Below are 55,702 nucleotides of genomic sequence, written 5' to 3' on the forward strand. Positions count from 1 at the left end.
AGCATGGGCGACGCCGCAAGCTTCCAGGCCAGCGCGTGTTCGCGGCCGCCGGAGCCGATGAGCAGGATGTTCATGCCAGTGACCTCTTGCCGAAACGGAATGTGATGCACCCGCTATTGGTCGTGGCGGCTAAGGTCAAGGAGAGAACGAGCTGCCGATTGTCAGCAGTCGATGAAACGGCGACCAGCTACCTGTCATAGTGATAGCGGCATGCGGCAATCTCCAGCGCCTGCGTTTCGCCTTTTCCGGTCACCCGGTAGATGAAGCGGTGCTCGCGCGTGATGCGTCGGGACCAAAAGCCTGAGAAGTTGCCAGAAAGGGGTTCCGGCTTGCCGATCCCAACGAAGGGCGACCGCATCGTATCCTTGATAAGCTCATTTATCCTGTCACAGACAGCCTTGTCGCTCTGCTGCCAAAACAAGTAGTCAGACCACGAAGCTTGCGAGAAGATGATCCGCATTACCCGATCGAATCTCGCTCAACCACCTCGCCAGCATCGAGCTCTGCAATCGAACGCTGGAGATGCTCAGCATTGGCGCGAGAGCTCAGCAGGTGCAGGGTCTCGCGGAGACCTTCGAGCTCGGAAAGCGCCATCACCACCACAGGCTCATGATTTTGTCTCGTGACGATCAGCTCGGTCCGGTCTTCCTCGACCTTGTCGAAGTGCTTGGCCATATTGGCGCGCAATTCGGTAAGCGTAACGTAGGTCATGTCGACCTCCTTGATCCATATCTGTACATATATACGTACGCATAATCTATATCAAGCCTGAGCGTCTTGACGCCCGCGCGCGCCGCTGGCACTCCCAACACATGGAACAGATCCAATCGAAAGCCGGCCAGGGCCGGGTTGCCGACGCCCCCAGCGGACACTGGGTCTACCGCGCCTTGCCGCGCGGGCTGTGGCCCTATGCACAGCTCGCGCGCTGGGACAGGCCGATTGGCTGGGTGCTGTTGCTCTGGCCTTGCTGGTGGTCGGTTGCCATGGCGGCAAGCGCGTTTGCGCGGCCAGGCGACAGCCTGATCTCGCTGTTGCCCTCGCCGTGGTTCCTGGCTCTCTTCCTTGTCGGCGCCATCGCCATGCGCGGCGCCGGCTGCACCTACAACGACATCGTCGACGAGGGCATCGACGCTCAGGTCGAGCGCACGCGTTCGCGTCCGCTTCCCTCCGGCCAGGTCAGCCGCCGTCAGGCGTGGGTATTCCTGGTGCTCCAGGCACTGGTCGGGCTTGTGGTGCTGTTGCAGTTCAACAGCTTCACTATCCTGCTCGGCATCTCGTCACTGGCTATCGTTGCGATCTACCCGTTCATGAAACGCTTCACCAACTGGCCGCAGTTCGTGCTCGGCCTTGCCTTTTCCTGGGGCGCGCTGATGGGCTGGGCGGCCGAGTTCGGCGACATCGACGGCCCGGCCGTGCTGCTCTATTTCGGCTCGATCATGTGGGTGATCGGTTACGACACGATCTACGCCCACCAGGACAAGGAAGACGACGCGCTGGTCGGCGTGAAATCGACCGCGCGTTTCTTCGGCGAAAACACCAAATCATGGCTGGTCGGGCTTTATGCCGGCGCGCTGATGCTGTTTGCCACAGCCTTTGCCATCGCACAGGTGCCGATGCCCGCACTCGCCGGCCTGGTTGCCGCCGGTGCGCATATGGCAAGGCAGATCATCACGCTCGACATCGATGATCCAGACCAGTGTCTCAGGCTGTTCAGGTCGAACGGCCAGATTGGCTGGATCATCTTCATTGGTCTGGTCTGCGGCGGCGCCTGGGTGGCGCTGAAGCCGCTGATCTAGTTCGCGTCATGCCCGGGCGATAATCTCTTCACCGTCGATAACGAGCCGAACACCGAGCGTGCCTGATTTGCGGCGGGCGAGGAAACGCGGACGGCGCATGCGCGACACGCGGCCCTTGCGGCGTTCCTGCGGCGGCATGGTCTTGATCGCCGCGCCGAGCGACTCTTCCAATGTGCGAGCAACACCGTCCGCCTCGATCAGCAGCATCGGCAGGTTGTAGAAATCAGCCCAGGCGCGCCAGTCGGCGGCAACGTCCTCGAGATCGTCGGCGACCAGTAGCGGCACCGAAAGCATCGGATCGTTGTGCAGCAGTTCCAGCGTCACCGTGACGTTGAGATCCTCGTCTTCCATGGCACGCGCAGCGACACCACGAAAAGCGCGCGCCGGCAGTGCGATGGCGGCGGGCAGCCCGCTCTGCGCCAGCACACGGCGGATCACCGCGCCGCGGTGGTCGATCGTGAAGGTGACGTCGCCAAGGTCATCACGCGTCGTGTAGCTGACCTTCTGCGGCAAGCGGAACGGGTCGAGGCGCATGTTGCGTCCCGCCCAGACTGGCTTCAGTCCGGTGTTCATATTGTGCCTTCCTGTTATCTCCTGAGAGCCGGTTTCCGGTCTCTCCGGACCAGTTTTCCCGGTCTCGTTGGGAAGGACACTAGCGGGGGGTCCTTACCGCCCCACTTAAGAAATTGGGTTAAATTTTGCTGATCTCTCCGATGGTTATCGGAATGCCACCAGAGACGTTCAAATCGTCTTGCCGGGGTTCATGATACCGGCAGGATCGAACGCCGACTTGATCCGGCGCATCAGGTCGATGGCGATGGGTGGTGCTGTGGCGATCAGCTCGTCACGCTTGAGCTGGCCGATGCCATGCTCGGCCGAGATCGAACCGTTCATCGCGCGCACAACGTCATGCACCGCCTTGTTCATCTGGCGGTACAGGCCGAGGAATGACGCGCTGTCCATGCCGACCGGCTGGGAGATGTTGTAGTGCAAATTGCCATCGCCCATGTGGCCGAAGCAGACCACCCGCGCCTCGGGGCAGACACTTGCCACGGCAACCGCGCCTTGTTCGATAAAGGCGGGGATGCTGGCGATCGGCACCGAAATGTCGTGCTTGATCGACGCACCTTCGGCCTTTTGCGTTTCCGGCAGCATCTCGCGCAGGCGCCAAAATTCGTTGGCCTGGCCGACGCTCGCGGCAATCGCCGCGTCGCCGACCTGCTCGGCCTCGAAGCCGGCTGAGAGAATATCCTCGATCAGCGTGCGGGCATCCTCAGCCGAGCGTCCTGACGAGATTTCCATCAGCACCTGCCAGGGCCAGTCGCCTTCCAGCGGCGGACGCGCGTCGGGAATGTGGCGCATGGCAAATTCCATCGGCAGATGCCCGATCAGCTCGAACGCGGTCAGGGCGCTGCCGGCAAGGCCCTGGGCACGGTCGAACAGCGCAAGGGCAGCGTCGGGCGACGCCAGGCCGACCCAGGCAACCTCGCGGCCCTTGGGCTTGGGATAGAGCTTGAGCACGGCAGCGGTGATGACGCCGAGCGTGCCCTCGGCACCGACGAACAGGTTCTTCAGGTCGTAGCCGGTGTTGTCCTTCTTGAGCTTGCGCAAATCATCAAGCACCTCGCCGGTGGGCAACACCACCTCGACGCCGAGACAGAGTTCACGCGCATTGCCATAGGCGACCACGCCGGTGCCGCCGGCATTGGACGACAAATTGCCGCCGATCTGGCACGAACCCTGCGAGGCAAGCGAAAGCGGATAGAGCCGGTCGACGTCGTCAGCCGCCTTGTGCAGCACATCGAGCACGACGCCAGCTTCGGCGATCACCGTATTGGACACCGGATCGATCTCGCGAATGCGGTTGAGCCGCGACAGCGACAAAACGACCTGTCCGCCCGAATGGTCGGGCACCTGACCGCCGACCAGGCCGGTATTGCCGCCTTGCGGCACGATCGGCGTGCGGGTTTCGGTGGCGAGCCTCATGATCGCACTCACCTCCTCGACATTTGCCGGACGCAGCACCAGTGAGGTCGCGCCCGTGAACAACCCGCGCGGTTCGTGCACATAAGGTTCGATGTCGGCTTGCGAGCGGACCGCATAGCGGTCGCCGACGATGGCGGTAAAGCGCTCGGCAAGCGCGGGATCGAGGCCGGAGAGATTCTGGGTCATGTGATGAAAGCTAAGTTCAGATGTGGGGAATGTCACGCGGTGCCGCGGCGCGCGCCAGCCTGTCGTTGATCGCCTCGCCGAGTTCGTCTGATGGCACCGGCTCGACGGCGATCAGTTCGGCGCCGCTGCGGTCGAGCGCTTGAAGATGGGCAAACAGATTTGTCGCAGCTTCGCGCAGGTCGCCGGCCTCGGACAGGTTGAGGAAAGCGCGCGCCTGCTGCCAGCCCTCGGCGCGATTTGGGCCGAACCCCAACAGCGCCTCCCCTGCCTGAATACGCACGGCATTGAGCCGCATCTGCGCACCGGGCGCATAATGCGAGGCCAGCATGCCCGGCGCCTCGATGCCGGCAGTCATGCCGCGCAGCAAGGGCATACCGGCGACAGCTTCGATTTCACCTGCGGGAACACCGCCTGGGCGCAGCAGACGCACCTTGCCGTCCTCGACCTTGACGATGGTCGACTCGAGTCCAACCGACGTCGCGCCGCCGTCGACGACCAGCGGAATACGTTCGCCAAGGTCGCTCGCCACCGCCTCGCCGCTGGTCGAGCTGATCTTGCCCGAGCTGTTGGCGCTGGGGGCCGCCAGCGGGCGCCCGAGTTTTGCAATCAAAGTTCCGCCAAAGCCCTTGGGCATGCGCAGCGCAATCGTGTCGAGCCCGGCCGTCACCAGCGGATGGATGCCCGAACCTGGGCGCAACGGCACGACAAGCGTCAAAGGCCCCGGCCAGAACTTTTCGGCGAGCTTCCTCGACAGCGGATCGAACACGCCGATGCGTTCGGCCATGGCCATGTCGGCGACATGGGCGATCAACGGATTGAAACGCGGCCTGCCCTTGGCCTCGAAGATGCGCGCGACCGCCTCGCCATTGGTGGCATCGCCGGCCAGGCCATAAACGGTCTCGGTAGGTATGGCGACGACCTCGCCCGCGCCAAGCAGCGCCAGCGCCCGCTCCATTGCCTTGTCCGCTGCGATCAGTTCCGCCACGTCATAGCTTCCAGTTGCATGCCCGGTCCCTAGCCCGCCTCAGGTGCTGCGACAAGGCGCGGCGCCCAAGATTCAGCCATTGCCTAAAATGCGCGGCATCTTCGCAAGCCGGTTGCAACTGACAGCCAGCTACATTGCGCCTTAGGGTTGCTTCAACTCCGGGGGCCAAATGCGTCTGTTTGCTGCGTTTCTTGCGGCCGGTATCTCGATGTCCGGTACTGCCTATGGGTCTTCGATCATCGTTGTCGAAGGCGATGGCACCAGCCCGTCATCCGTTCTGGTCGACGCTCCAAAATCGGCTGGCAGGTCGATCGTCGATGTCGGTGTTCCATCCATCGATACAGGCAAGGTCGCGGCAATCGACGCCTCGGCCAAAATCTCCAACGCCAAGGCGGGCGGCGAACTGATGGTCATCCGCGGCGGTGACGTTGGCAGTGCATCGCCTGAGCCGGCAGCCATGGCGCCCGCGCAGCAAGCTGCGGCAGGCGATCAGGCGCCGTTGCCAAACGACAGCACGGCGCCCGTCGAGGAAACGGTATCAGCCGAACCTCAATAGCCGGGTTTCGCTCTGTCCACTCAACCCGCGATCTTGGAGAAGTCGGCGACCTGATCGGTCGCGGTACGGATGCGGGCGAGCAGCGCCAAGCGATTGGCGCGGACGGCTACATCCTCATCATTGACGAGAACTTTCTCGAAGAATGAATCAACCGGTTCACGCAACACGCTCAGCGCGCGCATGGCGGCGGAAAAGTCTTCATTGCGAATTGCTTGACCGGCTTCGCTGACGGCCTGATCCACCGGCGCAAACAGCGCGCTCTCCGCCTCTTCGCGGAAAAGAGCCGCGTCGACGGCGTCGGCAACCTTTGTCCCCTTCTTCTCCTCGGCGGCCAGGATATTCGCGGCACGCTTGGTGCCGGCGAGCAGGTTCTTGCCGTCTTCGGTGTCGAGGAACTTGCCAAGCGCTTCGACACGGCGGGTGATGGTCAAGAGGTCGTCGGCATCAGGCGTGATCACCGCGTCGATCAGATCGTGGCGGGCGCCAAGCTCGCGCAGATAGACCTTCAGGCGATCATGGAAGAACGCGATCAGGTCAGCCTTGAGCGGCGCCACACGATCAATCGTCTCCTTGCGCAGCTCTGCCTCGAAGGCGGCAAGCGCATTGTCGACATCCTGTTCGCCGTCGACATCGCCGCTGTCGATGGCGGCCTGCGACGCTTCGAACGCGGCGAGCCGGCGCTGGACGGAAGCCTCTTCAAGCTGTCGCAGCGCGGCGTCAAACAGCTGCTGCAGCGGCAGGCGACCGCGCGCCGACAGGATGATCCTGACGATGCCGAGTGCTGCACGACGCAACGCGTAAGGGTCCTTCGAACCCGTCGGCTTCTCGTCGATTGTCCAGAAGCCGACCAGCGTGTCGAGCTTGTCGGCGAGCGCCACCGACACCGAAACCGGGTCGGCAGGCACGCGGTCGGACGGGCCTTGCGGCTTGTAGTGTTCTTCGATTGCCGCAGCGACCGAGGGGCTTTCGCCCTGCAGCAACGCATATTTGCGACCCATCGCGCCTTGCAATTCGGGGAACTCGCCAACGACTTCGGTCTGGAGGTCCGCCTTGGCGAGCACAGCCGCGCGGTCAGCCAGCTTCGGCTCGGCGCCGACAAGCTTTGCGATCTCGCGCGCCAGGCCACGAATGCGCTGGACGCGCGCGCCTTGGGTCCCGAGCTTGGCATGGAAGGTCACGCCGAGATGATCAAGACGGGCCATGCGCTGGTCAAGCGGCTTCTTGAGGTCGAGCCCGAAGGCCCCGGCCGACTGTTTTAGCGTATCAAGGTCAGGCAGATCGTGCTGGTCGGTGTTCCAGAAATAGAGTGCATCGGAGAGTCGCGCGCGCACCACCTTGCCGTTGCCGTGGGCGATCTCCTTGCCACCGTCCTTGGCCTCGATGTTCGAGGTCAGGATGAAGTGGTTGGACAGCGCGTCCTCGCTGCCATGCGGGCGCGTCACAAAGCATTTCTGGTTGGCGCGGATGGTCAAGCGGATGACCTCGGCCGGGATCTGCAAGAAGGCATCTTCGAAGGTGCCCATCAACACGACTGGCCATTCGACCAGGCCCGCAACCTCTTCCAGCAGCCCCTCGTCCTCGACAAGGTCGAGCCCATTGGCGAAGGCGAGATTGCGCGCGTCGGCGACGATCATCTCCTTGCGGCGGTCCGCATCGATGACGACCTTGGCCACCTCGAGCTTGGCGGCGTAATCCTCGAAACGCCGAACCTTGATGGCCCCGGGCGCGTGGAAACGATGGCCATAAGTGACGTTGTCGGAACGGATGCCGTCGACTTCGAAGTCGACCACGACCGGCTCCTCGGTCTCGGGACCGAAGGTGCAGACGATCGACTGCAGCGGGCGCACCCAGCGCAGGCTGCCGGGCTTGGCTGACGCCGGGCCCCAGCGCATCGACTTCGGCCACGGGAAACTCTTGATGATCGTCGGCATCAGCTCGGCGATGATCTCTTCGGCCGAGCGCCCGGGCTTGGAAATGTGGGCGACGTAGAAATCGCCCTTCTTGGGATCGCTGTGGACATGTGCCTCGGCAATCGAAGCGAGGCCGGCGCCGCGCAAAAAGCCCTGGATCGCGGCTTCAGGCGCCTTGGTGCTCGGGCCCTTGCGCTCTTCGCGAATGTCCTTGGAGCGCGCAGTCAGCCCTCTGATATCGAGTGTCAGCCGGCGCGGCGTCCAATATTCGCGCGCCGCCTCATAGGTGAGGCCGGCTTCGACAAGACCATCGGTCAGCATCTTCTTGAGATCGCCCGCGGCCTTGCGCTGCATGCGCGCGGGGATTTCTTCGGAACGAAGTTCGAGCAGCAAATCCGGCATCAGAGTTTCTCCATCCGCATGCCATCTTTCTTGTCCGTCATCGCGCCTTCGGCGCTGCCGCCCGCTTCCGTCAGCAGGAACGCCTCGCCGCACATCTTGGCGAGATTGCGCACGCGCAGGATGTAGCTCTGGCGCTCGGTGACCGAGATCACGCCACGCGCATCGAGCAGGTTAAGCAGATGGCTCGCCTTGATGCACTGGTCATAGGCCGGGAACACCATCTTGTGGCGATTGCCACCTTCGGCAGGCGCGCCGGCATCGAGCAGCGCCTTGCACTCGGCTTCGGCGTCGGCGAAATGCCTGAACAGCATGGCTGTGTCGGCGTGCTCGAAATTGTGCCGGGAATATTCCTGTTCGGCCTGCAGGAAGACTTCGCCATAGGTGACCTTGTCGTCGCCTTCGAGGCCGTTGAAATTGAGGTCGTAGACGTTATCGACGCCCTGCACATACATCGCCAGGCGCTCGAGACCATAGGTCAGCTCGCCGGCGACAGGTGCGCATTCGATGCCGCAGACCTGCTGGAAATAGGTGAACTGCGACACTTCCATGCCGTCGCACCAGCACTCCCAGCCGAGCCCCGCCGAACCGGTTGTCGGGTTTTCCCAGTCGTCCTCGACAAAACGGATGTCATGCACCAGCGGGTCGATGCCGATCGCCGCCAGCGAGCCGAGATAGAGCTCCTGGAGGTTAGCCGGGTTCGGCTTCAGGATCACCTGATACTGGTAATAATGCTGCAGCCGGTTCGGGTTCTCGCCGTAACGGCCGTCCTTGGGGCGGCGCGAGGGCTGCACGTAAGCGGCATTCCAGCGCCTGGGTCCAAGCGCGCGCAACGTGGTTGCAGGATGAAGCGTTCCCGCGCCCACTTCCATGTCATAGGGCTGGAGAATGATGCAGCCCTGCGCGGCCCAGAAATTGTGCAGCGTCAGGATCAACCCCTGAAACGAACGGCTGGGGTGCATGTGGGCGGGCATTGGGTTGGTCACGGGCGAAGCTCGATCATTGGCGCGCGCCCCGCACGACTGCGGGACCGCAAGACGGTTCGTCCTAGTCCGGCCTTCGGCAAGGGTCAAGCAGTGGCCGCGCGATGCGGCTCACTTGCCCGGCAGCTGAAGTTCCTGGCCCGGTGCGAGCCGGGCGGGGTCGCCGCGCAGCTGCGGGTTGAGGTCGAGGATCTCGCGATAGCGGTCGCCATCGCCAAGCACCTCGTTGGAGATCGACCACAAGGACTGGCCGCGCAGCACCTTGTAGGAAGCCGGGATCGCCTGAACCGCGGGCTCGGCCGCAGGCGTCTCCGCCTCGCTCTTTTTCTGGCTGTCCGGTGCCGGTGCCGCCGGCTTGATCTCGGTCACCGGCGGCTTGGCCGGGGCTTCCAGGGCCGTGGGCTTCTCGGGCAGTGGCGGCAGGCCGTTGGCGAGCTTCTTTTCGACCTCGGCCAGGACGTTCGGCTCCGGCTTCATGTCGCGTGCATGGCTCCACTGGAAGGTCGCCTCGAGCTTGCGCCCGGCACGCCAGTAGGCATCGCCAAGGTGGTCGTTCAGCACCGCATCGTCGGGCTTGAGCGATACGGCGCGCTCCAGTTCGCGCACAGCGTCATCGTAGCGGCCAAGGCGGTAATAGGCCCAGCCGAGCGAATCGATGATGTAGCCGTCGCTCGGCCGCAGATCGGCGGCCTGCTTGATCATCCCGAGGCCCTCCTCGAGATTGGTATTCATGTCGACCCAAGAATAGCCGAGATAGTTCAGCACCTGCGGCTGATTGGGGAACAGCTTGAGCGCCTCGCGGAAATTCGGCTCGGCCTTGGGCCATTCCTTCAGCCGCTCATAAGCGATGCCGCGCTGATAAAAGATGTTCCAGTTGGCGTTGGTCGGCGTCTTCAGCACGCCAACCGCCTTGTCGTAGACGTCGGCTGCCGCGCGGTAGTTTTCCGTAGAGGCATAGACCCCGCCAAGCGCCAGATATCCGCGCATGTCGTYGGGATTGGCATCGACCAAGGCCTTGAGATGCGTGATCGCCTCGTCATGACGCTTGAGGTCGGCGAGGTTGAGGCCAAGCTGTAGCTCCGACAGCCGCTTCAGCGGCGACGTCGCCGGCACGCGACGATAAAGTGCTATCGCCGCCTCGCTGTCCTGCTGCTGCTCGGCGATGGCTGCAAGCTGAACCAGAAGTTCGTCGCTCTCGGACTTCAGCGCCAGCGCATATTGCAGATAAAGCCGGACGAAAGGCTCGCCGCCGCCGCGATTGAGTGCGGTCGACAAATTGAGCAGGATTTCGGCGGCACCGTCATTCGGGCCGGTCACCAGAGGCGGGATCTTCTCGCCCTTGGTGATCTTCTCACGCAATGCTGAAATCGGCRGCTTGCCGGGCGCGAACTCGTCGGCACGGTCGAGGATCGCCAGAGCTTCGGTCTTCTTGCCGGTGCGTGCCAGGAAGCCGGCATATGCCTCGGCCGCGCGCATCCAGGTCTCGGGTGCCGCACTGCCGGCGCCAACATTGTCGATGGTTGCGCGGTAGATTTCGTTGGCCTTGTCGTTCTTGCCGGTCGTCTCGGCAATCAGCGCCTGGTGATAGGTCTTGAACAGATCATACCATTCCGGCCCCTGGAGCTTGTCGAGGAACTGCAGCCCGTCGCCGCCACGGCCTTCGCCCTGCTTGGCCCAGGCAGTCATGGTGCCAGTGATCAACCGGTCCAGATCGGATTCGAGGGCCAGCTTGAGCCATTTCTCTGCGGCTTCGTAATCCTTTTTGCGGAACGTATCGACTGCCAGCGCCAGCCGCGAGAAACGTTCCACATCGGGAACCGTCTTCAACATCTCGGCGTAAGGCAGCGACTCGTCGAACCGACCCTGCGCGATCAGCGCCAGCATCACACTTTGCTGAAGCGCGGTATCTGCGGGATCGAAGGCCAGGGCGCGTTTGTAATAGGCAATCGCACTGTCGAGATCGTCATCGGCTTCAGCGACGCGTGCCGCCAGATAAGCCCCTGAAAACGAACTGATTTCGACCGGCTCGGAGACCTGTTTGGCATATCCGGGCTGGGTCAGGGCGGTAAAGCCCGCAAGAGCTGCCAGGCCCAAAAGCCAGATTGCGCGTCGCTGCCGCATGAATGTCCTTCCTAGTCAGGTCGTATGGTCATCATGACACCCGCGAGGCGGGATCTGTGGCCGCAACTTGGTTTTCGTTGCCAAGCATGGCCTTTTTGGGGTCGCGCTTCAATCCGCCACCACTTCACAATCCGACAACCGGCTTAAGGTTTCCAGAATATGTGCGCCAGAGTGGCGCCATTTCCGACTTCAGACGACGCGGCTGATGCAGAAATCGATGACGTCGAGCAGGGCTGCCTTCTGTGGCGTGGATTCGAGCGGCGCAAGTGCGTCGCGCGCGATCTCGCCAAAGTGGCTGGCGCGGCCGATCGTATCGGCGATGGCACTGTGGCGCACCATCAGGCCGACAGCCTTTTCAAGTGCGGCATCGTCGGAAACGCCGTCCTCGATGGCGCTCTTCCAGAAAGCACGCTCGGCGGCAGTGCCCCGGCGATAGCTCAGGATGACCGGAAGCGTGACCTTGCCCTCGCGGAAATCGTCGCCGACATTCTTGCCGAGGTCCTTGCTCGACCCACCATAGTCCAGCGCATCGTCGATGAGCTGGAAAGCAAGGCCAAGGTTCATGCCGTAGGAGCGAAGGGCTGCCTTGTCGTTCTTTGACGCACCCGCGATCACCGGCCCGACTTCGGCGGCAGCCGAAAACAACGCAGCGGTCTTGGCTTTGATGACGGCAAAATGCTCGTCTTCGGTGGTTTCGAGGTTCTTGGCCGCCGCAAGCTGCATGACCTCGCCCTCGGCGATGATCGATGCGGCGGAAGACAAGATATCGAGTGCTTCGAGCGAGCCGACCTCGACCATCATGCGGAAGGCCTGGCCAAGCAGGAAATCGCCGACCAGCACGCTTGCCTGGTTGCCCCAGATGGTGCGCGCGGTCTTCTTGCCCCGGCGCAAATCGCTTTCATCAACGACGTCGTCATGCAGCAGCGTTGCCGTATGCATGAACTCGACCGACGTGGCGAGCCTGACATGGTGCTCACCGGAATAGCCGAACATCTGGGCCGCAGCGAGCGTCAGCATTGGACGCAGGCGCTTGCCACCCGACGAAATGAGGTGGTTGGCCACCTCCGGGATCATCTCGACATCGGATCCGGCCTTGGACAGGATCAGCTCATTGACCCTGGTCATGTCGGACGAGGTCAGGTCGATCAGGTCCTTGATCGACGCGGTGTCCCGCTTTCCCTTCTCGATGTTGAGAACGACACCCAAGGCCAACACTCCCAATTACACAAACGCGTGGTCGCGCGCGTATCTCTTAGGCGATTCTAGGGCGGCATGCACCGTGCCCGCAAGTGGCGAATTGGCGCGGTGCAACAGGTAGCGTTTACTTCGTCGCGCCAAACTGCGAATTTCACCACATGATCGAACTCATCCGCACCAACGACGCCGTCATCATCTCCTTTGTGGAATCGCTGCTGCGCGACGCGCGTATCAGCTGCTTCGTCGCCGACCAGAACATGAGCGTGCTCGACGGTTCGATCGGCATCCTGCCGCGCCGCATCATGATCGACGAGGACGACGCCGACGAAGCGCGGCAGCTGCTCACCGATGCTGGTATCGAGCACGAAATCCACCGGAAGTGACCATTCAGCCGACGCAAACCGAAGATTTGGAGCTGCCGCCGCATTCGGTGGACGCCTTCCATCGCGGCGACTTCTGGCTGGTCCAACCCAAGAACGATGGACATCGCGCCGGCATGGACGCGCTCATGCTGGCCGCTGCGGTGCCGGACGCCTTTTCCGGCCGGCTCGCCGATTTCGGTGCCGGCGCCGGTGCCGCGGGCCTTGCGGTTGCCTCACGCTGCAAGTCGGCACAGGTGCTTCTGGTCGAACTCACTCCGGAAATGGCAGCGTTCGCCAAGGCAACGCTAGCCCATCCCGGCAACGCACAGCTCGCCCAGCGCACCTCCGTTCTCGTCGCCGACGTCGGCCTATCGGGCAAGGCACGGACAGAGGCCGGGCTCGCCGACGCCTCGCTCGACTTCGTCATCATGAACCCGCCTTTCAACCCTCAGCACCATCGCCCGACGCCTGATGCACTGAAGCGACAGGCACATGTCATGGAAGACGGTCTGTTCGAAAACTGGATCCGAAGTGCCGCTGCCATGGTCAAGCCACGCGGCGGCTTCGCCGTCATCGCAAGGCCAGAACAGCTGGTACCGATCCTGACGGCCATGGACGGGCGCTTCGGCAAGGCCGAGATCGTTCCGGTGCATCCGCGCGAGGACGCGGCAGCGATCCGCGTCATCATACGCGCGGTGCGGGCCTCGCGGGCGCCGTTGGCGCTATGCCCGCCACTGGTGCTGCATGAGCAAAACGACAGCTTCTCGCAACGTGCCCAAGACATAAGCAGCGGCCGCTCGTCGCTTTTCGGCGATTGAGCAACGCTCGAGCATTGCGGATGTCACAAGAATACATACATCCCGCATGACACTGACCGGAGAGACTAAGTGAAGAACCCGTTCCGCCGCCTGCTGCCGAAATCCATGCGTGGCGGCGAAGTCGTCATTCCTGTCATCAGGCTGCAAGGCGCCATCATGTCGGGTGGCGGCCAGTTCCGCCCCACTCTTTCGCTCGCAACCACCGCCGGCCTGATCGAAAAAGCCTTCTCGATCACCAGCGCGCCGGCTGTCGCCATCTCGATCAATTCGCCCGGCGGGTCGCCGGTGCAGGCGCGCCTGATCTACAAGCGCATCCGCGACCTCGCCGCTGAGAAAAACAAGAAAGTGCTGGTTTTCGTCGAGGACGTCGCTGCCTCAGGCGGCTACATGATCGCGATTGCCGGCGACGAGATCATCGTCGACCCCTCCTCCATAGTCGGTTCGATCGGCGTTGTCTCATCATCCTTCGGCTTCACCGAGCTGATCAAGAAGATCGGCGTCGAGCGCCGCGTCTATACCGCCGGTGAAAACAAGGCGACGCTCGATCCGTTCAAGCCGGAAAAGAAAGAAGACGTCGAGCGGCTAAAACAGCTGCAGCTTGAGGTCCACCAGACCTTCATCGACATGGTCAAGGACCGCCGTGGCGCCAAGCTCAAGGACGATCCAGACCTGTTCACCGGCCTGTTCTGGTCGGGCAAGAAGGGGCTGGAACTCGGACTGGTCGACTCGCTCGGCGACATGCGCACCGTGCTCAGGGACCGCTATGGCGCCAAGGTCGAGCTCAAGCTGATCACCGCACCGCGCGGACTGTTCGGCCGCAGGCTGGGCCTGGGCTCGTCAGCCTTGGGCTTCACGCCCGAGGTCGCAGGCGCGGTCGCCTCAGGGCTTGTGGATGCGGCGGAAGAGCGCGCGCTGTGGAGCCGGTTCGGCCTTTGAAAAAACAGAGATAGCGGATTATCATTGAGGGGAAACCCCGACTGGCCGGAACGCGGCCCCCCGACGGGAGGAGAATGACGATGCCTCAGCTCATCTTTTTCGTGCTTGTCGGCGTGGTGGCATATATCGGCTATCGCTCCTTCATCAAGGAAGCCAACCGGGTGACCGCCAAGGTGCGCCGYAGCGAAAAGCAGCGCCAGACCGGCGCCAACGGGACTCTCGTCAAAGATCCGGAGACCGGCGAATACCGGCTTGAGAAAGACTGACGACCAGCCCGTGACCTTGAACAGCGTTGCGCTCGCCGAACTCGCCGCGGCCAAGATCAACCTTGCACTGCATGTCACCGGCCAGCGCGCCGACGGCTACCATCTGCTCGACTCTCTGGTCGTATTCGCCGAACTCGGCGACCGCATCACCGTGACTGCCTCAAATGAGGACCGCTTCTTCGTCGACGGTCCATTCGCTGGCGATGTGCCGCGCGACGGCGGCAATCTCGTCCTGCGCGCCCGCGACGCGCTGCGCACGGCCTTCCCCGCTCACACCACCGAACCGGTTTCGATCTCGCTCGAAAAGAACCTGCCGGTCGCTTCCGGTATCGGCGGCGGGTCGAGCGATGCGGCCGCCACCTTGCGAGCACTCAAGCAGCTTTGGCGCATCCCTGCGGATGCGGCAGCGCTGGCGAATCTCGCCTTGCCGCTCGGCGCCGACCTGCCGATGTGCCTGACAGGGCGCCCGCTGTTTGCGCGTGGCATCGGCGAACAGCTCGAACCTGTCACGCATTTCCCCGCGCTTCATCTGGTGCTGGTCAATCCGGGTGTCGCCGTCGAGACCCCGAAAGTATTCCGTGCGCTGGCCTCGCGCGACAACCCCGCACTTGCGCCGCTCGACAGCGCCGACACGGTGCTCGACTGGCTCGCCGCCACCCGCAACGACCTGGAACCGGCGGCGATCTCAATCGAACCCTCGATCACTGAGGTACTTTCCGCCCTTCGCCGGTCTGGCGCTGCCTTCGCCCGCATGTCGGGTTCCGGCGCCACCTGCTTCGGCATCTTCCACGGTGCCACTGCTGCCTCGCGCGCTGCCGAGGCAATCTCAGGCGTACACCCCAACTGGTTCAGCGCCGCGACCACGACCCGGACCTAGGAGCCCAAGACAATGGCAAGCGAGCCCCGCCCCTTCGTGCCTGTCCGAATCGCGGTGCTCACCGTGTCCGACACGCGCACGCAGGCAAACGACAGATCGGGCCAGACGCTCGCCGACCGCATCACCGAGGCCGGTCATGTGCTGAAGGCACGCGACATCGTCACCGACGACAAGGACCAGATCCGCGACCGCGTCACCACCTGGTCGCTCGATCCCGAGATCGACGTGATCATCACCACCGGCGGCACCGGCTTCACGGGACGCGACGTCACGCCAGATGCACTGGAGCCGATCTTCGAAAAGCGGATGGACGGTTTCTCCGCCCTCTTCCACCGCATCTCCTACGACAAGATCGGGACGTCGACGATCCAGTCACGCGCCACCGGCGGCGTGCTCAACGCCACTTTCGTCTTCGTGCTGCCGGGTTCGCCAGGCGCGTGCCGCGACGCCTGGGACGGCATCCTCAAGGCACAGCTCGACTACCGCCACATGCCGTGCAATTTCGTGGAGATCATGCCGCGCCTCGACGAGCATCTCAGGCGCGGTGGGGCCAAGCCGGCGTGATATTCGACTGAACCAGTTAGCGCTGCGCGACGACGATTTCTGCGTCGAGCGTTTTCATCGCCAGCCCGCGCGCGATGCCTTCGGCATCGGCTCCGTTGCGGCCCAGAACCGCCGCTTGCTTCTTGGTGATGACCAGCCCCTGCTCCAGCGCGCGCGGCCGTGAGGTCACCCGCTCCCAGAACGGCCGGTTGCTCGCTCTTGAGCGCGTAAAGCGCGCGGCCATCGCCAGCCGGCTCATATGGCGCACGACGCTCTCGGTCCAGCCCTCGGCAAGGCGCGCGCCGGGCTCGATCAGAAGCAGCCAATCGCTCTTGGCCTGCGCTATGCCTGCCTGAATGCCGCCGCTGGCGACATAAGCACAGCCGGCATGCTCGGCGACATAATGGGTCTGGTCGGTCGAGCCGCGGTCGCAGACGATCACCTCGCGCACGACACCTTCGACCGCACCACCGACCAGCGAGGCCAGCGTACGCGCCAGCCCCTCCTCGTCGTCCTTGGTCTCGATCAGAACGCTCAGCATATCTAGCCGCATATCCGAAAGCCGGCCCAAGCGCCAGCTTCTCTGCTCCTACCACAAAGTTCTTGCTTTGTTCTCTTTTTCACAATAGGAATAGTTTCATGCCGAACGAATCGACGGGCGGTGCTTTTCCCTTCGGGAGATAGTGAAATGGAACCCATTGCACGGGCCGATATTGCCGCTTTCAAGGGCGGCGGAGCCGGAATGGCCAATGCCATGATCGAGGAAAGCGGCCTGCGCATCAATCACGAGCGCAGGCGCGGCCGAGGTGCTGGCGTCAATCCTTCCGGGCGCTACGAGCCGGTGAGCCGCCACGTCTTCGACGATGGCTGGAGCACGCTTGAGGAGCTGCCGCCTTTCAAGACCGAGGTCCAGGTCGAGAAGCCGCGCACCATCATCACCCGCAACGAGTCGCCCGACATCTCCTTCGACCGCTCGATCAATCCCTATCGCGGCTGCGAGCATGGCTGCGTCTACTGCTTCGCCAGGCCGACGCACAGTTATATGGGCCTGTCGGCTGGGCTCGACTTCGAGTCCAAGCTGTTTGCCAAGCCCGATGCGGCAAAACTGCTCGACCGCGAGCTGTCGAAGGACGGCTACCAGCCGCGAACCATCGCCATCGGCACCAACACCGACCCTTACCAGCCGATCGAAAAGCACTGGCGCATCATGCGCGAAGTGCTCGAAGTGCTGGAGGCGCGCAACCATCCGGTCGGCATCGTCACCAAGTCGGCAATGGTTGTCAGAGACATCGATATCCTCAGCCGCATGGCCGAGAAGGGCCTGGCCAAGGTCGCGCTTTCGGTCACCACGCTCGACCGCATGCTGGCCCGTACCATGGAGCCACGTGCCGCGACCCCGACCAAGCGGCTTGAGGCGATAAGGCAACTGTCCGATGCCGGGATTCCCGTCTCGGTGATGGTCGCCCCCATCATCCCCGGCCTCACCGACCAGGAGATCGAACGCATTCTCGATTCGGCAAAGGCCGCGGGTGCGACCGGCGCAGGCTACGTCATCCTGCGCCTGCCTCTCGAAGTCAGCCCGATCTTCAAGGACTGGCTGCTGCGTCATTATCCCGACAGCTATCGCCATGTGCTGTCGCTGATCCGCTCGATGCGCGACGGCAAGGATTACGATTCGGAGTGGGGCAAGCGCATGAAGGGCAAAGGTCCCTATGCCTGGCAGATAGGCCGCCGCTTCGAGATCGCCGCCCAGCGCCTGGGCCTCAACGCCGTGCGCACGCCGCTCAGGACCGACCTGTTTGAAGCCGCCCCCAAGGACCAGTTGCAGCTGACGCTGCTTTGACCGATACGGCGGACCGCATTGCCGGTCCGCCTCCACCACCCCGTCCGGCCCCTCCCCGTGGCCAGCTGACGGTGTACCTTTCCTGACCGCCGCCCCAATCGGTCGGGAAAGACTTGCGGAGAATCGGAGCCGATGCGAGCATCGCCGCAATATGGCTCGACCGCGTTCCGATTCTCCGCCCCTCTTCGAATTCATCGAAAAGCCCGACTTCGCCTTCGAAAAGAAGGCGATGGCAGCTGGCCTGTGGCCATGCGCGGGGCTCGACGAAGCCGGGCGTGGGCCACTTGCCGGCCCGGTCGTGGCGGCTGCCGTCGTGCTTGACCCCGACAACATTCCAGCTGGGCTTGATGATTCGAAGCGTCTTTCGGCGGTGCAGCGCGAGAAGCTGTTTGACGAAGTGCTTAGCAAGGCGCTCGGCGTCGCTGTCGCATCCGTCTCGGCCGACAGCATCGACCGAAGCGATATCCGCAAGGCCAGTCTCGAAGCGATGCGGCGGGCGCTGGCAGGCCTGCCCATGATTGCCAAATCAGCGCTCGCCGACGGCCGCGACGTCCCGCCCGGCCTTGCCTGCACCTGCCGCGCACTGGTCAAGGGCGATCAGCGTTCGCAATCCATTGCCGCGGCTTCGATCGTCGCCAAGGTGACACGCGACCGGATGATGTCTGCCTGCGGCTCAAACGACAATCGCTACGGCTTCGAAGTCCACATGGGTTACGCCACCGCGCGCCATCGCGCCGCGATCGTCGAGCACGGCGCGTCGCTTCGCCTGCACCGCATTTCCTTCGCACCGTTCAGGGACTGATCGCCCCCAACTTCGAGGCGCGAAGGACGCACTCGCCTCGGACTGCCTCCACGAACTCACCGTCAGGCAACAAAAAAGCCGCCGGAAATTCCAGCGGCTTTTTTTCATATTCGTTTGGCCTGCTCGACTTAGTTGAGCTTGGCCTTCAGTTCCTGAACCGAACCCTTGAACAGCTCGGTGCTGGTCTTGGCGTCCACTTTGCCGCCAAGGATATGGCGGGCCGCCTCGACCGCAAGGTCGACTGCGCTGGCGCGGACTTCGTTGACCGCCTCGCGCTCCGCCTGGCCGATCTTCTGCTCGGCAAGCGCGGTCCGGCGAGCAACGTACTCTTCGGTCTTCTTGTGTGCTTCTTCAGCGAGAAGGCTGGCTTCGCGCTTGGCCGACTCGACGATGTCGGCGGCTTCCTTCTCGGCTTCCTTGCGCTTGCGCTGATACTCGGCGAGCAGCTGCTGGGCTTCTTCACGCAGCTTGCGTGCGTCTTCGAGCTCGGCGCGGATGCGGTCGGCACGCTCATCGAGCGATTTCGACAGCATGCCCGGCACCTTCAGGTACAGGACAAGTGCGATGAAAATGACGAGAGCGACTGTGGCCCAGAATGTTGCGTCCATGGCCTTGCTCCTACTTGCCCGCTGCCTTGACGGCAGCAGCGATGTCGGCCTTGTCGACCTTGCCGGCACCCAGAGCCTGGACGATCGCCGCAGCGGTGTCCTCAGCGATGGAGCCCACTTCCTTCATGGCGTTAGCCTTGATGGTAGCAATGCGAGCCTCAGCCGTGGTGAGCTTCTGGTCAAGCCCGGCTTCAACTTCCTTGCGCTTGGCTTCGGCTTCCGCCTTGGCAGCGTCGCGTGCTTCCAGGCCGATGACGTTTGCCCTGGCTTTCGCCGCGGCAAGCTCCTGCTCGTAAGCGGCAACCGCCGCATCCGCCTCGGACTTCATCCGGGCGGCCTGGTCGAGATCCCCTGCGATGCGATCGCGACGCACCTCAAGGATACCGCCGACACGCGGCAGCACGGCGTTTTTCAAGAAGAGATAAAACAGGCCGAAAGTGATCGCGAGCCACAAGAGCTGCGAAGGATAGGACGACGAATCAAAGGGCGGGAAAACGCCTTTTGCGCCGTGCTCAACGCCCGTGCTCGTGTGAGCCCCGGTACCGGCATCGGTCTGAGTTGCTCCAGCCGCAGGAGCGACTTCCTCGGCATAACCCGGTGTGACAAACATCTCTTTCCCCTGTCCATCCTACCGGCCGCAACGCGCGGCCGGTTCAATCGCTTAGCCGGTTCTCAGGTGAAGAGGAGCAGCAGGGCGATGAGGAGCGAGAAAATGCCGAGAGCTTCGGTCACGGCGAAGCCGAAAATCAGGCGGCCGAACTGGCCATCAGCTGCCGACGGGTTGCGCAGTGCGCCCGACAGGTAGTTACCGAAAATGCTACCGAGGCCGATGGCTGCGCCACCCATGCCGAGGCAGGCGATGCCTGCGCCGATTGCCTTTGCTGCGTCTACTTCCATTGTCCAACTCCTTGTGGATCGAAACTTAGTTGCGATTTCCCCACCGGCGGCAAGCCGCCGACGAATTCTTGCTCAATGGCCCGGATGCAGGGCGTCGTTGAGGTACATGCAGGTCAGCACCGCAAACACATAGGCTTGCAGGAACGCGACCAGGACTTCCAGACCGGTGATGGCGACCGTCATCAGCAGCGGCAGCAGCGAGCCGGCAACTCCGACAGCGCCGAGCGCGCTAAGGGAGGTCACAAAACCGGCAAAAACCTTAAGCGTGATGTGGCCAGCCAGCATGTTGGCGAAAAGACGAACCGACAAGCTAACCGGGCGCGACAGGAACGAGATCACCTCGATCAGCACCACCAGCGGCACCAGGATCCCAGGCACGCCTTGCGGCACGAACAGTTTGAAGAAGCCGAAGCCGTGCTTCATGAGGCCGTAGACAACGACCGTGCCGACGACCAGCAGCGCCAGCGCGAAGGTGACGATGAGATGGCTGGTGACGGTGAAGAAGTAAGGGAACAGGCCGAGCAGGTTGGCGACGAGCACGAACATGAACAGCGAAAACACGAACGGAAAGAACCGCATGCCTTGCGAGCCGGCGGCGTCGCGCAGCATCGAGGCCACAAATTCGTAGGACATTTCCGAAACCGACTGCATGCGGCTCGGCACCAGGCCGCGGCTCGACGTCGTCAGGAACAGAAAGGCTCCGGCGCAGACCACTGTAGCGACCATGAAGGCAGCCGAATTGGTAAAGGAGAAATCGAGGCCACCGATCTCGATCGGAATCAATTTCGAGATCTGAAACTGATGAATAGGATCGTTGGCCACGCTGGCCCCCCTTCGCCTAAATTGCGCCTTGCAGCGCTACTATTTCTTTTCCGGCTCGTCCGGCCGCTTATCGGCCGACCTGATGCCGGCTTCCGTAACCATTCCCGCTGAACGCAGGACATTGAGCACACCGGCACCGAAGCCAAGCAGCAGAAACACGATCAAGCCCCAAGGCGACGTGCCCGCCAGCCGATCGATGATCCAACCCAGACCGACACCCACCGCGATCCCGGCGATGAACTCGCTGGACAGCTTGAGTGCCTGGCCGTAGCCGGTCACACCGTTCGACTCTGTACCGTTCTTCCCCTCGTGGCTTGCCGGGCGTCTTGTCGCAAGTGTTGCTTCAAGCTTGAGCCGGCGGCGCTCGAGTTCATCGTCGCGGCGGTCGTTTTCGTCTCGATTTTCAGGCCGGTCGTTTCCAGTATCGCCCGGCCCTGATGGCTTGGCCATTGCAAACTCCCGCCCGGTCCGAGCGCATCCGTTCGTCCGCTTCAAAGTCGCCGGCAACATAGTTAGAGGGTGGGTGCCCGTCAAGCCACGCGGACACCCTTCTAACTAAGTATTTTAGCTAGCAAATTCAGTGAGTTGGCGAAGTGCGACATCCTGCCCACGCCTTCAGTCGGCGATCACCTGCCGAATCCGCGCGCAATCGGGGACTCGCTTGACCCAGGGAGCCGGGTCTCGGGCTCGATCAGCTCCAGCCGCCGCCATAGGTGCGATAAAAGATGTGGAGGCCGATCTTGGTCATCTTCTTCATCCCGCGCGCCCAGCCCGGGTTGACGTAGTTGGCGTAATAATGGGTCGACGAGCCGACTTCCGGGATGAAGATCTTGCCGGCGGTCACCGCCATAGCGACATCCTGAGCGGTCTTGTAATGCGATGGGCTGGTGACGCGGTCCTTGATGCCGTCGCAAGCGAACGAGAACTGGCAGCGGTTGAACCAGCCGTCGTTCTGGTAGACGACGCCGCAGATGCTGTCGGGATAGGCCGGGTTGCGCACGCGGTTCAAGATGACCTGGGCGACAGCCGCCTGGCCGCGCAGCGATTCGCCGCGCGCTTCAAAATAGATGCCAGTGGCGAGGCATGTCTGCTCGGCCTTCGAAAACACACTGGCCGGCAACGGGCTTTCCAGCCACCAGTGGTCGCCCTTGCCCATCGGCGGGATGAAGCGGCCATTGGCTTGATCGTCGCCCCCCAACAGGGCCTCGAACGGCGAGGCCTTAGCGTAGTCGGGCTCCGCCGGCGCATAGGCGGTGGCGAGCACGTCGGCATTGTCGTTGGTGACCAGGGACGCCAGCATCGCCGGCACGCCAGGCGAAACGCGCGCCTTGGTTTCCTTGACGTGGAAAGCCGCTGCGATCTGGACTTCCTTGCCCTTGATTTCGGGCTTGGCGAAGGTCAGCTTGAGGCCGCTGTCGAGAGCCGGTTGAAGCAATGAACTGGTGCGCTCGAAAACCGAACCGGCGGTGAAATTCTTCGGCGGATTGACCCGCGAGACGTGGATGATGCGGCCCTTCTTGTCGACGCGCACGACGCGCTCTTCGTCAGGCACATCGGAGGCGCCGAATTTCTTGCCGCGGAACGAGACGGTGCCTACGCCGGCGATCTTGACGCCCGAGCCGGAGATCGGGCCGGTAATGATGCCGTCGACGAAAGGCATTTCGGCGGCATGGACCGAGCCGGCTGCCGACTTTTCGACATAAGAGCTCCAGCGCGTGCTCTGTCCCTCGAGGCCGGAGACGAGGCTGGTCATGTCCTGATAGGCGGCGACGGTGGGAAAGCCGAGCCAGATTCCGAGCCCGACGACGGCGGGCGCCAGGAACGAACGTCTACCCTCGCGGGCAGCAGCAAACCGCCGTTTCACAACTCGTCGATGCACGGGAACTCTCCAGGACGCAACACACCCTACTGGAGAGAAAAATGATGCATTAACCTTGATAGAGCGTTAACGCGCGCCCTTAGAGCGACGCGCGTCCTCTTGGACGCGCAAAAGACGCTCTAACGCCTTGAATTTGCGCGTCGTACTTTCCGAAAATCTGAACTGATTTTCGGGTCGATGCGGCGTTGCTGCAATGTGGCAAGGACCCGCATGATGCGAGCCCTTTGAACTTCTCAGCGTTTTTTCTTGGCGCGTCCGGCAAAGGGATTGTCGGAGGTGCGCAGCGCCATGCGGATCGGCACGCCGGGCATGTCGAAGGCCTCGCGCAGATTGTTGACGAGATAGCGCACGTAAGACTGCGGCATCGCATCGGGGCGCGAGCAGGACAAAACGAAGCCCGGGGGCCGCGTCTTTGCCTGGGTGATGTACTTGATCTTGAGGCGGCGGCCGGCGACGGCGGGCGGCGGATGATGGGCAAGGATGCCTTCGAGCCAGCGGTTGAGCTTGCCGGTCGACACGCGGCTGTTCCAGACCCGGTGGGTCTTCATCACCGCGTCCATCAGCTTGTCCAGACCGCGACCGGTCTCCGCCGACATCGGCACGGCCTGCAGGCCACGCGCCTGCGGCAACAGCCGCTCGGTCTTCTCGCGCAGTTCGGCGAGCGCTTCCTGCGGGTTGTCGATCAGGTCCCACTTGTTGAAGGCGATGACGGGTGCCCTGCCCTCGCGGATGATCAGGTCGGCGATCTGCAGATCCTGCTTTTCAAACGGGATCGTCGCGTCGAGCACGATGATGACGATCTCGGCAAAACGGATGGCGCGCAGGCCGTCCTGCACCGACAGCTTCTCGAGCTTTTCCTGGACCCTGGCCTTGCGGCGCATGCCAGCGGTGTCGAACATCTTGATGTTGCGGCCGTGCCACTCCCAGTCGACCGAAATCGAATCGCGGGTGATACCGGCTTCGGGCCCGGTCAAAAGGCGCTCTTCGCCGAGCAGCGTATTGATCAGCGTCGACTTGCCAGCATTCGGACGGCCAACAACCGCGATCCTGAGCGGCTTGGTCTCGTCATAGGCATGGACATCCTCGGCGTCGGGATCGGCGATATCCTCGCCAATCAGCACGTCGCTTTCGGCGATGTCGTCTGCGTCGTCCTCGTCATCGGCAAAGACACGTTCCCTGCCGAGTGCCTCGACAACGGCGTCGCGCAGGTCTGGCATGCCCTGGCCATGTTCGGCCGAGATCTGCACCGGCTCGCCGATACCGAGTTCCCATGCCTCGAGCGCACCGCCTTCGGCACCGCGCGCCTCGGCCTTGTTGGCGACGAGCACCACCGGCTTGCCTGAGCGGCGAACGATCTCGACGAAGGTGCGGTCGTCAGGGGTCAGGCCAGCCTTGGCGTCGACCATGAAGAAGATGAGATCGGCTTCGTGGATGGCGATCTCGGTCTGCGCCCGCATCCGACCCTGGAGGGTCGCAGCGGCCGCATCCTCGAAACCGGCCGTATCGATGACGTCGAAGACGAGGTCATAGAGCTTGGCCGGATGGACGCGGCGGTCGCGCGTCACGCCCGGCGTGTCGTCGACAAGGGCGATCTTCTTTCCAACCAGGCGGTTGAAAAGCGTGGATTTGCCAACGTTCGGTCGGCCGATTATGGCGATCTTGAAAGCCATCAGACCCGCATCACGACGCGTTGCCGGAACCGCGGATCAGTTCGGCCAGGAGGTTGGAGCGCTGACGCACGTTGCGCGGAGCGCCGTCGTCGGAGGAAATCTGCTCGAAAAGCTTCTGCGCATCCGTGAGCTTGCCGTCCTTCCAGGCTGCAAGGCCAAGTGCTTCGCGAGCCGAATGACGCAGCGGGTTGGTGTCGTTGGTCAGCGTCTCGACGCGGCTCGACACATCGGCATAAGAACCGTGGTCGACCAGAAGCAGAGCTGCGCGCAGGCGCGCGATGTCGCGGAGGACGCTCGGGATCGAGGTGTCGGCGGCCACTTCGTCGAAGCCGGCAATGGCGGCCTTGAAGTCACCCTTGTCAGCCTGGACGGTTGCCGCACGCATGCGAGCCAACAGCGGATAGGCACCGTAGCCGTCCTTTTCCAGTGCGTCGAAAGCGGCGAGCGCCTCGTCGGCCTTTCCGGAATTGGCGAGCGTGAGGGCCTGCGAGAACTGATCGCCGGACTGGTTGGCGCTTTTTTCGTGCCAATATTCCCAAGCGACGAACATGCCTGTGCCGATGACGACCAGCACGGCGACGACGATGGCTGCGGGGCCATAACGATCCCACAGGGCCTTCGCCCGTTCATGGCGAATTTCCTCGTTCACCTCACGAAAGAAACTGTCGTCCGACATACTATCCAACCACCTTCGCCCCTCGGGGCCCGTTCTGAGCCTGCGTTTTAACGGAATTTTGCCGGCATGGAAGGGGGCCGGGTGGAAATTCGGTGGGTGTGGGTTCCCCTCGCCCCGTTTACGGGGAGAGGGTGGCCCGGAGGGCCGGGTGAGGGGCAGCACTAAATATTGCAAGTTCGCGCCGCCCCTCATCCGCCTGCCGGCACCTTCTCCCCGTAAACGGGGCGAAGGAGCCAAGCTTATTCACCGCCACGCCCCGTTTCCGGTCTGGCTATTGCTCATGAAAAGTTCGGGAAGCGGGGCGCGAGGCCGTGCCTTCCGATAATGATTGTATGGCGCGACGTTCGCGCCCCGCTCGGTGTTCTTGCCCCGCTCAGTCGCCTCGGCTTTCACCGCCAGCCGCCGCAAGGCCCGGGCTTGGGGGCTCATCACCCAGCAGGAGATCCGACCTCCTGCCAGCCCGGCACCGACGCTTCCCCCCGCTGCCCGGTGCGCACCGGGGTCCCGTGGAAGATCGCGAGGATGATGATACGGGAGGTTGGAAGGGCGTGGAGAAATGGGGACGGCTATCCACGGTGGTTGCTGACAGATGGTGACAGCTGGATGTCGCCTTATGAGGCCAATCCTACAGGTCGCGATCCTTCGCACCCCCCTCTGGTCCTGAGCTTGTCGAAGGGGCCGGCCATCTCCCCCACAAGGAGGGAGATCACGCCGTCATCGGCGCGCCGCAGCTAATCGCCAAAATCGCAAGACTTATCCCTACGATGTTGCAGGACGCGCGCTGCCGGCGACGAGACTAATCTCCCTCCTTGTGGGGGAGATGGCCGGCCCCTTCGACAAGCTCAGGACCAGAGGGGAAGGATCACTACGTTGAAGACGAGCCAAGGCGCTGAAAATGCCAGCAACCGTGGAGAACCATTCCACGCCGAACCTGCCCGCCCCCAAGCGCCGGCAGCCGCATGTCGCATTCCATGCCGAACGCAGACGTGCCACATTTGGCGGCTAACGCCCGACGTCACCAAATCCCCTGAAATTGCGCAGCAGTTACCTGAAAATGTCCAAAGCGTTCCTGAGTGCCCTTTTGTCCGCGTCGCTGGCCGCTTTTCCGGCGATGGCGGGGCCTGCCCCCAAGGTCGAGGACGTCAAGAAGCCGCAGGTGGTGCTGATCTCCTTCGACGGCGCGCACGACCTAGCGCAATGGCAGCGCAGCCGCGAGCTTGCGGCGCGCACCGGAGCTCGCTTCACCTATTTCCTGTCTTGCGTCTTCTTGCTGTCGCGCGAAACGCGCGGCGAATATCTCGCGCCCGGAAAATCGGCAGGCAGGTCGAATGTCGGCTTTGCCTCGGACAAGCAGGAAGTGGTCGACCGGCTTGGCCAGATCAACCTCGCCGCTGCCGAGGGCCACGACATCGCCAGCCACGCCTGCGGCCATTTCGACGGCGGCAAATGGAGCAAGGCGGAGTGGACCAAGGAGTTCGACGCGTTTTCGACTGTCATGCGCGACGCCTACAAGATCAACGGCATTTCGCCCGAGCCAGCCGACTGGGCGCAGATTGCGGCCTCGGTGAAGGGATTTCGCGCGCCCTATCTCTCCGACAGCAAGGGGTTGACGGCAGCGCTGCACGACAAGGGCTTTGCCTATAATGCGAGTGGGGTGTCGCGCGGGCCGGAAGAACCGAAGCTCGACGGCAACATGATGGAGTTTGCCCTGCCGCTGATTCCCGAGGGACCGTCGGAACGGAAGATCATTGCGATGGACTACAATCTGTTCGTTCGCCATTCGGGCGGCATAGACAAACCCGAAGAGGCTGCCAAATACGAGACCCGCGCCTATGACGCGTTCGACGCGGCTTTCGAAAAGCAATATGCGGGCGGGCGCATTCCGCTGCAGATCGGCTTTCACTTCACGCTGATGAATGATGGCGCCTATTGGCGCGCGCTGGAGCGTTTCGCCGGCGAGGTCTGCGTCAAGACCGATGTCGAATGCATCAGCTATGCCGACTATGTGGCGCGGCAGAACGAGGCTGCGCCGGTGCAGACCGGCGGGTGAAGGCGGAGTAGTCCGAACCTCCCTCCCCCTTGTGGGGGGATCGAGGGTGGGGGTAACCCTGCGAGCTAATGGGGCCAAATGACCCCCACCCCTTACCCCTCCCCACAAGGGGGAGGGAGACGTCGGCGGCTACGCTATTCCGATCACGCCACCGGCTGATCTTCCGGCCGCAGGCCAGCCTTTTCACGATCGAGATAGCGCTTGTCGATATCGGGCAGCGGTTCGCCCGAAAGCGTCGCCTCAAAGGCGCGCAGGCGCTTATGCACCGACTGCAATTCGACGATGGTCGACCAGGAATTGAGCAGAAACTGCAGCGATCCCGTAACACGCCCGAAGGCATTCGAAATCTGGTTCATCGGGCCAAGCGTGATCTTGTGTGCGACGATCGACGGCCCGAGGATGATGAAGGAGAATATGTTGTCGGCTTGCAGGTAGGTGTAGCGGACGACGTTGAAGTAGATGTAGTGGGCATAGAGCCGGAAGTAGTTGCGGCGCACATTGTCGAAAAGCTCGCTTGTGGTTGCGGGCTGGGCGCGGTCAGCATGGTCCTCGCCATAAACCAATTCCTTGCGGTAGGCTGCCTCGACACGCTGATTGCGGAACTGCAGACCGGGCAGCTTGATGCCGGCGAGCATGACCGACAGCGTTCCAAGCGCGCACCAACCGATTGCCGCGACAAGGAGCGGGTGTGGAACCGCGCCGATGATCGGCAACTCGGTGATATGCTTTTCCAACTCGATCAAGACCGGCAGGAAGGCGATCAGCGTCATGATCGACGCGACAAAACTCGCCCCCAGATCCTCCATGATCTGAGCGAAACGCATCGTATCCTCCTGGATACGCTGCGAGGCWCCTTCGATGTGGCGAAGCTTGCTCCAGTTTTCCACGAAGTAGCCGTTCATCGCCGTTCGCCAGCGGAATATCCAATGCTGGACGATAAATGCGTTGACGACTGAAACATTCATACCGATCAGCGCCAGCCACGCGAAGCTGGCAGCCCCCTGATAAAACTCGGCATTGGTCGAGTTGGCCGTCCCGGCCATCAGGCCCTGAACGTAGTCGAAGAAGGGTCCGTACCAGTTGTTCACCGCCACGCTGACCTGGACGTTGAAGTAGATCATGAAAAGGATGACGGAGGTGACGAGGATTGACCAGGACTGCCAGGGATGGGGCGAATACCAGTTCCAGAAAGCGTAAAACAGCAGAACGCCGGCCACAAAATAGATGTAGAACCACAAGAAGGGCGGCGACCAGAACACCGAGATGCCGATAATCGGTGGGACGCCTGCAGCCGCGGGCGGCAGGCCGACGGTAGCGCCGAGCTGCGCCCCACCGAAGAACCAGAAAAGAACAAGCGCAAGGCTCCAGAGGGCGGCCGAGGAGAAAAACAGCTTCGGCTGCGGGAAGAAGGATACGAACACGGTCCCGGGTTCCTTTCGGAGACGGCGGCATTGCCAATTGGCCGCATGAAGTCACACTTCGCGACACAAGGGAATCCCCGGCGGCGGCCGGTTGTTGCAATGCGTGCCGGATCGTGGCGATTTTCCGCACCTGAATATTACAGTTTGGTCATTTACAAAATCCGGGGACGAGATGAACCAGTCAGCCTTTGCCGCAGCCGGGCTCTACGCCGCGCTGAACACCTTCATTCTGTTGTGGCTGACGATGGCGACGGCACTGGTCAGGCGAAAGCACATGGTGCTGATCGGTGACGGCGGGATCGAGCATCTCGGCCGCACGATGCGCGGCCATGCCAACGCCATCGAAAACGTGCCTGTGATGCTGATCCTGCTTGGGCTTGCCGCGGCACTGGGCGCGCCGGCGGCGGCTATCCATGTGCTGGGCTTGGTGTTCACTTTCGGCCGCGCCGTCCATGCCTGGCATTTCACCCACCCGCGCGGGCAGCAATGGCAACGGGCGACCGGCTTTGGCCTCAGCATACTGACGCTTGTGGCAGCGGCGCTCGGCGTGCTCGGCCATGCGGTCATGCTGCTTTAGGCGCGGCAGGCTCTCTCACCCAACGCAGGCAAGGAACGGCGAAAACCTGGGTTGAACGGCAGGTCGCCAAGCTCGCGGGCATCCATGCGCTCGATGTCGGGATGAGACAGCGGATCGCGCATCCAGCCAAGAAAGCGTTCGCGCTCGGACTCAGGGCTGGACGGCGGAGCAAACAGCAGAGCATGCAAACTTGAGAAAATCTTCATTTGCCTTCTCCTAAGGCGTTGATCCTCTCATTCAAAAATCGCTACAATCCCCCAGTCTTTCAATCAAGAACTTGGCGGCTGGAGTTTAGAAAATCTTGAATTCCAACCTCAATCGCGTCCACCTCAACGGGCTCCGCGCGGTGGAGAGCGTGGCGCGCGGCGGCTCGCGGGTCAAGGCCGCCGAGGAACTGGGCGTTTCGGTGAGCGCGGTGAGCCAGCAGATCACCCGCACCGAACGCCAGCTCGGTCGCGCGGTTTTTCGGCGCAGCGGCTCGGGGCTGGTGCTGACCAGCTTCGGGACGGAATTCACGCGCCGGCTGACGTCGGGATTCCAAGAGCTTGCACGCGCGGTCGCCCTTGCCGACGAGGCGAGTTCGAAGATGCTGGTGGTGTCAGTGGCACCCGCATTCGCCTCGCGCTTCCTGGTGCCGAGGCTTGCTCGCTTCAACCAGCGCTTTCCCGATTTGAAACTCAGGATCGACGCCTCGACCGGGCTTGTCGATCTCGGCCATTCCGACGTCGACCTGGCGATCCGCATGGGCGACGGCAAATGGCCCGGCGTGCGGGCCCAGCTACTGCTGGCGCAGGAGGTGTTTCCTGTCTGCGCGCCCGCACTTGCGGTGAAGCTGAAGCAGCCGGCCGACATCGCCCAACTTCCCGTCATCGCCGACGAGAGCACGATGATCAGCTGGGAGCGCTGGTTCGAGGCGGCGGGGCTTGCGCCCTCCCCGGTGCTGCCGGCGGGGCCGTCCTTCACCGACCCGATCCTCGGCATCGACGCGGCGATCGCCGGCCAGGGCGTGGCGCTGGCCTGGCAGCTGCTTGCCGCCGATGCGCTCGCCGACGGGCGGCTGGTGGCGCCCTCGGCATCACGGTGGCGAGCGGGCTCGGCTACTATCTGGTGACGCAGGCTGCCGAACGTGCGCCGCGCAAGGTCAGGGATTTCTCAGATTGGTTGAGCGAAGAGATCACAGCGACCATGGCGCGGTTTGGCTCGGCTCAGCCTGGGAAGGCAGCGTCGTAGATCTCGGGCTTGAAGCCGACGATGCGGCGCTCGCCGAGGTCGAGCACGGGACGCTTGATCATCGAAGGCTGGGCGAGCATCAGGGCGATGGCCGTGTTTGCGTCGAGGCCGGCCTTGTCGGCATCGGGCAGCTTCTTGAAGGTGGTGCCGGCGCGGTTGAGCACGGTCTCCCAGCCGAATTCCCCGACCCATTTTTCAAGCCGCTCGCGGTCGATGCCTGAAGCCTTGTAGTCGTGGAACTCGTAAGCGAGACCATGGCCTTCGAGCCAGGTGCGCGCCTTCTTGATCGTGTCGCAGTTCTTGATCCCGTACATGGTCGGACGGTTCTGGGTGATGGGCAAGTTCGCCTCCGCGCGACAGGCCTGCGGTGAGCTCCGACTCGGCCAATTCAGATGCGATTTTCTTCCTATATGATGCCTGTTTTGGCAAGCAGCAGGGCCGAGACGTAAAGGCCGAAACCAAAGACCGTATGCGTTGCCAAGCTGCGCAGCCGCGCGACGTTTGGCCGGGGTGTTTTCGACGCGGCGAAGCCAGCCCCCATGCCAGGCTGCATGATGAAGAACGGGGCTGCGACTGTTGCCACGCCGACGATCAGTGCCGGCAGCAGTGTCGGTTGACGCGCCCAATCGAGGCCCCACATTGAGAGCAGAAAGCCCGCGAAGACGATACCGATGGCATAGTGGGCACTCCAGCCGATGACACCCTCGCCGCGAACGGGCGACGCCTGAGCGATGGCGTCATGCACGAAGCGGCCGCGCGGGAAATGGCCGATCCAGCGGCCGACCATCGCGAAATTGAGCGAAGGGATGCCGAAGCAGCGCTTCAGGAACACGCCCCAGAGGTCCATCACGATCGTTGCGCCGACGCCGATCAAGACCGCGCTTCCAAGGATTTCCAGCACTGCACTTACCTGCTTTCATTGGCGGCCTGTCGAGGATTGCCTGCCGCCCCTGGCGGCTTCGCATCTCCGCGCAGCGCATCATTACATAACTTAATTGATTGATTGATGGAGGAATGCTAGCTTCGTGTCAATGACATCAGCGGAAACCCAGATCTTCGCCGACATCGCCGAACTCGCCCGAACGCTTGGTAACGGCCACCGGCTGATGCTGCTCGAGCACATCGCCCAGGGCGAACGTTCGGTGGAGCGGCTGGCCGAGCTTTGCGGCCTGTCCATCGCCAATGCTTCGCAGCACTTGCAACAGCTCAGGCGCGCCGGTTTCGTGCAGCCCCGACGGGACGGAAAGCATGTGCTGTATCGCCTGGGAAACGGGCCGATCCTGCCCCTGCTCGCAGCGCTCAGGCACCACGCGGAACACAACCGCTCGGAAATCCACCAACTCGTCGCCGACAGTGTTGGCCTGCGCGAAGGGCTGGAAGCGATCTCGTCAGCAGAGCTGCTGGCACGGATGCAGGAAGGCAGCATCACACTGCTCGATGTTCGCTCGCCTGAGGAATTCGCGCTGGGGCATCTGCCCGGCGCGATCAACATCCCTGCCGATGAACTCGAGCGCCGGTTCGCCGAACTTCCGGCGGATCAGGAGATCGTGGCCTATTGCCGAGGCCCCTATTGCATCCTCTCCGTCGACGCCGTTGCGGCCTTGCGCGCGAAAGGTTGGCAAGCAAGCCGCCTGAAGGATGGCTTCCCGGACTGGAAGGCTGCCGGACTGCACGTCGAGACGGCGACGTAGGTCAATCCTATCTCCATGCGGTGCAGCTGAAATCGCGGCCGGCCGCGTCCCATGCTGACCTCGTCCGAAGCGATGGAGCGGCTCTTGCAACATGCGTTCAATCTAATTACATAGGAAGCTAATTATATTCATCCTAAGTGACAGGAAATGCGATGAGCGCCGACGTCCTGAAGAGCGCATTCTTCGATGAACTTCTGAAGGTCAACCGCAAGCTGCGGACGATGTTCGACGCCCGGGTGAAGAAGCGCGGGCTGACTTTGGCGCGCGCCCGGCTGTTGATGCAGATCGCCGAGCGCGAAGGCGACACTCAGGCGGAGCTCGCCGAGCTGATGCATATCGAGCAGCCGTCGCTTGTCGGGCTTCTCGACGGGCTGGAAAAGAAGGGGCTGGTGGTGCGCTGCACCACCGACGACGACCGCCGCGCCAAGCGAATCTTCCTCACGCCCGCCGCCCGGCGCGAAACCGATGGCATGATCGCCTATGTCGAAGAACTGCGCAGCCAGGTCCTGGCGGGCGTCGACGACGCCGATATCGAGAGCGCGACGCGCGTGCTAAGCATTCTAAGCCGCAACATCGGCGAGGCCGCCGAAGACTGAGTGGCGGAGATGCAGCAATCAGCAGATCCAGACGAGGACCGCGACGAGACAGCGGAGCCGCAGTCGGCCGACACCTCTGTACCGGCGCCCGCGCCTGCAACGCCCGCGCCGCCTGCCTTCGTGCCCAAGCCGCCGCTGATGGCAGCGGCCTATATCAGCGCATCCGTCATGCTGAGCCTGGCGCAAGGGCTCGGCATGAACCTCGTTTCCGCAAACATTCCGCAGATCCAGGGCTCGATCGGCGCAACCGTCAATGAGACGACATGGCTGGTCGCCGCCTATATGGCGCCCAACGTGTCGCTGTCGCTCGCCCTGATCAAGATCAGGACGCAATACGGTCTGCGCAATTTCGCCGAGCTCAGCATCCTCGGCTTCGTCATCGCTTGCGTGCTCAATCTGTTCATCAGCGACCTGCAATCGGCGCTGATCGTGCGCTTCATGAGCGGCATCGTCGCGGCCCCGATGTCGTCGCTCGCCTTCCTCTACATGCTGGAATCGTTCCCGCCCGAGAAGAAGCTCAACATCGGGCTGCCGATGGCGCTGACCGCGATCACGCTGAGCGCACCGCTGGCGCGGCTGATCTCCCCTTCCCTGTTCGACCTTGGCGGATTTCATGCCGTGACCATGTTCGAACTCGGCATGGCGATGGTTGCCTTTGCCCTGGTCTATGCCTTGCCACTGGCGCCGCAGCCGCGCGCCAAGGTGATCGAGAAGCTCGATGTGGTGAGTTACCTGCTGATCGCGGTCGGTTTCGGCTCGACGGCGATCGTGCTCGTGCTCGGGCGGCTTTACTGGTGGCTGGAAGCGCCATGGATCGGCATGCTGCTAGCGCTAGCGGTGGTGTGCATCACCATTGCCGCCGTCATCGAACTGAACCGCAAGAACCCGCTGCTCGACATTCGCTGGCTGGCAAGCCCGCCGATCCTGCATTTCACCGGGGTCTTGCTGATGTTCCGGCTTGTACTGTCTGAACAGGCGCTCGGGGCCTCCAGCCTGTTCCAGGCCCTGGGCATGAGCAACGACCAGACGCGCTTCGTCTACGGCGTCATCCTCGTCGCATCCGTCGCCGGCGGCCTGACCTGCGCCATGCTCATGAAGCACGGCAAGGAGGAGCGCATCCATATCGCGGCGCTGATCATGATTGCGGTGGGCGCCTACCTGGACAGCCGCGCCACCAACCTGACGCGGCCGGAACAGGTCTACTACAGCCAGGCGCTGATCGCCTTTGCCGGCGCGCTGATCCTGCCGCCAGCCATGAAGAGCGGACTGATGTCGGCGCTCAAGAAGGGGCCGAACTACATATTGAGCTTCATCATCGTCTTTTTGGCGACGCAGAGCCTAGGCGGCCTACTCGGTTCGGCCGTTTTCACCACCTTCGTCACGATCCGCGAACAATTCCACCACAATGTGCTGATCGAGCGCATCGCGCTGACCGACCCCATCGTGGCGCAACGTGTCGCCCAGCTCGGCGGGGCCTACTCCCGGGTCATCACCGACAAGATCCTGGTGAATGCAGAAGGGCTGGTCTTGCTGTCGCAGCAAGCGACGCGCGAAGCCTATGTGCTCGCCTACAACGACGCCTTCATGCTGATCACGGCAATCGCTCTCGCGCTGCTGTTCTTGCTCTTTGCCCACATCGCCGTCGTCGCCGTCCGCAACCGGATGGCCGCTCCCACACTCCAAGCCACCACGTGAACCGCCATGCTATCGAAAAGTCTCCACCTGCTCCGCTCCGCTAGCACGCTGCTGGCCATCGTGCTTGGCATCGCCGGGCTGACGCTGATCCTCTATGTCTGGCAATTGCCGCCCTTCAAGAGTTCTGTCGAGGTCACCGAGAACGCCTATGTGCGGGGACAGGCGACCATCCTGGCACCACAGCTTTCGGGCTATATCGCCGAAGTGGCGGTGCAGGATTTCCAGGATGTCAAGGCAGGCCAGCTTATGGTCCAGATCGACGACCGCATCTTCGTGCAGAAGCTTGAGCAGGCACGCGCGACGCTGGCCGCGCAGCAGGCCGCATTGGCCAATTCGGAGCAGCAGCGGCACTCGGCCGAAGCGCGGGTCAAGTCGGCCGAGGCGCAAATCGGGTCCGCCAAGGTTGCCTATGACAACGCGCAGTCCAGCTGGGGCCGGATCGAGCCGCTGCTCGAGCGCGGCGTGTCAACGCTGAGCGAGGCCGACAAGGTGCGCACGGCACTCGAACAGGCGCGCGCCGCCAACAGTCAGGCAGAAGCGGCAGCCGAGGTGTCACGCCAGGACCTGCAGTCGACCATCGTCGGGCGCCAGTCGCTTGAGGCTGCCGTCGCAGGCGCCGAGGCTTCCGTGCATCTCGCCGAGATCGACCTCAAGAACACGCGCATTGTCGCACCCGAAGACGGGCGGCTCGGCGAGGTTGGCGCACGCCTTGGCCAATATGTGGCGCCGGGAACGCAGCTGATGGCCCTGGTGCCCAAGCGCACCTGGGTGATGGCCAATTTCAAGGAAACCCAGCTTGCCAACATGGAGGTCGGCCAGCCGGTGACCTTCACCGTCGACGCGCTCGGCCATGCCACGCTGACCGGCCATGTCGAGCGTTTCGCACCGGCGACGGGCTCTGAGTTCAGCGTGCTCAGACCAGACAACGCCACCGGCAACTTCACCAAAGTGGCGCAGCGCCTGCCGGTGCGCATCAGCATCGACCCCGGCCAGGCGCTAGCCGAACAGCTGTCGCCCGGCATGTCGGTGGTGGTCAGCCTCGACACGCGTTCACAGCCAACGGCCGAAGCGGCGGCGCGCTAGACTAAAATCGCGCCAGCCAGGTGAAACGCATAAGCGGACCGGGAGCCAAAGCTACAGTTCAGCCTCATCTTGGAAACAGGCCATCGAGCAGGAAGCCGAGGCCTTTTTGGAAGGCGCCATCCCAATCATCATCCAACAGCAGCCGGGAGCGTTCGATTGTCGGGTGGCTGAGACGTGCAAGGCGCTGCTGTGCAGCGGCCTTGTCGTCGTCCGAGAGGTCGAAGCTCGCCCGGGTGATGGTGGCGCCCATCACAAAGTTCCACAGCGACCATATCGCGGCATTCATATCCGCGTCCGCCACACCGGCCCTGGACAAGATCTTGCTCAGCAGTTCCAGCCGACCGAGAATGCTCGGGCCGAGCGCCCGGCGCGGCAACAGCGATGCCGACCAGGGATGGCGCAGCATGCTGGCGCGCCAGTCTTCGAGCATATGAACGACATCTCCGCGCCAGTCTTGAGACTGAGCGATTTGCGGCGATGCGCGATATTCGAGCACATGGTCGAGCACCAGATCAAAGACATCCTCTTTGTTGTCGACGTGCCAGTATAGGCTCATCACGCCCGAGCCGAGGCGATCGGCCAGCCGACGCATCGTCAACCCGTCGAGACCTTGAGCGTCCAGCAGTTCTACCGCTGTTGCAACGATACGTTCCCGGGAGAGAGGTGGTTCACTGCGCCGCTCCTGCTCGGGCTGAGGTCCTTCACTTGTCCGTTGAGACCGTTTGCTTCGGGCGCCGCTAGGTTTGGCTGCCATTCGTCTTCCTCGCTGGTCGGAACCACGTTTTTGGCAGGCAACGTCAGGAATGTCGATGCGCGGCGATTGACTCGTACACCGTACCATACAATGTATCGCACATTGTGCGAGTCATCGCATGGGCAATGGGGCGAAGTTCGATCATGCCGGCCGCGAGGCAATGTTCCTCGCAGCCCGCGGAGCCCGAGAGAAAATCATGTCACGCGCAATCAAGCATCTGCTTATCGGAGGACTCATCATCATGACCATGGCAGTTCCGACTGCGGCGACAGCTAAAGAAAGTGATCGCAAGCTGACCATCGTCAATCCACCAAACCTCTACGACCCGTCGCCGAACGGCTACAGCACGGCGGTGATCGTGCCCGGCCAAGGCCAGGTGGCCTACATCTCCGGACAGGGCGGCCAAGACAGCACGGGAGGCTTGTCGCCCGACTTCGCTGTCCAGGTTAAGCAGGCCTACGCAAACTTGCGCACCGCCCTCGATGCGCTTGGGACAAGGCCGGATCAGGTCGCCAAGCTCACGGTGTTCGTGGTCGATCACGACATGTCCAAGCTTGGGGTACTGACCCAGAACGTCAAGGAAATGTTCGGCGAAGCGCTGCCGGCACAGACATTGATCCCGGTGCCCAGATTGGCGGTCGACGGCATGCTGTTTGAAGTGGAGGCCGTAGCTGTGCTTGACTAGCGGGTTCTTGGCCCGGTCGCGAGAAAGGCAAAAGAAGCGGGGTCGCGCGGGCGCGCGACCCCGTAGCGTTTGAAGTCTCAGCGCACCGGCGGGGCGTACATCAGGCCGCCGGCGTTCCACAAGGCGTTGATGCCACGGTCGATCTTGAGCTCGCTCGACTGACCAAGGTTGCGCTCGAAGATTTCGCCGTAATTGCCGACTGTCGAAACGACGTTGTAGGCCCAGCGCGGATCGAGCCCGAGCTGCAGGCCGCTGTCGCCTTCAGCACCGAGGAAGCGCTTGATTGCTGGATTGACCGAGGTCAGGCCGGCTTTGGCGTTGTCTTTCTTGATGCCGAGTTCTTCAGCCTCGACGAGCGCAAACAGCGTCCAGCGCACGATGTTGAACCATTTGTCGTCGCCCTGGCGCACGGCAGGTCCAAGCGGCTCCTTGGAGATGATCTCGGGCAGCACGGTGTAGGCGGCCGGATCGGTGAGCTTCAGGCGCTGGGCGTAAAGGGCGGAGGCATCGGTGGTGTAGACATCGCAGCGGCCGCCGTCGAAAGCCTTGATGATACCGTCGGCGGAATCGATGACGACGGGCTCGTATTTCAGCTTGTTGGCGCTGAAATAGTCGGCGACGTTCTGCTCGGTGGTGGTGCCCTGCTCGGCGCAGACGGTGGCGCCGGAAAGCTTGAGCGCGCTGTCGACGCCGAGGTCCTTGCGGATCATGAAGCCCTGGCCGTCATAATAGGCGGTGCCGACGAAGTGGATGCCCAAGCTGGCATCGCGTGACAAGGTCCAGGTGGTCTGACGCGACAGCAGGTCGACGCCGCCCGACTGCAGCGCGGTGAAACGCTCCTTGGTGGAGAGCGGGACGTAGCTCACCTTTTCCGGATCGCCGAGCACGGCAGCCGCCACGGCGCGGCAAAAGTCGATGTCGAAGCCGGACCATTTGCCGGAACCGTCAGGCGCCGAAAAGCCGGTGACGCCCTGGCTGACGCCGCAAGTGACCTTGCCGCGCTCCTTGACGATGTCGAGGGTGTCGGCTGATGCCGGTGCGGCCATTACGGCCGAGCCGAGCAGAAGTGCTGTGATGCACGTATATTTCATGTCTTCCTCCCTTGGTGTTTCGAGGCAAAGCCTAGGCTTGCCGCCGGCGCGTAAACGCCGGAAGTTGGTGAAATCCTCTGTGGTGAAGTCCCTCCGCGCGAGCCCGCGCGGGTCTGCTATGCCCCTTCGGCCAGCACCGCTGCGAAGGTTTCTTCCAAAACGCCGACAAGATGATCGGCATTGGCCCGGCTGAAGATCATCGGCGGGCGCATCTTCAGCACGTTGTCATGTGGCCCTTCGGTGCCGATCAAAACGCCGCGCGCCCGCGCCCCGTCATTGACCTTGCGGGCGAATGCTGTGGCCGGCGCCTTGGTCTTGCGGTCGGTGACCAGCTCGATGCCGAGGAACAGGCCCTGGCCCCTGACATCGCCGATGATCTCGTAGCGCGCCTGCATCTCCCTGAAGCGCGAAACCAGGTAGGCACCGATCTCTGCGGCATTCGCTAGCAGGCCGTCGCGCTCGATCACGTCGAGCACGGCAAGGCCCGCAGCGCACGACACCGGGTTGCCGCCGAAGGTGTTGAAATACTCCATGCCGTTGTTGAAGGAGGCGGCGATTTCCTTGGTGGTGACTAAGGCTGCCATCGGGTGGCCGTTGCCGATCGGCTTGCCCATGGTGACAATGTCGGGGGTGACGCCTTGGGTTTCGAACGCCCACCAATGCGAGCCGACGCGGCCAAAGCCGACCTGGACCTCGTCGGCGACGCAAATGCCGCCAGCGGCGCGCACCATGGCGTAGACTTCCCTGAGGTAGCCCTCAGGCAGGAAGACCTGGCCGGCGACGCTGGGGATGGATTCGGCCAGGAATAGGCCGGGCGCGCGGCCTTGTTTGGCCATGTCGGCGATCTGCTCGGCAATGCTTTCGGCAAAGCGTTTGGCGTGCTCCTCGACCGGCCAGTCCTCGGGCGCGCGATAGCTGTCTGGAATGGTCGCCTCGAAGACATGGGCGGGCCGGCCCTTGCCGCCCTTCCGCTTGTATTTGTAGGGACTGAGATCGATCAGCTCCTGGGTGGTGCCGTGATAGCCCCAGTCGAGCACGATAGCCTCGCTGTGGCCCGTATGGGTGCGCGCCATGCGCAGCATCAGTGAATTGGCCTCGCTGCCTGAACAGGCGAAGGACGCAACCGACAGTCCCTCGGGCAAGGTCGCTGTCAGGCGCTCGGCGTAGGTGACGATACCGTCGTGCAGATAGCGCGTGTTGGTGTTGAGCCTGGCAGCCTGTCGGGCGATGGCCTCGACGACGTCGGGGTGGGCGTGGCCGAGATGGCAGACATTGTTGAAGCAGTCGAGATAGGCGCGGCCGCGGTCGTCGATCAGCCAGGCGCCTTCGCCGCGCACGAACTTGATCGGCTCGGAATAGGAGATCGACAGGTTGGGCAGAAGCGAGTTTTTCCGCGCCGCGACGATCTCCGGACGCGTCCGGCCGGTCTGGACAAAGGTTTCGGGCGGGATGCCGGCAAGGTCGGCGGCATCGGGGAACAGCTCGCGCCAAACATCGAGATAACGCGCTTCTCCGACGCCGAGGATGTCGCGGGCGGCGAGGTCGGGATCAGCGGAGATCTGGAAATGCAGATGCGGCGCCCAACCGCCATTTTCTGCCGGCACGCCCATTTCGCCGACGAGTTCGCCTGCTTGGAGGTGCTGGCCGGCTTTAAGCCGCCTCGCCGCTTCATGGCCGAGATGGCCCCACAGCGTGACGAAGGGCGGGCAGCCCTGTGGTTCATGAAGGAGAGCAACGAGGCAGCCATAACCGAGCGGGTCTTCTTCGATCTCCACGCTTTTCACTATGGCGGCCAGCGGGGTGAACACCCTGGTGCCGGCGGGCATGAACAAATCGAGGCCGAGGTGATGGACCCGGCGCGCGCCTTCGACGAAACGCGACCAGAAAATGTCTGAAGTGTAGACCGTGCGCGCCTCGCCCCATGGGCCGATGCCGAGCGCCACACCATTTTCGGCGCAAAAGGCATCCCACCAGGCGGTGGCTTTCTCGGGCTGCTGTCCAGCGGAGGTGACGGTCATCGGATGGGCCGGATCGCCATAGGGCACCAGTGCCTTGACCAGCGTCGCCGGATGGCGCTCGAGGATCGGTGCCAGGCTCTTGCGGTTGGCACTGATCCAGCAGGCGATGGCACCAGCTCCAGGCGCAGCATCAAAACCGCAGGCGTGGCGCAGGATGGCGGTGGCGAACCTACGATTCATCGCACCGAGACGGCGCAGCAACCGCCAGGCCGGCGCTTCTGATATGGCGAGATAGGGATTGTCGCCTGTCTTTTCCTTGCGCGCGGCAGACAAGGTGACGCTGATGACCAGCCGCATGGCGATGAGGTCGAAGAGGACGTCGAGCTCGTCTTCACGCAGCGGATATTCGGCATGGAAGCCGGCTGCCAACGTTGCGGCGGCACCGATCGGGTCTTCGACGTCGAGGATCGAATAGGCGCAAGCGACGGCCACTTCGGCGATCAAAGGCGAATAAAGCGCGTCGCCGAAATCGATGATGCCGGCGATGCGGTCGCGGCCATCCTCATCGACCAGCACGTTCCAGTCGTTGGCGTCGTTGTGGATGACCTGCGCGCGCAAACCGGCGAGACGGGGAGCTACCTCCGCATCGAAATGATCGAGCAGGCGCCGTAGAAGTGCGCGGTCTTCGGCGTCAGGGATATGTGGCAGGCGCTGGCGCGCGGCACCGGCTTGGCGAATATCCCAGTCGAACGAGCGCAAGGCGCCGGGATGAATGAAGCCCTGCAGCGCGCGGTCGAGTCGGCCAAGCGCTGAACCCAGGTTTGCCAGGAGTTCGGGCGTGCGCTCGACCTCGGCCAGCGGCAAGCCGGGCAGCCAGGATACCAGCCGCAACGCGTGGCGCTCGCTACCAACACCAGCGGCCTCAGCGAGCGGCGTGCCGTTTTGCGAAATCTTGAGTCGGGGTGCCACGACGTCCGGGCTGGTGCGCGCCAGGTGATCGAGCAACGCGACCTGGAATTCGCTCTCGCTGGCGGGCTCGCTGGCATTGACGATCTTGAGGATCCACAGGGCGCCATCCTCGGCCGAAAGCTTGAAGTTCTGATCGCGTTCGCTGTCGAGCGCGGTGACGCGGCCGCTGACGCCGAAATGGCTCGCGGCCAAATCGGCGGCCTCTCCAAAAGAGAATGCGGGCGCGGGATGGGTCACGTCGGTCATGGGCTATCCGAATTTGCTGGTATTGAAGCTTGGCACGGGCCGAAAAATCGGGCATCCGGCAAAGCGTCGGTTGCACCGGCACTATGACTGCATGGACCGGCACTTTAACGGCACGGATCGGAACCAGGCGATGAAGGAACTCGACGCCAAGGACAGGGACATTCTGGGCATCCTGTCGAAGGAAGCGCGCATCCCGCTGAAGACCTTGGCCGGGCGCATCGGGCTCTCCCGAAGTGCGACCAGCGAACGCGTCGCGGCACTGGAAAAGACCGGCGTCATCCGCGGCTACCGCGCCGATATCGGCCAGATGGATAGCAATTTGGTGTCGGCATTCCTGATGGTGACGCTGGTCAGCACGCCGTCGATGGGGGTGCTCGACCAGCTGGCGCGCTACTCGGAGGTGCGGCGGGTGTCGTCTGTCACCGGCCAGCTCGACCTGATGGTCGAGGTCGAAGTGCCGTCCATCGACCGGTTGAACACGCTGCGCGACATCATCGCCACGCATCATAGCGTGCAGGATCTGACGACGCTGATCGTGCTGCGCCGTGATATCGAGCGGCGAGAATGAATGGCACCGGCTCGCGGCGCCACTGATGTTTGATCATTGTTTCTGGCCAGTGAACTGTACGACCAGCGGCAAGACGGAGAAGAAACGTGACGATCCGACAAATCGTGAAATATCCCGACCCTCGGCTGCGCCTCGTCGCCGAACATATCACCGTCTTCGACCAAAGCCTTCGCGAGCTCGCCGCCGATCTGCTCGACACGATGCGCGCGGCACCCGGCATCGGCATCACCGCGCCGCATATCGGCATGGCCAAGCGGGTCGTCGTGCTCCAGCTGGAAGGCGCCGATAGCGCGCGGACCTACGTCAATCCGAAGATCATCTGGGCGTCAGACGACATGCTGATGCATACCGAAGGCAGCGTGTCGATGCCGGGCGTGACGGAGGAGATCAGGCGGCATGCGCGGGTTCGCGTCAGCTATCAGGATCTCAACGGCGTCGAGCGGACTGAGGAGGCCGATGGGCTGCTCGCGGTGTGCCACCAGCACGAGATCGACCAGCTCGACGGGATCTTCTGGATCCAGAGATTGTCGAAGCTGAAGCGCGACCGGCTGGTCAAGCGCTATGAAAAGCTGCAACGGGCGCTCTAGAGTTCCGTCGAAGAGGCCGGGTGAGGATCAGGCTTCGGTGCTTGCGATATTGCCGCTGACGGTTGCCGCCCAGGTCCAGAAATAGGTCGCAAGGCCACGATCGACATGGACGCGGAGCCTTTCGCCGTGACGATAGACAACGGCATTGATGCCGGCAAACGAGATAGCCGCCGAAGCGCTCGCCTTGCTTGGATCAAGCGTCGTTGCGCGCGCGATGACTTCGTCGGTCGCACCTTCGATCTCGAATATCTGGAGCCCGGCACTGACCGTGGTCACGGCGAAGCCCTCGTGGTGCCAGCCTTGGCCGACGGAGGACGGGCCGGCAGACACGACCAGCAGCCGGTCGCGCGCGACCTGAATCGTACTAGTTCCACCCTTTGCCGCGCCGAATGCGCCTATCGGCTCAAGCGCTACACCAGATGCCTTGCTCCAGGCAGCGAGGTTGCCGCTGACGAGAAACTGGTTCAAGCCGGACAGCGAACGGATCGCAAGGCCCGATGTGTCGATGACGGCTGTCTGCCAATCCGGTATGGCTGTCCATTTTTCAGCGAGATTACGCATTGAGCCGCTCTCCGGAAGGATCAAAGGCGCAAGGGCCGGTGATCGTCGCGCGCCGGGCCATGCCGAGGTGCTGGATGTCGATCGTCTTGCCATGGCGCGCTGCCCCGCGCTCGATCAGGCCAATCGCTATCGGTCGCATAAGCGTCGGACTGTGGTAGCTCGACGTCACGAAACCCTGGCTCCTGATCTTGCCACCCTCACGCGAGATGCTATGCGCGCCAGTCGCCAGTGGTTCTTCGCCCTCAGCGACGGCGAGGCCGACCAACTGCTGGCGGTTCGCTTGCACGGCCACATCGGTGAACAGCGAGCGGCGGCCGACATATTCGGTCGCGCGCTTCACGCGCGGGCCATCGACGCCGAGATCATGCGGCAGTGTGGTGCCGTCGGTGTCCTTGCCGATGACGATATAGCCCTTTTCGGCGCGCAGGATCATCAGGGCCTCGAGCCCGATGGTCACTGCATCGTGCGCCTTGCCGGCCTCGTGCGTGCGCGCCCACAGGCGCTCCGCTTTGTCTGCGCGGATCGAGACCTCGTAGCTGCGGTCGCCGGTAAAGCTGACGCGGGCAACACGAACCGGGTCGGTTTCGAACGTGCCCTCGCCCATCGCCATGTGCGGCAGATCGGCATCATCGAGCGAAAGGCCAAGGTTCAATGCCGCGAGCAGTTTCCTGGCGTTCGGGCCGGAAACGGTCATCGTCGCCATCTCGGAGGTGGCGTTGTGGATGTAGACAGCGTCACGGCCAAAACGATCCTGCCGCCATTCCTCTAAGCGAGCGTGCACGGCAGCCACATGCGAGCTGGAGCAAGAGACGACGAAGCGGTGCTCGTCCAGCCGCACCAGAATGCCGTCATCGAAGACCACGCCGTTTTCCGACAGCATGAAGCCATAGCGGCAGCGGCCGGGCTTCAGCGTCGACATGGTGTTGTAATAGATGAAATCGACGAATTCGGCCGCCTTCCGGCCCATCACCTCGATCTTGCCAAGCGTCGAGCCATCGAACAGCGCGACCGACTGTCGGGCACGCCGCGCCTCGTCCTGGATCGCCCGGTCGGCATCCGCACCGCCATAATGGGCAGGCCGCAGCCAGCCGCCATATTCCTGGAAGACGGCGCCTTGGGCGCGGTGGGCGTTTTCGAGCGGCAGACGGCGCACCGGCGACATCAGCTCGCCACCGCGCGCACCAGCAAAACTTGCCAGCGGCACCGGCGTGAAAGGCGGGCGATAGGTGGTGGTGCCGACCTCCGGCACGGTGCGACCGGTGACGGCGCCCATCAATGCCAGTCCGGCAAGGTTCGAGGTCTTGCCTTGGTCGGTCGCCATGCCAAGTGTGGTGTAGCGCTTGAGATGCTCGACCGAGATGAAGTTTTCGCGCGCCGCGAGCTCGACGTCCTTGGCGGTCACGTCGTTCTGGTAGTCGATCCAGACGCGGCCCTTGGCACCTGGGATCGGCCAAGCGGCGAGGATGCCGCCGGTCGCTTCCACACCGGTGCTGCGCGGCGCGGCGGCCTTGGTCCCGCGCGGCATCGCTTTAGCGGCACCTTCGAAGACCTCCGCCAGCGAGACCGCGCCTGCCGCCGCACCGACGACGGCGGTGGCCTCGACTGGATCGCCTGGCAGGAAGGCGGCACGTTCGTCGCTCCAGGCGAGCTTGCCCCTCGCCTGGCAGAACAGATGGATGGTCGGCGTCCAGCCGCCCGATACCACAACGCAATCTGCTGCGAGGCTAGTACCATCATCCAGCTCAACGCCTTCGACGCGCATTTTTCCGCGCGCAGATACGACCAGGCGGCCTGCAACCTGCCTGACGCCCTTGGGCGCAGCCGGTGCGTCCTTGCGCATCTCAACCAGCGTGACGTCGGCACCGGCTTGAGCCAAGGCACCCGCAACCTCGTAGGCGCTGTCATTGTTTGCGGCCACCACGATACGCCGTCCCACCAGCACTGCGTAGCGCCTGAGATAGATCAGGGCCGCATCGGCCGACATGATGCCGGGCAGGTCGTTGTTGGCGAAAGGCAGCGGCCGCTCGATGGCGCCGGTGGCCAGCACGATCTGGCGCGGCCTGACCCGCCACAGCTTATCGGGCCGTCCATCGCCATGGCGCTGGTTCAGCCCGACCAGATTGTGATCGTAGATGCCGAAGGCGGTGGTGGACAGCAGAACCGTATGGCCTGCCCTGGAAAGGTCCCCGACCGTCTCGTCGATCCAGACGGAAGCCGGCTTGGCGTCGATCTCGCCCGCGCGATGATTGAGCGAGCCGCCCGGCCTGTGCTGGTCGTCGACCAGGATGACGGATTGCCCAGTGCCGGCGGCAAGCTTGGCCGCAGCCAGGCCGGCGGGCCCCGCACCAACCACCAGCACGTCGCAATGGCGATTGATCTGGTCGGCCGGCCCTGGAGATTGCCAGTCCGTGTCGACCGTTCCAAGCCCCGCGACCGCACGGATGCGCGGCTCGAACAGATGCCAGTCGGGCCACATGAATGTCTTGTAGTAGAAGGCAGCGGGGATGAAGCGCGAGAAACGGTCGATGAAGGCGTTGCGGTCGGCGGCAGCGTTGGGCGATGCGTTGACGCTTCTGGCGATCATGCCGTTGAGCACCAGCTCGGTGGTTGCGCGTGTGTTCGGGGTTGTCGCGACACTGCCGTTGACATCAACCAAGGCGTTCGGCTCTTCGACGCCGGCGCCCCAGATGCCCCTCGGGCGATGGTATTTGAAGCTGCGGCCGACTACGGCCACGTCGCTGGCAAGCAGGGCGGAGGCGATGGTGTCGCCTTCAAATCCCCGCACCGTGCGGCCGTCAAAGGTGAACGAGACCTGGCGGGAGCGATCGATGGCGCTGCCGCCGGAAGACAGGCGCGTCGCGGTCATTGGGCGTGCTCCGCACCGTCGAGCGATGTCGATGAGCCGACCTTGTGGCTGACGCTGTCGCGCTCCATGACAAAGAACTCGCCGCAATTCATGTGCACCCAGACTTCGCGGACCGCGCCCTTGGGGTTGTCGCGCATATAGAGATAATTGGCCCAGCGATCGGCGGTGACATCAGCGCCATCGGGCCGGAGGTTTCCGGCCTCGCCGCCAAAGTGAAATTCGGTCTCGTCGCGCGCGCCGCAGAAGGGGCAGGAAAAGAGCTGCATGATTGACTCCAGGTCCTAATGCGCGATGCCGGAACCGGCGGCTTCGTCCAGCAGGCGGCCGGTGACGAAGCGGTCGAGATCGAAGGGGCGGCTGATGTCGTTGTGCTTGCCTGTCGCCAGCAGATGGGCAAGCAAGGTGCCGCCAGCCGGGATCGCCTTGAAGYCGCCAGTACCCCAGCCGCAATTGAGGAAGAGGCCAGGCAGCGGCGACTCGCCAATCACAGGCGACGAGTCCGGCACCACGTCAACGATACCGGCCCATTGCCGCATCAGCTTGAGCTGTCCGAAAGCCGGGAACATTTCGAGCAGCCCTGAAATGACGCCCTCAAGCGTCGGCAGATTGCCGCGCTGGCCATAGGAGGGCACGCGATCGAGCGCGCCGCCGATGACGATCTCGCCCTTGTCGGACTGGCTGACATAGACGCCGGTGCCCGGCGACAACACGACTGTGTCGAGGATCGGCTTGACCGGTTCGGAGACGCAGGCCTGAAGCGCATAAGAATTGATCGGCAGGCGGAAACCGGCCTTTGCCGAAAGCACCGACGAATGGCCCGCGACCGCCATGCCGATGCGGTCGGCGCGAATGCTGCCGCGCGACGTGTGCACGCCGCGGCAGCGGCCGCCCTCGACTATGAAGTCGGTGACCTCGCAATTCTGGATGATGTCGACGCCGAGCGCGCTCGCGCCGCGCGCATAACCCCAGGCGACCGCGTCATGGCGGGCGGTGCCGGCCCTGCCCTGCCACACGCCGCCGAATACGGGAAAACGTGCATCAGGTGCAAAGTTGAAGATCGGGGCGACTCGTTTGACGTCTTCGGGCGAAAACAGCTCGGCGTCGGTGCCGTTGATCTGCATGGCGTTGACCGTGCGCGCGGCGATCTCCATCTCGCCGATGCTGTGGCAAAGCGTGACCATGCCGCGTTGGGAGAGCATGACGTTGTAATTCAGCTCCTTCGACAGGCCCTCGTAGAGCTTGTGCGCCAGGCCGTAGAGCGCAACGCTTTCGGGATAATAATAGTTGGAGCGCACGACCGTCGTGTTGCGGCCGGTGTTGCCGCCGCCGATCCAGCCCTTTTCCAGCACGGCTATGTTGGTGATTCCGTGAGTCTTGGCCAGATAATAGGCGGTTGCCAGGCCATGCCCGCCACCACCGATGATGACCGCGTCATAGGTCTTCTTCGGCTCGGGCGTACGCCAGGCGGGTTTCCAGCCCTTCTGGCCGGCAAAACCTTCCTTGATCAGCGACAGCGCGGAGTAGCGGCGGGTCATTATGCCATTTCCTGGAAAATATTCGTCTTATGCCTGATCGGGATGATGCGAGGCTGACGCCCGCACAGGCATAGGAATCCTCCCGAACCGGGAGGAAACTAATGGCAATGTACATATATGTCCAGAGGGTGAATTGGTCTCGACGCTACCCTACTAGGCGGTCGTGGAAATCGGCCACTTCGGAAGCCTGATCCTGGTGTAGGGCAGGCTGGACAAATGCGAGGTGACGGTACCTTTCGAGGCGGCGTAGATCACGGCACTTGCGACCTTTTCGTAGGATGCGCGGAAGTGCTGGGTCGACTTGACCACCACGATGCGCTTGCCTGCCAGATCGCAGCCGATGCCGGTGAACAGGTCGGTGTCGATCGCCTGGGAGCGTTCGGAAGCGAGCAGGATTTCGACGCCGTCGCAATCGATCAGCGCGCAATCGCCCATCGGCGACGGCACGCCGCCAAGGCCGGTCATCACCAGCTCGCGCTTCAGCGCCACGACACGGCAGTTGACATCGACCGGATCGCCCGAGCTTGGCCCGATCTTGCCACCGACGCGCAGCGGCAAAACAGCACCCTCGCCGGCCTCGAACACCAGCCGTACCGCGATCGGGTCCCACAGCGGACCGATGACGGCGTCGCGGATGCCGCGCTCGAGCATTCGGGCGAGGAAGAAGGTTGAATCGCTTGCGGCACCGCCGCCAGCATTGTCGGCGGTATCGGCGATGACAACGGTTCCCACGGGTGCCGCGAGTGCCTGGTCCAGCGCCTCGTCGATCGAAGGCATCGGTGGCACGATCTCGGCACGCATGGCATAGAGGTCGTCGGCCAGCCGCCGTGCCAGCGATTGCGCAAGGTCTTGATTGTCGTCGGTGTAGACCACCACGCGCGTTCCCATCTCGGGCACGTCGGCCCAGGGGAAGCCTTGGGCGATCGACACCGACAGCACCTTGTCCTTTTGCTCCATGGCGCGGATGCCGCTGATGATCGACAGCCCAGGTTCGGTGGTGGTGCGGATGAAGGTGACCATGCCGGTGTCGACAAGGGCCGCCTTTGGTTTGATCTGGCCGGTGGCGATGCGATGGCAGAGATCGACAAGCTGGACGCCACATTCATAGACGTCGGTGTGGGGGTATTCCTTGTAGGTCAGCAGGATGTCGACATTGTCGATCATCTCGGCAGTCATGTGGCAATGCGGGTCGAGTTCGCAGCCAACGACCGTATCCGGACCGACGATCGCGCGAATGCGGGCGAGGATATCGCCTTCGCAATCGTCGTAACCTTCGGCAACCATGGCGCCATGCAGCGACATCAACACCATGTCGACCGGCTGGGCGGCGCGGAGATCGTCGAGCAACTGGTCGCGCAGCGTCTCATAGGCATGGCGGGTGGTGGTTCCGCCCGGTTCTGCCGAGGCGCTCAAGCCTTCGAACAGGGTCCAGCCCTCGCGGGGGCCACGTTCGCGCGCTGCCCACAGCTGGCCGCCGTAAAGCGTCATGTGATCAGGATGCTGGCCGGCAGGATAGTAGTCGCCACCTTCAACGAAGGCAGTCAAGCCAGTGGGGATGGGCGAGAATGTGTTGGTTTCGGTCGCAAGGACGGCACTGAACACGCGCATGAATAGACAACTCCGCTTGCGGGTTATGAGGCAAAGATTTCAGCGAGGCGGGCATGCGCCGTCTCGGTGTCGATGACGCTGGCCTCGCCGATCAGGACGAGGCGGCAATCGGGCTCGAATTTCGGAAATGGGCGCAAGGTGGCGCGCCGCCCGACCATCTGCAGCAGGAAACTTTGGCCGGGCCGCTCGATGAAATTGACGATGCCCTTGGCACGGATGAGCTGTGGCGCAAGCTGGTCCATGCCGGCCTGAAAACGATCGAGCGCGACAGAGCCTGCCGACTGCCACTCGATCGAAGTGAAGCGCGATGCCCCGACCTTTGCCTGGCCAGGCTGGGCCTGAGGCCGCTCAGCGACAAGCAGTGCTTCGATCGGCATGGCATCGCCGTCGGTCTCGAAGACCAGCGTCTTGTTGAGCCAAACCAGCTCCGCGCGGAGCGCCTCGCTGGAGCTCTCRCTCAGTCCGGTCTTGGACAGGGCGATGAAATCCGCTGCTTCAACCTGGGCGCGCCACAGCTCGTCACGCATGCGGCCGGGATTGGCAGCCACCTCATCGGCATCGACGACGGCGACCACCGCATCGAGCCGGATGTCGTTCCACAGGATCGGGTCCATCAGCGTTTCGGTGATGCCCCTGGGATCGGCGACGCCTGATGCTTCTATGACGATGTGGTCGGGCTTGACGGGCTGGGAGAGCACGAGTTTGAGCGTCCGCAGCAGGTCACCTTGCAGCGAGCAGCAGATGCAGCCGTTCTTCAGGCCAACAACTGTGTCGGCGGCGTCAGCTATCAGTTCGGCGTCGATGTTTATGGCGCCGAAGTCGTTGACGATGGCGCTGATGCGGCGGCCGTCGGAGCGCACCAACAGCTGGTTGATGAATGTCGTCTTGCCGGCGCCGAGGAAGCCGGTGACGACGAGGACCGGGACGCTCACGCATCACCTCGCCTGATCGGGCGGCCTGGTGCTGCCGCGCGGTCGAGGACGCCGTCCGCTATCACCGCCTGACCATTGACCAGCACGTGGAGCATACCTTCGGCCGGCAGGTTCATCTCGGCGAAGGTGGCGCGGTCGGCGATGGTGGTGAGATCGAAGACGACGATGTCGGCATCGCAGCCCGGCTGCAGCCGGCCCTTGCGTTTGAACAACGGCGCGCAGCTCTCGACGATCCGGGCCGGTATCAGCGTGCATTTGGCGATCGCTTCGACAAGCGGGATCGCATCACGCTCGCGCACCCACTGGCGCAAGAAACGGGTGAAGGTGCCCGAGGACCTTGGGTGGGCGGTCTTGTCTGCTCCGAGCGGCCATTCATTGCCCTCATAGGGCGATCCGTCCGGCTGGCTCCACGGCATGGCGTCGGAGGCAATGGCGCCACCGGGATACATCACCGAGACGTCGAGCATCGCGCGGTGACGCGGATTGTCCTCGGTGTCGAGGAAGTGCCAGAGCACCAGTGCCGAGGGATCGGCCTGCCGGACCTTTTTGAGATCGTCGATGCCGTCGAGGCGGCGGTGCGTGGTGACCAGTTCGATCGCGTCGTAGCCGGTGCCGGTGCGGGCCGAAAATGCCGGGTCGACGAAGAACCCGGCGCTGACCACGGTCGAGCCGGTGCCATAGGGATAGGCTTCGGTGGTGATCTTCAGCCCTTGCGCCTGGGCTTTGGCAATGATGGCCGCCGCGCGCTCGACATCCTGCAGGCTTGTCGAGTTGAGGTGGCAGATGTGCATGTGCGCGCCTGTCGCACCCGCCAGCCCGATCAGTGTGACATAGGCCTCGATCGAGCTCTTCGGGTCGATGTTCGACATCTGCGCGATGTGGGTATAGGTCGGCGTGTCGGTTTCGGCGGCCAGATCGCAGATCAGGCTCATTTCCTTGGCGCCAGCGCCGGGCGCGTAGCCGGCGGGAATGCCGATGCCAAGTGCGCCTTCCTCGATACCCTTGCGGGTGAGTGCCACGATTTCGTTTGCTTGCGCTTCGGTGGCGGCATCGGTCGACCAGCGCGGGTCGTCGAAGCCGCGCCCCATGACTGTGATCGGCGCTTCGCCCGGCTTGAGTTCCATCCCGATCATCACCGCCTTGCGGGCAAAGACCCAGGCGGAAGCGGTGCCGTAGTTGAGCAGGCGCGCGGTGTTGGCCTGCGCGTCGTACCAGCCGCCGACCGGCAAGGCGCCGACTTCCAATTCGAGGGCGGTGGTCACGCCATCGAAGGCCTGCATGCGGTCGGCAGGCACGGACTGGCCATGTGCGTGGAGGTCGATGAAGCCGGGCGCAACGATGAGGCCGGTTGCGTCGATGATGCGATGCGCCGGGCCAAGATCGGCGCCGATGGCAGCGATCCTGTCGCCCGATATGGCGATGTCGGCTACTTCGTCACGGCCGGTCTCGGGATCGATGACGCGCCCGCCTTTGATCACGATGTCATGCATGGGCGACCCTTTCAGCGGCGCGGCGCTTCTTGCCCGGCACGGCGTCGATCAGCCGGCGGGTGTAGTCGGACTTTGGCGTGCGGAAAATCTCTGATGTCGGGCCGACCTCTTCGAGCACACCCCGGTTCAACACGCCGACACGCTGGCACAGGTGATCGACGATCGACAGGTCGTGCGAGATGAACAGCATCGCCAGGCCCTGCTCGGTGCAGATCTTGCGCAGCAGTTGCAGCACCTGCGCCTGGCTGGAAACGTCGAGCGCCGAGACCGGCTCGTCGGCGATCAAAAGCTTCGGACTGGAGGCCAGCGCGCGGGCGATCGCGATGCGCTGGCGCTGTCCACCCGAGAACTGGTGCGGGAAACGGTCGAGCCAGTCGGGGTTGAGGCCGACCTGCTCCATCAGTTCAGCCGCGCGCGCCGTCAGTGCCGACCCCCTGAGGTCGGTGTAGGATTTGAGCGGCTCGGCCAGGATGTCGCGCACCCGCCAGCGCGGATCGAGCGAGGCATAGGGGCTCTGGAACACCATCTGAACGTCGCGGCGCTTGTCGCGCAGTGGCTTGCCGCGCAAAGCGAGCCAATCGCCGCCGTCCAAGCTCACCGAGCCGGCACTCGGTTCGGTGAGCCTGGCGATGATGCGCCCGATGGTCGACTTGCCCGAACCGCTTTCGCCGACGAGCCCAAAGGCTTCGCCGCGCCTGATGGTGAAGCTGACGTCGTTGACGGCGGTGAGCTGGCGCGGCTTCTCGAACAGCCGGCCCGACAAGGTGAAATGGCGAACCAGCCCGCGCACTTCGAGCAAAGCGTCATCAGCCATGGCTCACCTCGGCCTGCATGTGACCGGCACCGAAGCTCGGCCGCGCGTTGAGCAATTGCAGCGTGTAGGCATGCTTGGGGCGGCTCAGCACATCGTCGACATGGCCGGCTTCAACGATGACGCCGTCCTTCATCACGACGACGTCCTCGCAGACATCGCTGACGACATCGAGATCGTGGCTGATCAGGATCATCGCCGTGCCCTGCTCGCGGCTCAGCTCCTGCATCAGCCGCAGGATCTGCGCCTGCACGGTGACATCAAGTGCTGTGGTTGGCTCGTCGGCGATCAGCAGGGCCGGCTTGAGCGCAATCGCCGCAGCGATGACCACGCGCTGGCGCATGCCGCCGGACAATTGATGCGGGTAGGCGTCGATGCGGTGGGAAGCTTCCTGGATGCCAACACGTTCGAGCAGATCGAGGCTCGCTGAGCGGAGCGCCCGGCGCGACATGCCGGGGCGGTGGAAACGGAACACCTCGCCGATCTGGTCGCCGACGCGCATGACCGGGTTCAGCGTCGCCATCGCATCCTGAAACACCATGGCGATACGATTGCCACGCAGCTTGCGCCAGTCGCGGCTCGACAATCCAAGCATGTCGCGGCCTTCGAAGGTGACCGCGCCGCCCAATGTGGCGCGCGACGCGTCGGTGAGCCCCATCAGCGCATAGCCGATCGAGGATTTGCCCGAGCCGCTTTCGCCGACGACGCCGAGCACCGAACCGGGTGCCACGGAAAAGCTGACTCCATTGACCGCGCGGACCGGACCGTGGCGGCTGGGATAGTCGACCGTCAGGTCGCGGACCGACAACAAGGGAGAGGCTGTCATGTCACATCCTCTCCAGGCGGGGATCGAAATAGTCGCGCAGGAAATCGCCGAACAGGTTGATGCCGACCGAGGAGATCAGCACGGCGATGCCGGGAGCAATCACGATCCATGGCTGCTCATAGAGAAAGTCGCGGCCTTCCGAGATCATCACGCCCCAGGATGCGGTGGGCGGCTGSACGCCGAGGCCGAGGAAGGACAGAGCGGCCTCGGAGATGATCACCAGAGCGATGTCGAGGGTGGCGACGACGAGCACCGCCGGCAGCACATTGGGCAGGACGTGGGTGAAGATGATGCGCAGCTGCGACACGCCCATGGTGATCGCGGCATCGACATAGTCGAGGGTGCGGATACGCATGGTTTCGCTGCGCACGATGCGGGCGAAGTTGATCCACAGCGCAAAGGCCAGCGCCATGACGAGTGTGGCGAAACCCGCGCCCAGCACCGCCATGAAGATCAGCGCCAGAAGCAGGAAGGGAAAGGCGAGCTGGAAATCGACGATGCGCATGATGATGGTGTCGACGATCCCGCCGAAGTACCCAGCCAATGCGCCGAGCGTCGAGCCGACGACCAACGCGATCGACACCACGATCAGCGCCACCTGGATCGAGACCTGTGCGCCCATGATGGTGCGGCTCAGGATGTCACGGCCCATATTGTCGCCGCCGAGCAGGTTGGTGGTGCTGCCGCCATCCTGCCAGACGGTCGGAGCATAGCGCCATTCGATGACCTGCTGGGCATGATCATGCGGGGCCAGACTCGTCGCGAAGATTGCGCACAATACAACGATGGCAATCAGAAACAGGCCTGAGATGCCCTTGGCGCTGCGGCTCAGGGCACCGAGAAAGCGGCGCTCGCCGATTGCCTTTGTGGCGGCAGGCACGATCACGGCCTCAGTCATTGCGCACCCTCGGGTCGATGAAGCGGTAAAGGATATCGACGATCAGGTTCAGCGAGATGAACAGTGCCGCGGAAATCAGCACCACCGCCTGGATGATCGGATAGTCCCGGACCTGGATCGAATCGACGGCAAGCCGACCGATACCGGGCCAGGCGAACACCGTTTCGATGACGACGGTGCCCGAGAGCAGCGCCCCCATCTGCAGGCCGGCCAAAGTCACGATCGGCAGCAGCGCATTGCGCAGCGCATGGCGCAGGATGATGGTGAGGCGCGGCACGCCCTTGGCGGTGGCGAAGGTGATGTAGTCCTGCTGCAGGACTTCCAGCATGGCCGAGCGGATCAGTCGGGCATTGACGGCGACCAGCACGAAGGCGAGCGAGATCGACGGCATGATGAAATAGCGGAAGGCGTTCCAGAAGATGGAAAAGTCGCGCTCGGTCACTGCACGCCCTATGCTTGCCAGCGCCGATCCGCGATAGCCCGACGCGGGCAGCCAGCGCAGCTCGATGGAGAACCACAGGATCATCAGCACGGCGAGCAGGAAGCCCGGCATCGACACGCCAAGCACAGCAACGAAGGTGCCGGCATAGTCGATCCAGCTGTCGCGCTTGAGCGCTGTGACGATGCCGAGCGGGATGGCGATGGCGAATGCGAGGATGAGCGTCCAGAAGGCGAGCTCGCCGGTCGCCGGCAGGCGCTCGGCGATCAGGCTGGTGACAGGAACGCCCTGGCGGATCGAGGTGCCGAGGTCGCCCTGCACGGCACTGCCGAGATAGGCGACGAACTGCGCGGGCACGGAGCGCGTCAGCCCCATCTTCTCGCGCAGCATGTCCATGTCCTGGACGCTCATGCCGGGATTGCCGGCGGCAATCACGTCGACCGGATCGCCCGGCACGAGCTTGACCAGCGAGGCCACCACAAGGATGACCCCGAGGAGAATGACGGCCGCATAGAGCAGCCTCGATACCAGCAACCTCAGCATCAATCGGCGCGAGTCACGAGGCCATGCCGAGCTTGTCGATGCGCAACTCGCCGCCGGCATTCATGCGGGCATCGACGACGTCCTTGGCGACGACGGCGAAGTTGAGCGGCTCAAACAGCGGCTTCCAGTAAGCTTCCGTGACGACCTTGGCCTGGATTTTGTCGAGTACCGCCTGCCGCGCCGCCGGGTCGGAGGTCACGCGCTGCTCGGCGATCATGCCGTCGAGTTCGGCATTCTCGTGGAAGGCCCGGTTCAGCGCGCCCTTGGTGTGCAACACCGGATAGACGATATCGGCATCGGTGTAGGAATAGGTGGAGATGACCATGTCTTGCCCGCCCTGCGCGGTGATGGCCGCCCATTGCGCAATCGGCAAGGTTTCGATCGCGATCTCGACGCCGATCTCGCGCAGCTGGGCCTGGATCACCTCGGCGGTGCGACGGATGACCGGCGTGTCGTTGGCGACAAGCCTGACCTTGAGCCCATGGGCAACTCCTGCCTCGGCAAGCAACGCCTTGGCCTTTTCCGGATCATAGCCGTAGGACAGCTCAGCTGTCTTGGGCGAATAGCCTGCGATCGAGCTCGCTATCGGCGAGGTCGCAGGCACGGCGAAACCGTCAAGCGCAAAGGCGATCAGCCGCTTCTGGTCGATGGCATGCGCAAAGGCCTGGCGCACCTTCGGATTGTCGAAAGGCGGGCGCTTCTGGTTGAACACCAGCGCGCGCATCATCTGGGCCGGGCGCTCGATCATGATGGCATCGGGGTTGCCGCGCAGGCGCCGCACGCTGTCCAGCGGAACCGAGGCTCCACCATACATGGCATTGATTTCGCCTGTTTCGAAAGCCGCGATACGGGTCGAATCCTCGGGGTAATGGAA

At 63.3% G+C, this 55,702-nt stretch carries 57 protein-coding genes and 1 pseudogene (2 of these 58 cut by a window edge); 20 read left to right on the plus strand and 38 right to left on the minus strand.

Going from position 1 to position 55,702, the window contains the following annotated elements; genetic code table 11:
• The 3 genes from purD to AC1DWF_RS00530 all read right to left on the minus strand — a co-directional run.
• A protein-coding gene (purD, locus tag AC1DWF_RS00520; RefSeq protein WP_476781875.1) for a phosphoribosylamine--glycine ligase crosses the window boundary here: on the minus strand, window positions 1-74 show its start. The gene continues 1,204 nt to the left of window position 1, outside the view; only the first 74 of its 1,278 coding nucleotides appear in the window; it begins with the start codon at window positions 72-74; its stop codon lies off the left edge, out of view.
• Window positions 75-187: 113 nt separating this feature from the next.
• Window positions 188-460, minus strand: a complete 273-nt coding sequence (locus AC1DWF_RS00525) for a Txe/YoeB family addiction module toxin (RefSeq protein WP_476781876.1) — start codon at window positions 458-460, stop codon at window positions 188-190.
• Window positions 460-711: a type II toxin-antitoxin system Phd/YefM family antitoxin gene (locus AC1DWF_RS00530; protein ID WP_476781877.1), complete on the minus strand. Its 252-nt coding sequence runs from the start codon at window positions 709-711 to the stop codon at window positions 460-462. The genes AC1DWF_RS00525 and AC1DWF_RS00530 overlap by 1 nt, the downstream gene beginning before the upstream one ends.
• Window positions 712-812: 101 nt before the next feature.
• Here AC1DWF_RS00530 and ubiA point away from each other — a divergent pair, with 101 nt between their 5' ends.
• Window positions 813-1,796, plus strand: a complete 984-nt coding sequence (gene ubiA / locus AC1DWF_RS00535) for a 4-hydroxybenzoate octaprenyltransferase (protein ID WP_476781878.1) — start codon at window positions 813-815, stop codon at window positions 1,794-1,796.
• Window positions 1,797-1,802: 6 nt separating this feature from the next.
• On the opposite strand, the gene AC1DWF_RS00540 is transcribed toward ubiA, so the two are convergent.
• The 3 genes from AC1DWF_RS00540 to AC1DWF_RS00550 all read right to left on the minus strand — a co-directional run bounded on the left by AC1DWF_RS00540 (window position 1,803) and on the right by AC1DWF_RS00550 (window position 4,923).
• Window positions 1,803-2,369, minus strand: a complete 567-nt coding sequence (locus AC1DWF_RS00540; protein WP_476787527.1) for a DUF6101 family protein — start codon at window positions 2,367-2,369, stop codon at window positions 1,803-1,805.
• Window positions 2,370-2,537: 168 nt separating this feature from the next.
• Window positions 2,538-3,968: an FAD-binding oxidoreductase gene (locus tag AC1DWF_RS00545; protein WP_476787528.1), complete on the minus strand. Its 1,431-nt coding sequence runs from the start codon at window positions 3,966-3,968 to the stop codon at window positions 2,538-2,540.
• A gap of 16 nt (window positions 3,969-3,984) precedes the next feature.
• A complete protein-coding gene (locus AC1DWF_RS00550; RefSeq protein WP_476781899.1) occupies window positions 3,985-4,923 on the minus strand; it encodes an L-threonylcarbamoyladenylate synthase in 939 nt (312 codons plus the stop codon).
• Between the two features lie 199 nt (window positions 4,924-5,122).
• Here AC1DWF_RS00550 and AC1DWF_RS00555 point away from each other — a divergent pair, with 199 nt between their 5' ends.
• Window positions 5,123-5,509: a hypothetical protein gene (locus AC1DWF_RS00555; RefSeq protein ID WP_476781881.1), complete on the plus strand. Its 387-nt coding sequence runs from the start codon at window positions 5,123-5,125 to the stop codon at window positions 5,507-5,509.
• 20 nt (window positions 5,510-5,529) lie between these two features.
• Here AC1DWF_RS00555 and glyS read toward each other — a convergent pair whose 3' ends face one another.
• From glyS to AC1DWF_RS00575, 4 genes are all read right to left on the minus strand, one after another.
• Window positions 5,530-7,821 carry a glycine--tRNA ligase subunit beta gene (gene glyS, locus AC1DWF_RS00560; protein WP_476781882.1) on the minus strand — a complete coding sequence of 764 codons (2,292 nt, stop codon included), beginning with the start codon at window positions 7,819-7,821 and terminating at the stop codon, window positions 5,530-5,532.
• On the minus strand, window positions 7,821-8,804 hold the full coding sequence (locus tag AC1DWF_RS00565; protein WP_476781883.1) for a glycine--tRNA ligase subunit alpha: 984 nt from the start codon (window positions 8,802-8,804) through the stop codon (window positions 7,821-7,823). Before AC1DWF_RS00565 ends, glyS begins: the two co-directional genes overlap by 1 nt.
• 108 nt (window positions 8,805-8,912) lie before the next feature.
• Window positions 8,913-10,922: a tetratricopeptide repeat protein gene (locus AC1DWF_RS00570; RefSeq protein ID WP_476841382.1), complete on the minus strand. Its 2,010-nt coding sequence runs from the start codon at window positions 10,920-10,922 to the stop codon at window positions 8,913-8,915.
• A gap of 189 nt (window positions 10,923-11,111) precedes the next feature.
• Entirely contained in the window at window positions 11,112-12,128 is a 1,017-nt protein-coding gene (locus AC1DWF_RS00575) for a polyprenyl synthetase family protein (protein ID WP_476787529.1), read from the minus strand.
• 149 nt (window positions 12,129-12,277) lie between these two features.
• Between AC1DWF_RS00575 and AC1DWF_RS00580 the strand changes: the two genes are divergently transcribed.
• From AC1DWF_RS00580 to moaB, 6 genes are all read left to right on the plus strand, one after another.
• Window positions 12,278-12,502, plus strand: a complete 225-nt coding sequence (locus tag AC1DWF_RS00580; protein WP_476781886.1) for a putative signal transducing protein — start codon at window positions 12,278-12,280, stop codon at window positions 12,500-12,502.
• Between the two features lie 2 nt (window positions 12,503-12,504).
• Window positions 12,505-13,299: a tRNA1(Val) (adenine(37)-N6)-methyltransferase gene (locus AC1DWF_RS00585; RefSeq protein WP_476781900.1), complete on the plus strand. Its 795-nt coding sequence runs from the start codon at window positions 12,505-12,507 to the stop codon at window positions 13,297-13,299.
• 105 nt (window positions 13,300-13,404) lie between these two features.
• A complete protein-coding gene (locus AC1DWF_RS00590; RefSeq protein WP_476781901.1) occupies window positions 13,405-14,235 on the plus strand; it encodes a S49 family peptidase in 831 nt (276 codons plus the stop codon).
• 80 nt (window positions 14,236-14,315) lie between these two features.
• On the plus strand, window positions 14,316-14,501 hold the full coding sequence (locus AC1DWF_RS00595; protein WP_476781887.1) for a hypothetical protein: 186 nt from the start codon (window positions 14,316-14,318) through the stop codon (window positions 14,499-14,501).
• Complete coding sequence (locus AC1DWF_RS00600) at window positions 14,488-15,378, plus strand: 4-(cytidine 5'-diphospho)-2-C-methyl-D-erythritol kinase (protein ID WP_476781888.1); 891 nt, start codon at window positions 14,488-14,490, stop codon at window positions 15,376-15,378. The genes AC1DWF_RS00595 and AC1DWF_RS00600 overlap by 14 nt, the downstream gene beginning before the upstream one ends.
• A gap of 12 nt (window positions 15,379-15,390) precedes the next feature.
• Complete coding sequence (gene moaB / locus AC1DWF_RS00605) at window positions 15,391-15,942, plus strand: molybdenum cofactor biosynthesis protein B (RefSeq protein ID WP_476781889.1); 552 nt, start codon at window positions 15,391-15,393, stop codon at window positions 15,940-15,942.
• Between the two features lie 16 nt (window positions 15,943-15,958).
• On the opposite strand, the gene AC1DWF_RS00610 is transcribed toward moaB, so the two are convergent.
• The gene (locus AC1DWF_RS00610) at window positions 15,959-16,462 is read right to left on the minus strand and encodes a glycosyltransferase (protein WP_476781890.1); all 504 of its coding nucleotides are present in this window, start codon (window positions 16,460-16,462) and stop codon (window positions 15,959-15,961) included.
• 147 nt (window positions 16,463-16,609) lie between these two features.
• On the opposite strand from AC1DWF_RS00610, the gene AC1DWF_RS00615 reads away from it, so the two are divergent.
• Both AC1DWF_RS00615 and AC1DWF_RS00620 read left to right on the plus strand, forming a co-directional pair.
• Window positions 16,610-17,764, plus strand: a complete 1,155-nt coding sequence (locus tag AC1DWF_RS00615; protein ID WP_476781891.1) for a PA0069 family radical SAM protein — start codon at window positions 16,610-16,612, stop codon at window positions 17,762-17,764.
• 151 nt (window positions 17,765-17,915) lie between these two features.
• The gene (locus AC1DWF_RS00620) at window positions 17,916-18,566 is read left to right on the plus strand and encodes a ribonuclease HII (protein ID WP_476781892.1); all 651 of its coding nucleotides are present in this window, start codon (window positions 17,916-17,918) and stop codon (window positions 18,564-18,566) included.
• 128 nt (window positions 18,567-18,694) lie between these two features.
• On the opposite strand, the gene AC1DWF_RS00625 is transcribed toward AC1DWF_RS00620, so the two are convergent.
• The 8 genes from AC1DWF_RS00625 to AC1DWF_RS00660 form a co-directional block, all read right to left on the minus strand.
• Window positions 18,695-19,174, minus strand: a complete 480-nt coding sequence (locus AC1DWF_RS00625) for a F0F1 ATP synthase subunit B (protein WP_476781893.1) — start codon at window positions 19,172-19,174, stop codon at window positions 18,695-18,697.
• Window positions 19,175-19,184: 10 nt separating this feature from the next.
• Window positions 19,185-19,784, minus strand: coding sequence for a F0F1 ATP synthase subunit B (locus tag AC1DWF_RS00630; RefSeq protein ID WP_476781894.1), 600 nt, complete (start codon window positions 19,782-19,784; stop codon window positions 19,185-19,187).
• A 62-nt stretch (window positions 19,785-19,846) separates the two neighbouring features.
• Window positions 19,847-20,071: a F0F1 ATP synthase subunit C gene (locus AC1DWF_RS00635; protein ID WP_476781895.1), complete on the minus strand. Its 225-nt coding sequence runs from the start codon at window positions 20,069-20,071 to the stop codon at window positions 19,847-19,849.
• 72 nt (window positions 20,072-20,143) lie between these two features.
• The gene (locus AC1DWF_RS00640) at window positions 20,144-20,893 is read right to left on the minus strand and encodes a F0F1 ATP synthase subunit A (RefSeq protein WP_476781896.1); all 750 of its coding nucleotides are present in this window, start codon (window positions 20,891-20,893) and stop codon (window positions 20,144-20,146) included.
• 39 nt (window positions 20,894-20,932) lie between these two features.
• Complete coding sequence (locus tag AC1DWF_RS00645; protein WP_476787530.1) at window positions 20,933-21,343, minus strand: AtpZ/AtpI family protein; 411 nt, start codon at window positions 21,341-21,343, stop codon at window positions 20,933-20,935.
• A 241-nt stretch (window positions 21,344-21,584) separates the two neighbouring features.
• Window positions 21,585-22,772: a cell wall hydrolase gene (locus tag AC1DWF_RS00650; protein ID WP_476786055.1), complete on the minus strand. Its 1,188-nt coding sequence runs from the start codon at window positions 22,770-22,772 to the stop codon at window positions 21,585-21,587.
• 233 nt (window positions 22,773-23,005) lie between these two features.
• Window positions 23,006-24,442, minus strand: coding sequence for a ribosome biogenesis GTPase Der (gene der, locus AC1DWF_RS00655; RefSeq protein ID WP_476786056.1), 1,437 nt, complete (start codon window positions 24,440-24,442; stop codon window positions 23,006-23,008).
• A gap of 10 nt (window positions 24,443-24,452) precedes the next feature.
• A complete protein-coding gene (locus AC1DWF_RS00660; RefSeq protein ID WP_476786057.1) occupies window positions 24,453-25,118 on the minus strand; it encodes a tetratricopeptide repeat protein in 666 nt (221 codons plus the stop codon).
• A 1,054-nt stretch (window positions 25,119-26,172) separates the two neighbouring features.
• Between AC1DWF_RS00660 and AC1DWF_RS00665 the strand changes: the two genes are divergently transcribed.
• Window positions 26,173-27,168 (plus strand): polysaccharide deacetylase family protein, encoded by a 996-nt coding sequence (locus tag AC1DWF_RS00665; RefSeq protein WP_476786924.1) that lies wholly within the window; start codon window positions 26,173-26,175, stop codon window positions 27,166-27,168.
• A 143-nt stretch (window positions 27,169-27,311) separates the two neighbouring features.
• Here the strand turns inward: AC1DWF_RS00665 and sbmA are convergent, their stop codons facing one another.
• Window positions 27,312-28,589, minus strand: coding sequence for a peptide antibiotic transporter SbmA (sbmA, locus tag AC1DWF_RS00670; RefSeq protein ID WP_476787736.1), 1,278 nt, complete (start codon window positions 28,587-28,589; stop codon window positions 27,312-27,314).
• A 172-nt stretch (window positions 28,590-28,761) separates the two neighbouring features.
• Here sbmA and AC1DWF_RS00675 point away from each other — a divergent pair, with 172 nt between their 5' ends.
• Entirely contained in the window at window positions 28,762-29,166 is a 405-nt protein-coding gene (locus AC1DWF_RS00675; protein WP_476785110.1) for an MAPEG family protein, read from the plus strand.
• On the opposite strand, the gene AC1DWF_RS00680 is transcribed toward AC1DWF_RS00675, so the two are convergent.
• Window positions 29,163-29,372: a hypothetical protein gene (locus tag AC1DWF_RS00680; protein ID WP_476785109.1), complete on the minus strand. Its 210-nt coding sequence runs from the start codon at window positions 29,370-29,372 to the stop codon at window positions 29,163-29,165. The two genes, AC1DWF_RS00675 and AC1DWF_RS00680, sit on opposite strands and share 4 nt — an antisense overlap.
• A gap of 95 nt (window positions 29,373-29,467) precedes the next feature.
• On the opposite strand from AC1DWF_RS00680, the pseudogene AC1DWF_RS00685 reads away from it, so the two are divergent.
• Window positions 29,468-30,396 (plus strand): annotated as a pseudogene (locus AC1DWF_RS00685) (LysR substrate-binding domain-containing protein).
• On the opposite strand, the gene AC1DWF_RS00690 reads toward AC1DWF_RS00685, so the two are convergent.
• Complete coding sequence (locus tag AC1DWF_RS00690) at window positions 30,372-30,710, minus strand: ArsC family reductase (protein ID WP_476785114.1); 339 nt, start codon at window positions 30,708-30,710, stop codon at window positions 30,372-30,374. The pseudogene AC1DWF_RS00685 and the gene AC1DWF_RS00690 overlap by 25 nt on opposite strands.
• 92 nt (window positions 30,711-30,802) lie before the next feature.
• The gene (locus AC1DWF_RS00695; protein WP_476785108.1) at window positions 30,803-31,297 is read right to left on the minus strand and encodes a DUF2938 domain-containing protein; all 495 of its coding nucleotides are present in this window, start codon (window positions 31,295-31,297) and stop codon (window positions 30,803-30,805) included.
• Window positions 31,298-31,427: 130 nt separating this feature from the next.
• Here AC1DWF_RS00695 and AC1DWF_RS00700 point away from each other — a divergent pair, with 130 nt between their 5' ends.
• The 4 genes from AC1DWF_RS00700 to AC1DWF_RS00715 all read left to right on the plus strand — a co-directional run bounded on the left by AC1DWF_RS00700 (window position 31,428) and on the right by AC1DWF_RS00715 (window position 35,461).
• On the plus strand, window positions 31,428-32,087 hold the full coding sequence (locus AC1DWF_RS00700) for an ArsR/SmtB family transcription factor (RefSeq protein WP_476785113.1): 660 nt from the start codon (window positions 31,428-31,430) through the stop codon (window positions 32,085-32,087).
• A gap of 152 nt (window positions 32,088-32,239) precedes the next feature.
• Window positions 32,240-32,683, plus strand: a complete 444-nt coding sequence (locus AC1DWF_RS00705) for a MarR family winged helix-turn-helix transcriptional regulator (protein WP_476785107.1) — start codon at window positions 32,240-32,242, stop codon at window positions 32,681-32,683.
• Window positions 32,684-32,692: 9 nt separating this feature from the next.
• Window positions 32,693-34,378, plus strand: coding sequence for an MFS transporter (locus AC1DWF_RS00710; protein ID WP_476841383.1), 1,686 nt, complete (start codon window positions 32,693-32,695; stop codon window positions 34,376-34,378).
• Window positions 34,379-34,384: 6 nt separating this feature from the next.
• Entirely contained in the window at window positions 34,385-35,461 is a 1,077-nt protein-coding gene (locus AC1DWF_RS00715) for an HlyD family secretion protein (RefSeq protein ID WP_476784497.1), read from the plus strand.
• 64 nt (window positions 35,462-35,525) lie between these two features.
• On the opposite strand, the gene AC1DWF_RS00720 is transcribed toward AC1DWF_RS00715, so the two are convergent.
• A complete protein-coding gene (locus tag AC1DWF_RS00720) occupies window positions 35,526-36,215 on the minus strand; it encodes a TetR/AcrR family transcriptional regulator (RefSeq protein ID WP_476784496.1) in 690 nt (229 codons plus the stop codon).
• Between the two features lie 196 nt (window positions 36,216-36,411).
• On the opposite strand from AC1DWF_RS00720, the gene AC1DWF_RS00725 reads away from it, so the two are divergent.
• Window positions 36,412-36,900, plus strand: a complete 489-nt coding sequence (locus AC1DWF_RS00725) for a RidA family protein (protein ID WP_476784495.1) — start codon at window positions 36,412-36,414, stop codon at window positions 36,898-36,900.
• Window positions 36,901-36,977: 77 nt separating this feature from the next.
• On the opposite strand, the gene AC1DWF_RS00730 is transcribed toward AC1DWF_RS00725, so the two are convergent.
• Together AC1DWF_RS00730 and AC1DWF_RS00735 are read right to left on the minus strand one after the other, a co-directional pair.
• Window positions 36,978-37,991, minus strand: a complete 1,014-nt coding sequence (locus AC1DWF_RS00730) for an amino acid ABC transporter substrate-binding protein (RefSeq protein ID WP_476784494.1) — start codon at window positions 37,989-37,991, stop codon at window positions 36,978-36,980.
• Between the two features lie 116 nt (window positions 37,992-38,107).
• On the minus strand, window positions 38,108-41,164 hold the full coding sequence (locus tag AC1DWF_RS00735; protein ID WP_476787737.1) for an aminotransferase class III-fold pyridoxal phosphate-dependent enzyme: 3,057 nt from the start codon (window positions 41,162-41,164) through the stop codon (window positions 38,108-38,110).
• Window positions 41,165-41,294: 130 nt separating this feature from the next.
• On the opposite strand from AC1DWF_RS00735, the gene AC1DWF_RS00740 reads away from it, so the two are divergent.
• Both AC1DWF_RS00740 and AC1DWF_RS00745 read left to right on the plus strand, forming a co-directional pair.
• Window positions 41,295-41,732 (plus strand): Lrp/AsnC family transcriptional regulator, encoded by a 438-nt coding sequence (locus AC1DWF_RS00740; RefSeq protein WP_476787738.1) that lies wholly within the window; start codon window positions 41,295-41,297, stop codon window positions 41,730-41,732.
• Between the two features lie 86 nt (window positions 41,733-41,818).
• Window positions 41,819-42,319, plus strand: a complete 501-nt coding sequence (locus AC1DWF_RS00745; RefSeq protein WP_476787739.1) for a peptide deformylase — start codon at window positions 41,819-41,821, stop codon at window positions 42,317-42,319.
• 27 nt (window positions 42,320-42,346) lie between these two features.
• On the opposite strand, the gene AC1DWF_RS00750 is transcribed toward AC1DWF_RS00745, so the two are convergent.
• From AC1DWF_RS00750 to AC1DWF_RS00805, 12 genes are all read right to left on the minus strand, one after another.
• Complete coding sequence (locus tag AC1DWF_RS00750) at window positions 42,347-42,880, minus strand: sarcosine oxidase subunit gamma family protein (RefSeq protein ID WP_476783859.1); 534 nt, start codon at window positions 42,878-42,880, stop codon at window positions 42,347-42,349.
• Window positions 42,873-45,746, minus strand: a complete 2,874-nt coding sequence (locus AC1DWF_RS00755; RefSeq protein ID WP_476787740.1) for a sarcosine oxidase subunit alpha family protein — start codon at window positions 45,744-45,746, stop codon at window positions 42,873-42,875. Before AC1DWF_RS00755 ends, AC1DWF_RS00750 begins: the two co-directional genes overlap by 8 nt.
• A complete protein-coding gene (locus AC1DWF_RS00760) occupies window positions 45,743-46,012 on the minus strand; it encodes a sarcosine oxidase subunit delta (protein ID WP_476783857.1) in 270 nt (89 codons plus the stop codon). The genes AC1DWF_RS00755 and AC1DWF_RS00760 overlap by 4 nt, the downstream gene beginning before the upstream one ends.
• Window positions 46,013-46,027: 15 nt before the next feature.
• Window positions 46,028-47,281 (minus strand): sarcosine oxidase subunit beta family protein, encoded by a 1,254-nt coding sequence (locus AC1DWF_RS00765; RefSeq protein WP_476841384.1) that lies wholly within the window; start codon window positions 47,279-47,281, stop codon window positions 46,028-46,030.
• Window positions 47,282-47,434: 153 nt separating this feature from the next.
• Window positions 47,435-48,889: a M81 family metallopeptidase gene (locus AC1DWF_RS00770; RefSeq protein WP_476783855.1), complete on the minus strand. Its 1,455-nt coding sequence runs from the start codon at window positions 48,887-48,889 to the stop codon at window positions 47,435-47,437.
• A gap of 23 nt (window positions 48,890-48,912) precedes the next feature.
• Window positions 48,913-49,821, minus strand: coding sequence for a CobW family GTP-binding protein (locus AC1DWF_RS00775; protein ID WP_476783854.1), 909 nt, complete (start codon window positions 49,819-49,821; stop codon window positions 48,913-48,915).
• Window positions 49,818-51,311 carry an amidohydrolase family protein gene (locus AC1DWF_RS00780; RefSeq protein ID WP_476787741.1) on the minus strand — a complete coding sequence of 498 codons (1,494 nt, stop codon included), beginning with the start codon at window positions 51,309-51,311 and terminating at the stop codon, window positions 49,818-49,820. Before AC1DWF_RS00780 ends, AC1DWF_RS00775 begins: the two co-directional genes overlap by 4 nt.
• Window positions 51,304-52,125, minus strand: a complete 822-nt coding sequence (locus AC1DWF_RS00785) for an ATP-binding cassette domain-containing protein (RefSeq protein WP_476783860.1) — start codon at window positions 52,123-52,125, stop codon at window positions 51,304-51,306. The genes AC1DWF_RS00780 and AC1DWF_RS00785 overlap by 8 nt, the downstream gene beginning before the upstream one ends.
• Window positions 52,118-52,948 (minus strand): ABC transporter ATP-binding protein, encoded by an 831-nt coding sequence (locus AC1DWF_RS00790; RefSeq protein WP_476787742.1) that lies wholly within the window; start codon window positions 52,946-52,948, stop codon window positions 52,118-52,120. The genes AC1DWF_RS00785 and AC1DWF_RS00790 overlap by 8 nt, the downstream gene beginning before the upstream one ends.
• A 1-nt stretch (window position 52,949) precedes the next feature.
• A complete protein-coding gene (locus tag AC1DWF_RS00795; protein ID WP_476782542.1) occupies window positions 52,950-53,846 on the minus strand; it encodes an ABC transporter permease in 897 nt (298 codons plus the stop codon).
• Entirely contained in the window at window positions 53,839-54,828 is a 990-nt protein-coding gene (locus AC1DWF_RS00800; protein WP_476782543.1) for an ABC transporter permease, read from the minus strand. The genes AC1DWF_RS00795 and AC1DWF_RS00800 overlap by 8 nt, the downstream gene beginning before the upstream one ends.
• 13 nt (window positions 54,829-54,841) lie before the next feature.
• On the minus strand, window positions 54,842-55,702 hold the 3' portion of the coding sequence (locus AC1DWF_RS00805; RefSeq protein WP_476782544.1) for an ABC transporter substrate-binding protein. It continues 744 nt past the right edge of the window; only the last 861 of its 1,605 coding nucleotides appear in the window; the start codon falls outside the window, past its right edge; the stop codon is at window positions 54,842-54,844.

The organism is Aminobacter sp. P4_D5, from assembly GCF_056401815.1.

What these genes read in the sequence shown, in the direction of transcription:
- AC1DWF_RS00625 (WP_476781893.1), bottom strand. Translation starts at nt 19,174, where the DNA reads ATGGACGCAACATTCTGGGCCACAGTCGCTCTCGTCATTTTCATCGCA.
- AC1DWF_RS00525 (WP_476781876.1), bottom strand. Translation starts at nt 460, where the DNA reads ATGCGGATCATCTTCTCGCAAGCTTCGTGGTCTGACTACTTGTTTTGG.
- AC1DWF_RS00665 (WP_476786924.1), top strand. Translation starts at nt 26,173, where the DNA reads ATGTCCAAAGCGTTCCTGAGTGCCCTTTTGTCCGCGTCGCTGGCCGCT.
- AC1DWF_RS00735 (WP_476787737.1), bottom strand. Translation starts at nt 41,164, where the DNA reads ATGACCGACGTGACCCATCCCGCGCCCGCATTCTCTTTTGGAGAGGCC.
- AC1DWF_RS00790 (WP_476787742.1), bottom strand. Translation starts at nt 52,948, where the DNA reads ATGACAGCCTCTCCCTTGTTGTCGGTCCGCGACCTGACGGTCGACTAT.
- AC1DWF_RS00620 (WP_476781892.1), top strand. Translation starts at nt 17,916, where the DNA reads ATGGCTCGACCGCGTTCCGATTCTCCGCCCCTCTTCGAATTCATCGAA.
- AC1DWF_RS00635 (WP_476781895.1), bottom strand. Translation starts at nt 20,071, where the DNA reads ATGGAAGTAGACGCAGCAAAGGCAATCGGCGCAGGCATCGCCTGCCTC.
- AC1DWF_RS00630 (WP_476781894.1), bottom strand. Translation starts at nt 19,784, where the DNA reads ATGTTTGTCACACCGGGTTATGCCGAGGAAGTCGCTCCTGCGGCTGGA.
- AC1DWF_RS00770 (WP_476783855.1), bottom strand. Translation starts at nt 48,889, where the DNA reads ATGCGCGTGTTCAGTGCCGTCCTTGCGACCGAAACCAACACATTCTCG.
- AC1DWF_RS00555 (WP_476781881.1), top strand. Translation starts at nt 5,123, where the DNA reads ATGCGTCTGTTTGCTGCGTTTCTTGCGGCCGGTATCTCGATGTCCGGT.
- AC1DWF_RS00755 (WP_476787740.1), bottom strand. Translation starts at nt 45,746, where the DNA reads ATGACCGCGACGCGCCTGTCTTCCGGCGGCAGCGCCATCGATCGCTCC.
- moaB (WP_476781889.1), top strand. Translation starts at nt 15,391, where the DNA reads ATGGCAAGCGAGCCCCGCCCCTTCGTGCCTGTCCGAATCGCGGTGCTC.
- AC1DWF_RS00760 (WP_476783857.1), bottom strand. Translation starts at nt 46,012, where the DNA reads ATGCAGCTCTTTTCCTGCCCCTTCTGCGGCGCGCGCGACGAGACCGAA.
- AC1DWF_RS00725 (WP_476784495.1), top strand. Translation starts at nt 36,412, where the DNA reads ATGTCACGCGCAATCAAGCATCTGCTTATCGGAGGACTCATCATCATG.
- AC1DWF_RS00530 (WP_476781877.1), bottom strand. Translation starts at nt 711, where the DNA reads ATGACCTACGTTACGCTTACCGAATTGCGCGCCAATATGGCCAAGCAC.
- AC1DWF_RS00730 (WP_476784494.1), bottom strand. Translation starts at nt 37,991, where the DNA reads ATGAAATATACGTGCATCACAGCACTTCTGCTCGGCTCGGCCGTAATG.
- AC1DWF_RS00615 (WP_476781891.1), top strand. Translation starts at nt 16,610, where the DNA reads ATGGAACCCATTGCACGGGCCGATATTGCCGCTTTCAAGGGCGGCGGA.
- der (WP_476786056.1), bottom strand. Translation starts at nt 24,442, where the DNA reads ATGGCTTTCAAGATCGCCATAATCGGCCGACCGAACGTTGGCAAATCC.
- AC1DWF_RS00710 (WP_476841383.1), top strand. Translation starts at nt 32,693, where the DNA reads ATGCAGCAATCAGCAGATCCAGACGAGGACCGCGACGAGACAGCGGAG.
- AC1DWF_RS00740 (WP_476787738.1), top strand. Translation starts at nt 41,295, where the DNA reads ATGAAGGAACTCGACGCCAAGGACAGGGACATTCTGGGCATCCTGTCG.
- AC1DWF_RS00705 (WP_476785107.1), top strand. Translation starts at nt 32,240, where the DNA reads ATGAGCGCCGACGTCCTGAAGAGCGCATTCTTCGATGAACTTCTGAAG.
- AC1DWF_RS00680 (WP_476785109.1), bottom strand. Translation starts at nt 29,372, where the DNA reads ATGAAGATTTTCTCAAGTTTGCATGCTCTGCTGTTTGCTCCGCCGTCC.
- AC1DWF_RS00800 (WP_476782543.1), bottom strand. Translation starts at nt 54,828, where the DNA reads ATGCTGAGGTTGCTGGTATCGAGGCTGCTCTATGCGGCCGTCATTCTC.
- AC1DWF_RS00780 (WP_476787741.1), bottom strand. Translation starts at nt 51,311, where the DNA reads ATGCATGACATCGTGATCAAAGGCGGGCGCGTCATCGATCCCGAGACC.
- AC1DWF_RS00675 (WP_476785110.1), top strand. Translation starts at nt 28,762, where the DNA reads ATGAACCAGTCAGCCTTTGCCGCAGCCGGGCTCTACGCCGCGCTGAAC.
- ubiA (WP_476781878.1), top strand. Translation starts at nt 813, where the DNA reads ATGGAACAGATCCAATCGAAAGCCGGCCAGGGCCGGGTTGCCGACGCC.
- AC1DWF_RS00545 (WP_476787528.1), bottom strand. Translation starts at nt 3,968, where the DNA reads ATGACCCAGAATCTCTCCGGCCTCGATCCCGCGCTTGCCGAGCGCTTT.
- AC1DWF_RS00610 (WP_476781890.1), bottom strand. Translation starts at nt 16,462, where the DNA reads ATGCTGAGCGTTCTGATCGAGACCAAGGACGACGAGGAGGGGCTGGCG.
- AC1DWF_RS00785 (WP_476783860.1), bottom strand. Translation starts at nt 52,125, where the DNA reads ATGGCTGATGACGCTTTGCTCGAAGTGCGCGGGCTGGTTCGCCATTTC.
- AC1DWF_RS00690 (WP_476785114.1), bottom strand. Translation starts at nt 30,710, where the DNA reads ATGTACGGGATCAAGAACTGCGACACGATCAAGAAGGCGCGCACCTGG.
- AC1DWF_RS00540 (WP_476787527.1), bottom strand. Translation starts at nt 2,369, where the DNA reads ATGAACACCGGACTGAAGCCAGTCTGGGCGGGACGCAACATGCGCCTC.
- AC1DWF_RS00715 (WP_476784497.1), top strand. Translation starts at nt 34,385, where the DNA reads ATGCTATCGAAAAGTCTCCACCTGCTCCGCTCCGCTAGCACGCTGCTG.
- AC1DWF_RS00590 (WP_476781901.1), top strand. Translation starts at nt 13,405, where the DNA reads ATGCGTGGCGGCGAAGTCGTCATTCCTGTCATCAGGCTGCAAGGCGCC.
- AC1DWF_RS00580 (WP_476781886.1), top strand. Translation starts at nt 12,278, where the DNA reads ATGATCGAACTCATCCGCACCAACGACGCCGTCATCATCTCCTTTGTG.
- glyS (WP_476781882.1), bottom strand. Translation starts at nt 7,821, where the DNA reads ATGCCGGATTTGCTGCTCGAACTTCGTTCCGAAGAAATCCCCGCGCGC.
- AC1DWF_RS00660 (WP_476786057.1), bottom strand. Translation starts at nt 25,118, where the DNA reads ATGTCGGACGACAGTTTCTTTCGTGAGGTGAACGAGGAAATTCGCCAT.
- AC1DWF_RS00720 (WP_476784496.1), bottom strand. Translation starts at nt 36,215, where the DNA reads ATGGCAGCCAAACCTAGCGGCGCCCGAAGCAAACGGTCTCAACGGACA.
- AC1DWF_RS00645 (WP_476787530.1), bottom strand. Translation starts at nt 21,343, where the DNA reads ATGGCCAAGCCATCAGGGCCGGGCGATACTGGAAACGACCGGCCTGAA.
- AC1DWF_RS00700 (WP_476785113.1), top strand. Translation starts at nt 31,428, where the DNA reads ATGACATCAGCGGAAACCCAGATCTTCGCCGACATCGCCGAACTCGCC.
- AC1DWF_RS00750 (WP_476783859.1), bottom strand. Translation starts at nt 42,880, where the DNA reads ATGCGTAATCTCGCTGAAAAATGGACAGCCATACCGGATTGGCAGACA.
- AC1DWF_RS00550 (WP_476781899.1), bottom strand. Translation starts at nt 4,923, where the DNA reads ATGGAGCGGGCGCTGGCGCTGCTTGGCGCGGGCGAGGTCGTCGCCATA.